55 protein-coding genes are annotated in these 56723 nt (G+C 59.7%); all 55 read right to left on the bottom strand.

Features of this window, described 5'->3' with window-relative positions; genetic code table 11:
- Positions 1-698: chemotaxis protein CheW (locus WLY71_RS08905; RefSeq protein ID WP_347803271.1), on the bottom strand; the 698-nt coding region annotated here is incomplete at its 3' end.
- Between the two features lie 115 nt (positions 699-813).
- Positions 814-1602 carry a ParA family protein gene (locus WLY71_RS08900; RefSeq protein WP_347803270.1) on the bottom strand — a complete coding sequence of 263 codons (789 nt, stop codon included), beginning with the start codon at positions 1600-1602 and terminating at the stop codon, positions 814-816.
- A gap of 43 nt (positions 1603-1645) precedes the next feature.
- Positions 1646-2536 carry a flagellar motor protein MotD gene (motD, locus tag WLY71_RS08895; RefSeq protein ID WP_347803269.1) on the bottom strand — a complete coding sequence of 297 codons (891 nt, stop codon included), beginning with the start codon at positions 2534-2536 and terminating at the stop codon, positions 1646-1648.
- Positions 2537-2551: 15 nt separating this feature from the next.
- On the bottom strand, positions 2552-3292 hold the full coding sequence (locus tag WLY71_RS08890; protein ID WP_347803268.1) for a flagellar motor protein: 741 nt from the start codon (positions 3290-3292) through the stop codon (positions 2552-2554).
- Positions 3292-4422 (bottom strand): protein-glutamate methylesterase/protein-glutamine glutaminase, encoded by a 1131-nt coding sequence (locus tag WLY71_RS08885; RefSeq protein ID WP_347803267.1) that lies wholly within the window; start codon positions 4420-4422, stop codon positions 3292-3294. Before WLY71_RS08885 ends, WLY71_RS08890 begins: the two co-directional genes overlap by 1 nt.
- A 49-nt stretch (positions 4423-4471) precedes the next feature.
- On the bottom strand, positions 4472-6718 hold the full coding sequence (locus WLY71_RS08880) for a chemotaxis protein CheA (protein WP_347803266.1): 2247 nt from the start codon (positions 6716-6718) through the stop codon (positions 4472-4474).
- A gap of 37 nt (positions 6719-6755) precedes the next feature.
- A complete protein-coding gene (locus WLY71_RS08875) occupies positions 6756-7544 on the bottom strand; it encodes a protein phosphatase CheZ (RefSeq protein WP_046046370.1) in 789 nt (262 codons plus the stop codon).
- 30 nt (positions 7545-7574) lie between these two features.
- Positions 7575-7946 carry a chemotaxis response regulator CheY gene (locus tag WLY71_RS08870; protein WP_003183998.1) on the bottom strand — a complete coding sequence of 124 codons (372 nt, stop codon included), beginning with the start codon at positions 7944-7946 and terminating at the stop codon, positions 7575-7577.
- 167 nt (positions 7947-8113) lie between these two features.
- Positions 8114-8854 carry an RNA polymerase sigma factor FliA gene (gene fliA / locus WLY71_RS08865; protein WP_007894214.1) on the bottom strand — a complete coding sequence of 247 codons (741 nt, stop codon included), beginning with the start codon at positions 8852-8854 and terminating at the stop codon, positions 8114-8116.
- Entirely contained in the window at positions 8851-9681 is an 831-nt protein-coding gene (gene fleN, locus WLY71_RS08860) for a flagellar synthesis regulator FleN (protein WP_008001746.1), read from the bottom strand. The genes fliA and fleN overlap by 4 nt, the downstream gene beginning before the upstream one ends.
- A gap of 117 nt (positions 9682-9798) precedes the next feature.
- Positions 9799-11127 (bottom strand): flagellar biosynthesis GTPase FlhF, encoded by a 1329-nt coding sequence (flhF, locus tag WLY71_RS08855; protein WP_347803265.1) that lies wholly within the window; start codon positions 11125-11127, stop codon positions 9799-9801.
- 11 nt (positions 11128-11138) lie between these two features.
- Positions 11139-13268, bottom strand: a complete 2130-nt coding sequence (gene flhA, locus WLY71_RS08850; protein ID WP_347803264.1) for a flagellar biosynthesis protein FlhA — start codon at positions 13266-13268, stop codon at positions 11139-11141.
- Between the two features lie 214 nt (positions 13269-13482).
- Positions 13483-14622 (bottom strand): flagellar biosynthesis protein FlhB, encoded by a 1140-nt coding sequence (gene flhB / locus WLY71_RS08845; protein WP_347803263.1) that lies wholly within the window; start codon positions 14620-14622, stop codon positions 13483-13485.
- A 3-nt stretch (positions 14623-14625) separates the two neighbouring features.
- A complete protein-coding gene (gene fliR, locus WLY71_RS08840) occupies positions 14626-15408 on the bottom strand; it encodes a flagellar biosynthetic protein FliR (protein WP_095127767.1) in 783 nt (260 codons plus the stop codon).
- Between the two features lie 3 nt (positions 15409-15411).
- The gene (gene fliQ / locus WLY71_RS08835) at positions 15412-15681 is read right to left on the bottom strand and encodes a flagellar biosynthesis protein FliQ (RefSeq protein WP_007948918.1); all 270 of its coding nucleotides are present in this window, start codon (positions 15679-15681) and stop codon (positions 15412-15414) included.
- Positions 15678-16436: a flagellar type III secretion system pore protein FliP gene (fliP, locus tag WLY71_RS08830; protein WP_309676314.1), complete on the bottom strand. Its 759-nt coding sequence runs from the start codon at positions 16434-16436 to the stop codon at positions 15678-15680. The genes fliQ and fliP overlap by 4 nt, the downstream gene beginning before the upstream one ends.
- Entirely contained in the window at positions 16436-16882 is a 447-nt protein-coding gene (gene fliO / locus WLY71_RS08825; RefSeq protein WP_347803262.1) for a flagellar biosynthetic protein FliO, read from the bottom strand. Before fliO ends, fliP begins: the two co-directional genes overlap by 1 nt.
- Entirely contained in the window at positions 16883-17341 is a 459-nt protein-coding gene (fliN, locus tag WLY71_RS08820) for a flagellar motor switch protein FliN (RefSeq protein ID WP_129442187.1), read from the bottom strand.
- A 73-nt stretch (positions 17342-17414) separates the two neighbouring features.
- Positions 17415-18383, bottom strand: a complete 969-nt coding sequence (gene fliM, locus WLY71_RS08815) for a flagellar motor switch protein FliM (protein ID WP_347803261.1) — start codon at positions 18381-18383, stop codon at positions 17415-17417.
- 9 nt (positions 18384-18392) lie between these two features.
- Positions 18393-18893, bottom strand: a complete 501-nt coding sequence (fliL, locus tag WLY71_RS08810) for a flagellar basal body-associated protein FliL (protein WP_150655106.1) — start codon at positions 18891-18893, stop codon at positions 18393-18395.
- A 207-nt stretch (positions 18894-19100) separates the two neighbouring features.
- A complete protein-coding gene (locus WLY71_RS08805; RefSeq protein WP_347803260.1) occupies positions 19101-20471 on the bottom strand; it encodes a flagellar hook-length control protein FliK in 1371 nt (456 codons plus the stop codon).
- A gap of 83 nt (positions 20472-20554) precedes the next feature.
- Positions 20555-20923 (bottom strand): Hpt domain-containing protein, encoded by a 369-nt coding sequence (locus tag WLY71_RS08800; RefSeq protein ID WP_347803259.1) that lies wholly within the window; start codon positions 20921-20923, stop codon positions 20555-20557.
- A gap of 30 nt (positions 20924-20953) precedes the next feature.
- A complete protein-coding gene (locus WLY71_RS08795) occupies positions 20954-22660 on the bottom strand; it encodes an ATP-binding SpoIIE family protein phosphatase (protein ID WP_347803258.1) in 1707 nt (568 codons plus the stop codon).
- 5 nt (positions 22661-22665) lie between these two features.
- Positions 22666-22971, bottom strand: a complete 306-nt coding sequence (locus tag WLY71_RS08790) for an STAS domain-containing protein (RefSeq protein ID WP_347803257.1) — start codon at positions 22969-22971, stop codon at positions 22666-22668.
- A gap of 181 nt (positions 22972-23152) precedes the next feature.
- Complete coding sequence (gene fliJ, locus WLY71_RS08785; protein ID WP_033055981.1) at positions 23153-23602, bottom strand: flagellar export protein FliJ; 450 nt, start codon at positions 23600-23602, stop codon at positions 23153-23155.
- Between the two features lie 6 nt (positions 23603-23608).
- On the bottom strand, positions 23609-24967 hold the full coding sequence (gene fliI / locus WLY71_RS08780) for a flagellar protein export ATPase FliI (protein WP_056742084.1): 1359 nt from the start codon (positions 24965-24967) through the stop codon (positions 23609-23611).
- Positions 24957-25766 (bottom strand): flagellar assembly protein FliH, encoded by an 810-nt coding sequence (gene fliH, locus WLY71_RS08775; protein WP_347803256.1) that lies wholly within the window; start codon positions 25764-25766, stop codon positions 24957-24959. Before fliH ends, fliI begins: the two co-directional genes overlap by 11 nt.
- Positions 25767-25773: 7 nt before the next feature.
- Positions 25774-26793, bottom strand: coding sequence for a flagellar motor switch protein FliG (fliG, locus tag WLY71_RS08770; protein ID WP_282377484.1), 1020 nt, complete (start codon positions 26791-26793; stop codon positions 25774-25776).
- Positions 26786-28570, bottom strand: a complete 1785-nt coding sequence (gene fliF, locus WLY71_RS08765; RefSeq protein ID WP_347803255.1) for a flagellar basal-body MS-ring/collar protein FliF — start codon at positions 28568-28570, stop codon at positions 26786-26788. The genes fliG and fliF overlap by 8 nt, the downstream gene beginning before the upstream one ends.
- 14 nt (positions 28571-28584) lie before the next feature.
- Positions 28585-28914, bottom strand: a complete 330-nt coding sequence (gene fliE, locus WLY71_RS08760; RefSeq protein WP_008151056.1) for a flagellar hook-basal body complex protein FliE — start codon at positions 28912-28914, stop codon at positions 28585-28587.
- 278 nt (positions 28915-29192) lie between these two features.
- The gene (gene fleR / locus WLY71_RS08755; RefSeq protein ID WP_347803254.1) at positions 29193-30578 is read right to left on the bottom strand and encodes a sigma-54-dependent response regulator transcription factor FleR; all 1386 of its coding nucleotides are present in this window, start codon (positions 30576-30578) and stop codon (positions 29193-29195) included.
- Positions 30579-30583: 5 nt separating this feature from the next.
- The gene (locus tag WLY71_RS08750) at positions 30584-31789 is read right to left on the bottom strand and encodes a sensor histidine kinase (RefSeq protein ID WP_347803253.1); all 1206 of its coding nucleotides are present in this window, start codon (positions 31787-31789) and stop codon (positions 30584-30586) included.
- A 128-nt stretch (positions 31790-31917) separates the two neighbouring features.
- A complete protein-coding gene (locus tag WLY71_RS08745; protein ID WP_347803252.1) occupies positions 31918-33393 on the bottom strand; it encodes a sigma-54 dependent transcriptional regulator in 1476 nt (491 codons plus the stop codon).
- A gap of 174 nt (positions 33394-33567) precedes the next feature.
- Positions 33568-33864: a flagellar protein FliT gene (fliT, locus tag WLY71_RS08740; protein WP_046054272.1), complete on the bottom strand. Its 297-nt coding sequence runs from the start codon at positions 33862-33864 to the stop codon at positions 33568-33570.
- A gap of 10 nt (positions 33865-33874) precedes the next feature.
- Complete coding sequence (gene fliS / locus WLY71_RS08735; RefSeq protein ID WP_347803251.1) at positions 33875-34270, bottom strand: flagellar export chaperone FliS; 396 nt, start codon at positions 34268-34270, stop codon at positions 33875-33877.
- Between the two features lie 126 nt (positions 34271-34396).
- Positions 34397-35827, bottom strand: coding sequence for a flagellar filament capping protein FliD (gene fliD / locus WLY71_RS08730; protein WP_347803250.1), 1431 nt, complete (start codon positions 35825-35827; stop codon positions 34397-34399).
- Between the two features lie 82 nt (positions 35828-35909).
- On the bottom strand, positions 35910-36275 hold the full coding sequence (locus WLY71_RS08725; RefSeq protein WP_347803249.1) for a flagellar protein FlaG: 366 nt from the start codon (positions 36273-36275) through the stop codon (positions 35910-35912).
- A 72-nt stretch (positions 36276-36347) separates the two neighbouring features.
- Positions 36348-37199, bottom strand: a complete 852-nt coding sequence (locus tag WLY71_RS08720) for a flagellin domain-containing protein (protein ID WP_347803248.1) — start codon at positions 37197-37199, stop codon at positions 36348-36350.
- A gap of 255 nt (positions 37200-37454) precedes the next feature.
- Positions 37455-37724 carry a hypothetical protein gene (locus WLY71_RS08715; protein ID WP_347803247.1) on the bottom strand — a complete coding sequence of 90 codons (270 nt, stop codon included), beginning with the start codon at positions 37722-37724 and terminating at the stop codon, positions 37455-37457.
- The gene (locus WLY71_RS08710) at positions 37721-39010 is read right to left on the bottom strand and encodes a motility associated factor glycosyltransferase family protein (protein WP_347803246.1); all 1290 of its coding nucleotides are present in this window, start codon (positions 39008-39010) and stop codon (positions 37721-37723) included. The genes WLY71_RS08715 and WLY71_RS08710 overlap by 4 nt, the downstream gene beginning before the upstream one ends.
- A 96-nt stretch (positions 39011-39106) precedes the next feature.
- A complete protein-coding gene (locus WLY71_RS08705) occupies positions 39107-40033 on the bottom strand; it encodes a ketoacyl-ACP synthase III (protein ID WP_347803245.1) in 927 nt (308 codons plus the stop codon).
- Between the two features lie 228 nt (positions 40034-40261).
- Positions 40262-41314 (bottom strand): pseudaminic acid synthase, encoded by a 1053-nt coding sequence (gene pseI, locus WLY71_RS08700; protein WP_347803244.1) that lies wholly within the window; start codon positions 41312-41314, stop codon positions 40262-40264.
- On the bottom strand, positions 41311-42810 hold the full coding sequence (pseG, locus tag WLY71_RS08695) for a UDP-2,4-diacetamido-2,4,6-trideoxy-beta-L-altropyranose hydrolase (protein ID WP_347803243.1): 1500 nt from the start codon (positions 42808-42810) through the stop codon (positions 41311-41313). Before pseG ends, pseI begins: the two co-directional genes overlap by 4 nt.
- Positions 42807-43502 (bottom strand): pseudaminic acid cytidylyltransferase, encoded by a 696-nt coding sequence (pseF, locus tag WLY71_RS08690; RefSeq protein ID WP_347803242.1) that lies wholly within the window; start codon positions 43500-43502, stop codon positions 42807-42809. The genes pseG and pseF overlap by 4 nt, the downstream gene beginning before the upstream one ends.
- 36 nt (positions 43503-43538) lie before the next feature.
- Complete coding sequence (gene pseC, locus WLY71_RS08685; protein WP_347803241.1) at positions 43539-44702, bottom strand: UDP-4-amino-4,6-dideoxy-N-acetyl-beta-L-altrosamine transaminase; 1164 nt, start codon at positions 44700-44702, stop codon at positions 43539-43541.
- A complete protein-coding gene (gene pseB, locus WLY71_RS08680; RefSeq protein ID WP_347803240.1) occupies positions 44699-45700 on the bottom strand; it encodes a UDP-N-acetylglucosamine 4,6-dehydratase (inverting) in 1002 nt (333 codons plus the stop codon). Before pseB ends, pseC begins: the two co-directional genes overlap by 4 nt.
- A gap of 30 nt (positions 45701-45730) precedes the next feature.
- On the bottom strand, positions 45731-48667 hold the full coding sequence (locus WLY71_RS08675; protein ID WP_347803239.1) for a TIGR00180 family glycosyltransferase: 2937 nt from the start codon (positions 48665-48667) through the stop codon (positions 45731-45733).
- Between the two features lie 51 nt (positions 48668-48718).
- On the bottom strand, positions 48719-49456 hold the full coding sequence (locus tag WLY71_RS08670) for a cephalosporin hydroxylase family protein (protein WP_347803238.1): 738 nt from the start codon (positions 49454-49456) through the stop codon (positions 48719-48721).
- A gap of 17 nt (positions 49457-49473) precedes the next feature.
- Positions 49474-50544, bottom strand: coding sequence for a class I SAM-dependent methyltransferase (locus tag WLY71_RS08665; protein ID WP_347803237.1), 1071 nt, complete (start codon positions 50542-50544; stop codon positions 49474-49476).
- Positions 50534-51391 (bottom strand): NAD-dependent epimerase/dehydratase family protein, encoded by an 858-nt coding sequence (locus WLY71_RS08660; RefSeq protein WP_347803236.1) that lies wholly within the window; start codon positions 51389-51391, stop codon positions 50534-50536. The genes WLY71_RS08665 and WLY71_RS08660 overlap by 11 nt, the downstream gene beginning before the upstream one ends.
- Positions 51388-52614: a methyltransferase domain-containing protein gene (locus tag WLY71_RS08655; protein WP_347803235.1), complete on the bottom strand. Its 1227-nt coding sequence runs from the start codon at positions 52612-52614 to the stop codon at positions 51388-51390. The genes WLY71_RS08660 and WLY71_RS08655 overlap by 4 nt, the downstream gene beginning before the upstream one ends.
- Positions 52611-53171: a dTDP-4-dehydrorhamnose 3,5-epimerase family protein gene (locus WLY71_RS08650; RefSeq protein ID WP_347803234.1), complete on the bottom strand. Its 561-nt coding sequence runs from the start codon at positions 53169-53171 to the stop codon at positions 52611-52613. Before WLY71_RS08650 ends, WLY71_RS08655 begins: the two co-directional genes overlap by 4 nt.
- On the bottom strand, positions 53168-54250 hold the full coding sequence (rfbG, locus tag WLY71_RS08645; protein ID WP_347803233.1) for a CDP-glucose 4,6-dehydratase: 1083 nt from the start codon (positions 54248-54250) through the stop codon (positions 53168-53170). The genes WLY71_RS08650 and rfbG overlap by 4 nt, the downstream gene beginning before the upstream one ends.
- On the bottom strand, positions 54232-55005 hold the full coding sequence (gene rfbF / locus WLY71_RS08640; protein WP_347803232.1) for a glucose-1-phosphate cytidylyltransferase: 774 nt from the start codon (positions 55003-55005) through the stop codon (positions 54232-54234). The genes rfbG and rfbF overlap by 19 nt, the downstream gene beginning before the upstream one ends.
- Positions 55006-55298: 293 nt before the next feature.
- Positions 55299-56723 (bottom strand): calcium-binding protein (locus WLY71_RS08635; RefSeq protein WP_347803231.1); only part of this gene is annotated, 1425 nt, incomplete at its 5' end.

Genomic DNA, 56723 nt, shown 5'->3' with positions numbered 1-56723 from the left:
ACCTGATGCACCGCCAGCCCCCATTCGTAGCCCTGAACCGAAATAACGTATTGCAGGCCCTGACGGAAATCGTCGCGGTAACGGTCGGGCATGACCCAACGCGCGGTGTCCAATACTTTCAGGTTGCCGGCCTGGCTTGGCAGAATCCCGAGGAACCATTCCGGCTGACCGAACAGCGGTGTCAGCTCGTGACCGGCCAAAGAATAAATCGAGCCCAGACACACCAGCGGCACCGCCAGGGTCAACCCGGCGACGTCGAACAACAGACATTCGAACGGTTCGGCAGCCCAGGACGGGCGACCATCGGTTTCCACTGGTGGTGGCGTGTTGCTCGGTGGCAGGTGGACTTCGACCACCGGTGGCACCAAGGCTTGCAGCAGCGGGGCGATGGTCGAGATCGGTGCGAGAACCGGCGCTGGTGCTTCGATCACGGCTACCGGTGCTTTCTCGGCGACTGGCGCTGCTGCGGGCGCGGCGACGGCGCCAGGTTTTTGCGCATCCCGGGCCTGTTCTTCGAGCACCGCAGCCTGGAACTCGTCCAGCGCTGCCTCAACCTCGACCGCTTCGACAACCTCGATGACTTCAACCAGTGCTTCGATTTCCGGCGGCAACTCTTCAGTCGCCTCCATCAGCAAGCTGTCCAGATAAGACTGGAGAGCCAGTTGCGGGCGCGAGGTGATTTTTACCGGCCGGTTCATGCGCGCACCACCGTAGGAGCTGCCGAAGGCTGCGATCTTTTGGCGGATTCGAAGGTGTTACAAAGCAAGATCAAAAGATCGCAGCCTGCGGCAGCTCCTACAGGAATTGGGTTCATCAGGCCACCGCCGGGACAAGTTGTGCGGCCAGCAAATGCTTGAGCAACGCGCGATAAGCCAGCACCCCACGGCTCTTGCCGTCGAACTGCGAAGGCGTCACGCCGGCACGGCTGGCGTCACGCAAGCGGGTATCGACCGGGATGTAGCCCTGCCAGATTTCTTCCGGATATTTGTCGCGCAACACCCGCAGCGTGCCGAGGGACGCCTGCGTGCGGCGGTCGAACAGGGTCGGCACGATGCTGAACGGCAGCGCCTGTTTACGCGAACGGTTGATCATCGCCAGGGTATTGACCATGCGTTCCAGGCCTTTGACCGCCAGGTGTTCGGTCTGCACCGGTATCACCAATTGCTGGCTCGCCGCCAAGGCATTGACCATCAGCAGGCCGAGTAACGGCGGGCTGTCGATCACGGCGTAATCGAAGTCCTGCCAAAGTTGCGCCAGGCTCTTGGCAATCACCAGGCCCAAGCCACTCTGCCCCGGCGACTGGCGCTCGAGGGTCGCGAGTGCGGTGCTCGACGGCAACAGGGAAATACTCTCGTGGCTGGTGGGCAACAACAACTGACCGGGCAAACCTTGCGGCACACTGCCCTTGTGCAGGAACAGATCGTAGCTGCTGTGTTCCAGGCTGTCGGGGTCGTAACCGAAGTAGCTGGTCATGGAGCCGTGCGGGTCGAGATCGACCACAACCACGCGCTTGCCCGCCTCGGCCAGTAAACCGGCTAAAGCGATAGAGGAAGTGGTTTTACCAACACCACCCTTTTGATTGGCGACTGCCCAGACTCTCATTCGGATTGTTCCTCCCGGTCGAAATGGTCGACCGAGGAAAAGCTCAACGTATTAATGCGGGTGACGGAGAATTGACGGCACTCTCTCGTCCCGGCGACTTGACCGGGGTCGGTGCAGTTTGTGTGCCAGCACGCTTCAACGCGGCATCCGGATGCGCATTGGCGGTTCCGGTACCCGTGAGGCTGCGGCGTACATCGAGATTTCGTGACACCACCAGCACCACGCGACGGTTACGCGCCCGCCCCTCGGCAGTGGCGTTGTTGGCCACTGGCTGGAACTCGCCGTAACCCACCGACGCCAAGCGACCGGGGTTCACACCCTGCATCGCCAGCATGCGCACGATGCTCGCCGAACGGGCCGAGGACAGCTCCCAGTTGGTCGGGTATTGCGCGGTGCGGATCGGTTGATCGTCAGTGAAACCTTCGACGTGAATCGGGTTGTCGAACGGCTTCAGAATCGCGGCAACCTTGTCGATGATGTTGAACGCGATGTCACTGGGCATGGCGTCGCCGCTGCCGAACAACAGGCTGGAATTGAGTTCGATCTCGACCCACAGCTCATTGCCGCGAATGGTCATCTGGTTGGAGCTGATCAGGTCGCCGAACGCGGCGCTGATGTCGTCGGCGATGCTTTTGAGCGGATCGCTGGCACCCGCGATACCCGCGTCGGCCTGCTCGGCGTCTTTAACCAGCGGCTTGGCCGGGGTCACGGTCTTCGGTCGCTCGTCGCCGATCGGGATCGGCTTGAGGGCGCGGTCGGAGTCGGTAAAGACCCCGATCAGCGCTTCGGAAATAACCTTGTACTTGCCTTCGTTGATCGAAGAGATCGAATACATCACGACGAAGAAAGCGAACAGCAACGTAATGAAGTCGGCGTACGAAACCAGCCAACGTTCATGGTTTACATGTTCTTCAGGTTGCCGGCGACGAGCCATAGTCCATTACCCCCATCAATCCATGAAGCCCTGAAGCTTCAGCTCAATAGAGCGAGGGTTTTCACCTTCGGCGATCGACAGGATCCCTTCCAACAACATTTCGCGATAACGCGACTGCCGCAAAGCGACGGACTTGAGTTTGGCGGCAATCGGCAGCAGCACCAGGTTGGCACTGGCCACGCCGTAGATGGTCGCGACAAAGGCCACGGCAATGCCGCTACCCAGTTGCGATGGATCGGCCAGGTTACCCATCACGTGGATCAGGCCCATCACCGCACCGATGATGCCGATGGTCGGCGCGTAGCCGCCCATGCTTTCGAAGACTTTGGCGGCTTCGATGTCGCGGCTTTCCTGGGTGTAGAAATCCACCTCAAGAATGCTGCGAATCGCTTCCGGCTCGGCGCCGTCCACCAGCAGTTGCAGGCCTTTGCGCGAGTAGTTGTCCGATTCGGCGTCGGCCACTCCTTCCAGACCCAGCAGGCCTTCCTTGCGTGCGGTCAGGCTCCAGTTGACGACGCGATCGACGCCACCGGCGAGGTCGATGCGTGGAGGGAACAGGATCCAGGCCAGAATCTGCATGGAGCGTTTGAAGGCGCTCATCGGTGACTGCAGCAGCGCCGCACCCACGGTTCCGCCGATAACGATCAACGCCGCCGGGCCGTTGGCCAGGGCGCCGAGGTGGCCGCCTTCAAGGTAGTTGCCGCCTATGATGGCGACAAACGCCAGGATGATCCCGATAAGGCTTAACACATCCATCAGATACAAGCCTCGACCAGATGCTTGCCAATATCGTCCAGGCCGTACACCGCATCGGCGAGTTCGGCTTTGACGATGGCCATCGGCATGCCGTAGATCACGCAGCTGGCTTCATCCTGAGCCCAGATTGCACTGCCGCCCTGCTTGAGCAGACGCGCGCCTTCGCGACCATCGGCGCCCATGCCGGTCAATACGACCGCCAGAACTTTGTCACCGTAAGACTTGGCCGCGGAACCAAAGGTGATGTCCACGCACGGCTTGTAGTTCAGACGTTCGTCGCCCGGGAGGATTTTCACCGCGCCACGGCCGTCGATCATCATTTGCTTGCCACCCGGCGCCAGCAACGCCAGGCCCGGACGCAGGATGTCGCCATCCTCGGCTTCCTTGACGCTGATGCGGCAGAGCTTGTCCAGACGCTCGGCAAAGGCCTTGGTAAAGGCGGCCGGCATGTGCTGAATCAATACGATCGGTGCAGGGAAGTTCGCCGGCAATTGGGTCAGCACCCGCTGCAGGGCAACAGGGCCGCCAGTGGATGTACCGATGGCGACCAGTTTGTAGGCTTTGCGTTTCGGCGTTGGCGACGACGAGGCTGGCGCGTGGGTACGCGGCGCAATCGGAGCCGGTGCCGGACGCGCAGGCGCGCTGCTGCCGTAGCTGCTGACGCTCGAAGGTGCAGGCGTCGGGGCGGGTGCGGCGACAGGCGCCGGAGCGCTGTAGGTGTTGGCGCGACGGTTACTGCGCGAGATGCTGAGAATCTTCTCGCACAGCAGTTGCTTGACCTTCTCCGGATTGCGGGAGATGTCTTCGAAATTCTTCGGCAGGAAATCCACCGCGCCAGCGTCCAGCGCGTCGAGGGTTACCCGAGCGCCTTCGTGGGTCAGCGAGGAGAACATCAATACCGGGGTCGGGCAGCGCTGCATGATGTGCCGCACCGCCGTGATGCCATCCATCATCGGCATCTCGTAATCCATGGTGATCACGTCTGGCTTGAGGGCCAGCGCCTGATCAATCGCCTCTTTTCCGTTGGTCGCCGTGCCGACGACCTGGATATTCGGATCCGCTGAAAGAATTTCCGAGACGCGGCGGCGGAAAAACCCCGAATCGTCCACCACCAGGACTTTAACTGCCATAAACACTCCGTTAGACGGAGCGAGGCTTAGTCGCCCCGCCCCACCAGAATCAAATACGCCGTGCGGCGTAACGCTTGAGCATGCTCGGAACATCGAGAATCAGCGCAATGCGGCCGTCACCGGTGATGGTGGCGCCGGACATGCCCGGGGTTCCCTGGAGCATTTTGCCCAATGGCTTGATGACCACTTCTTCCTGGCCCACCAGTTGATCGACGACGAAGCCGATCCGCTGAGTGCCCACCGAAAGGATCACCACATGGCCCTCGCGCTGCTCTTCGTGAGCGGCGGAAGCGACGAGCCAGCGTTTGAGGTAGAACAATGGCAGTGCCTTGTCCCGCACGATCACCACTTCCTGGCCGTCCACCACGTTGGTGCGCGACAGGTCGAGGTGGAAGATCTCGTTGACGTTCACCAGCGGGAACGCAAACGCCTGGTTGCCGAGCATGACCATCAGCGTCGGCATGATCGCCAGGGTCAACGGGACCTTGATGACAATCTTCGAGCCTTTGCCCTTGGTCGAGTAGATGTTGATGGTGCCGTTGAGCTGGGCGATCTTGGTTTTCACCACGTCCATGCCCACGCCGCGTCCGGAGACATCGGAAATTTCGGTCTTGGTCGAGAAACCCGGCGCGAAGATCAAGTTGAAGCAGTCGGACTCGCTGAGGCGATCTGCTGCATCCTTGTCCATCAAGCCTTTCTTCACGGCAATGCCGCGCAGAACATCGGCGTCCATGCCCTTGCCGTCATCGGAGATCGACAGCAGGATGTGGTCGCCTTCCTGTTCAGCGGACAGGATCACCTTGCCGCTGCGAGGCTTGCCCATCGCTTCGCGTTCGGCCGGCTCTTCGATACCGTGGTCGACCGAGTTGCGCACCAAGTGGACCAGCGGGTCGGCCAAGGCCTCGACGAGGTTCTTGTCGAGGTCGGTTTCTTCGCCGACCAGTTCCAGGTTGATCTCTTTCTTGAGCTGGCGAGCCAGGTCGCGAACCAGACGCGGGAAGCGCCCGAAGACCTTCTTGATCGGTTGCATCCGGGTCTTCATGACCGCGGTTTGCAGATCGGCCGTGACCACATCGAGGTTCGACACGGCCTTGGACATGGCTTCGTCGCCGCTGTTGAGGCCCAGACGGACCAAGCGGTTACGCACCAGTACCAACTCGCCGACCATGTTCATGATTTCGTCGAGACGCGCGGTATCGACCCGCACGGTGGTCTCGGCTTCGCTGGCCGGTTTTTCCGGTGGCGGCGCGGACGGCGCACGAGCTGGAGCCGGTGCAGCAGCGACAGACTTCGGCGCTTCGGCTTTAGGCTCGGGCGCTTTGGCAACGGGTTTCGGTGCAACAGCCTTGGCAATTGGCGCCGCAACCGAAGCGCTGGCGCCCGACGCGGTACCGACTTCAGTGAACTTGCCTTTGCCGTGCAATTCGTCGAGCAGCGATTCGAACTCGTGATCGGAGATCAGATCGCCGCCAGCCGCTTTAGCGGTGGGCGCAGCCGGGGCCGGGACCGCAGCAATCGCCGATTCCAGCGCATCAACGGCAAAGTTACCCTTGCCGTGCAACTGATCGAGCAGTGCTTCGAACTCGTCGTCGGTGATATCGGAGCTGTCGCCTGCCGCTTTCGGGGTAGCCGGTGCGGCTGGCGCCGGGGCTACCGCATCGACGGCGAACTGGCCTTTACCGTGCAGTTGATCGAGCAACGACTCGAACTCGGCATCGGTAATTTCGTCGCTGCCCGCTGCATTGCTGCTCGGCGCTGGCACAGCTGCCGGGGCTTCTGCCTGAGCCTTGACGGCGTTCAGCGAGTCCAGCAGTTGTTCGAATTCGTTATCGGTGATGTCTCCCGATTCGCTCTCGGCGGCAGGTTCTTCCACCACTTCGGCGACCGGTGCCGTTTCATCGGCGGTTTGCGGTTCGGCCAGACGGGCCAGTGCCGCAAGCAATTCTGGAGTGGCAGCCGTGATCGGGCTGCGCTCGCGGACTTCGGTAAACATGCCGTTCACCGCATCCAGCGCTTCGAGAACCACGTCCATCAGTTCCGAGTCGACGCGACGTTCACCCTTGCGCAGGATGTCGAACACGTTCTCGGCGATGTGACAGCACTCCACCAGCTCGTTGAGCTGGAGGAAGCCGGCGCCTCCTTTTACAGTGTGAAAACCGCGAAAAATTGCATTGAGCAAGTCCGCATCATCAGGTCGGCTTTCAAGCTCGACCAGCTGTTCGGACAGTTGCTCTAGAATCTCGCCGGCCTCAACCAGGAAATCCTGAAGGATCTCTTCATCGGCGCCGAAGCTCATTAAGGGGGTGCTCCTAAAGGTCTAAAAACCTAAAAACCTAAAATCCAAGACTGGATAGCAAATCGTCCACATCGTCCTGACCGGACACAACGTCTTCTCTTTTATCGGCATGAATCTGCGGACCTTCACCCTGAGAGAGATGTTTTTGCGGATCTTTTTCTGCCAGCATCGCTTCACGGTCATGTTCGATGCCCGCAAAGCGGTCCACCTGACTGGCCATAAGCACGAGCTTGAGCAGGTTGCTTTCAACTTCGGTGACCAATTGGGTCACACGCTTGATCACCTGACCGGTGAGGTCCTGGTAATCCTGAGCGAGCAGAATGTCGTTGAGGTTGCTCGACACAACGCGATTGTCTTCGCTGCTGCGTGTCAGGAAACCGTCGACTCGCCGAGCCAACTCGCGGAACTCTTCAGCCCCGACTTCGCGACGCATGAACCGTCCCCAGTCGGTGCTCAAGGCCTGGGCTTCGTTGCTCAGGCCGTTGACCAGCGGCGTGGCGTTTTCCACCAGGTCCATGGTGCGGTTGGCAGCAGCCTCGGTCAGCTTGACCACATAACCCAGACGCTCGGTGGCATCCGTGATCTGCGAGACTTCCTCGGCTTGCGGCATGTGCGGGTCAATCTGGAAATTGACGATCGCGCTATGCAGCTCGCGAGTGAGCTTGCCCACTTCCTGATACAGGCCACGGTCACGGGTCTGATTGAGCTCATGGATCAGTTGCACAGCGTCGCCGAACCTGCCTTTTTCAAGGCTTTCGACCAGTTCGACCGCGTGTTTTTTCAGAGTCGATTCGAAATCGCCCTGTGAAGACTCGTTATGCTCCATAGCTCCCCCGTGGCGCAGTGGCTTCGCACATCAACCGATGCGTTCGAAAATCTTCTCGATTTTTTCTTTTAACGCCTGGGCCGTGAAGGGCTTGACCACATAGCCGTTAACACCGGCCTGGGCTGCCTCGATGATCTGCTCGCGCTTGGCTTCAGCGGTCACCATCAGCACCGGCAGGTGCTTGAGCTTTTCATCGGCACGCACGTGGCGCAGCAGGTCGATACCGGTCATGCCAGGCATGTTCCAGTCTGTTACCAGAAAGTCGATGCTGCCGCTGTTGAGAACCGGAATGGCAGTAGTGCCATCGTCGGCCTCGACCGTGTTGGTGAACCCAAGGTCACGCAACAGGTTTTTAATGATCCGCCGCATCGTTGAGAAGTCATCAACGATGAGGATTTTCATGTTCTTGTCCAATTCGACCTCCAAGCAGTCTTAAACGCGCCCAGCACCTGGACGCGCCATTTCAATCAATCCGGCAAAGCACTCAATGACTGTCTGGAGCACAACAGATCGGGACCGGTACGGTTCAACACCCCACCCGCCGCGTTCGCAGTGTCCCCACACTGCCTTCAGCGCGCTCGCCACTCCCCCAAACGCCCCCGCAAACGGGCCGCGCACTGGCTGTGTAACTGGCTGACCCGAGATTCGCTGACCCCCAGGACCTCACCGATTTCCTTGAGATTCAACTCTTCGTCGTAGTACAGCGCCAACACCAGTCGCTCACGCTCCGGCAAATTGGCAATCGCGTCCGCCAGCGCCGCCTGGAAGCGTTCATCTTCCAGATCGCGTGACGGCTCGAGATGAGCACTGGCGCCATCCTCGTGCAGCCCTTCGTGTTCGCCGTCCTGCAACAGATCGTCGAAACTGAACAAGCGGCTGCCCAGGGTGTCGTTCAAAATCCCGTAATAATCGTCGAGACTCAATTGGAGTTCGGCCGCAACCTCGTGATCTTTAGCGTCACGGCCGGTTTTAGCTTCAATAGAGCGAATTGCGTCGCTGACCATCCGGGTATTGCGGTGGACCGAACGTGGCGCCCAGTCCCCCTTGCGTACTTCGTCGAGCATCGCGCCACGGATTCGTATGCCCGCGTACGTCTCGAAACTCGCGCCTTTGCTGGCGTCGTATTTGGTCGACACTTCAAGCAGGCCGATCATCCCGGCCTGGATCAGATCTTCAACCTGAACACTGGCTGGCAGACGCGCCAGCAAGTGGTAGGCAATGCGTTTAACCAGTGGCGCGTAACGCTCGATCAGCTCGTACTGCGCGTCACGTGCCGACTTCTTGTAGAGGTTGTAGCCACTGGCTGTCATAGCACAGGTCCTGCGGTTTGTTGCACGAGGCGCTCGACGAAAAACTCCAGGTGCCCACGCGGGTTCGCAGGCAGCGGCCAGGTATCGACCTTCTGTGCAATCGCCTTGAACGCCAGTGAACACTTGGACCGCGGGAAGGCTTCGTAAACGGCGCGCTGCTTCTGCACAGCCTTGCGCACACTTTCGTCGTAAGGCACCGCGCCGACGTATTGTAAGGCGACGTCGAGGAAGCGATCCGTGACCTTGGTCAACTTGGCGAACAGGTTGCGACCTTCTTGCGGGCTCTGGGCCATGTTGGCCAGGACGCGGAAGCGGTTCATGCCGTAATCGCGGTTCAGCAGTTTGATCAGTGCGTAGGCATCTGTGATCGAGGTCGGTTCGTCGCAGACCACCAGCAAGACTTCTTGCGCTGCGCGAACGAAACTGACTACCGAGTCACCAATGCCCGCAGCGGTGTCGATCACCAGCACGTCGAGGTTGTCGCCGATATCGCTGAACGCCTGGATCAGGCCGGCGTGTTGAGCCGGGCTCAAATGAACCATGCTCTGTGTGCCGGACGCGGCCGGGACGATGCGGATGCCGCCAGGGCCTTGCAACAGTACGTCGCGCAGCTCGCAGCGGCCTTCGATCACGTCGGCCAAAGTACGTTTGGGTGTCAGTCCCAGCAGGACGTCGACGTTCGCCAGCCCCAGATCGGCGTCCAGCAGCATGACGCGCCGGCCGAGCTCAGCTAGAGCCAGGGACAAGTTCACTGACACGTTAGTCTTCCCGACGCCACCTTTGCCGCCGGTCACCGCGATCACCTGTACGGGATGCATGCTGCCCATGAATTTTCTTTACCTTGTCTTACTTAGACGGAGGCCACATTACTGGCTGCGCGTTCACTAACTGAACAATGCATGGCAGACCATCGATGTAGGTACAAAAACTGTTCATTTAATACCTCAGCCGACCTGCTTGGTCGGGCTGTGGTAAATATCAGCGAACATGTCAGCCATGGCTTCTTCGCTGGGTTCTTCTTGCATTTGCACGCTGACGGCGCGACTGACTAACTGATGACGACGCGGCAGATGCAAATCATCCGGAATCCGCGGGCCATCGGTCAGGTAGGCCACCGGTAATTCATGACTGATGGCCAGGCTCAACACCTCGCCCAGACTTGCCGTTTCATCCAGTTTAGTCAGGATGCAGCCAGCGAGCCCACAACGCTTGTAACTGTGATAAGCGGCCGTTAGAACCTGTTTCTGGCTGGTGGTTGCCAAAACCAGATAATTTTTCGATTTGATGCCACGACCGGCCAGGCTTTCGAGCTGCATGCGCAGTGCCGGATCGCTGGCCTGAAGGCCCGCGGTATCGATCAGCACCACGCGTTTGCGCAGCAACGGCTCCAGCGCCTGTACCAGCGACTGACCCGGATCGACATGCGTCACCGACACATTGAGGATCCGGCCCAACGTCTTGAGTTGTTCCTGAGCACCAATGCGGTAGCTGTCCATGCTGACCAGCGCGATATTCTGCGCGCCGTACTTGAGCACGTAACGGGCCGCGAGTTTGGCCAGGGTGGTGGTCTTGCCCATGCCGGCAGGGCCGACCATGGCAATCACGCCGCCCTCTTCCAGAGGCTCGATTTCCGGTGTGGCGATCATCCGCGCCAGGTGTGCCAGCAACATGCGCCAGGCCTGACGAGGTTCTTCAATATCGGCAATCAGCGCCAGCAAATCCCGCGACAACGGGCCGGACAGACCAATGCGTTGCAGGCGACGCCAAAGATTGGCCTGGGCCGGACGGCTGCCTTGCAGCTGATTCCAGGCCAGGGAGCCGAGTTGCACTTCCATCAGTTCGCGCAGGCTGTTGAGTTCGAAACGCATCGAGTCGAACGCCCGTGGGTCTACGCCACCGGTGGCAGGTGCCGCTGCCGGTGCAGGACGACGGGGTTCGGTGTAGGTCGGCTCGATCAGCGGCTCGGCGGCGGTCAGTGGCAGGCCGGCGAACAATTGGCGATTGGTGGAGTTATCGCTCTCGCCATCGCTGCGCAGGCTCAGTTCGGCCTGGGCGGTGACGATCCGCGATTGGGTCTTGCGCAGCTCGTCTTCGAGTTCCATGTTCGGAACGCGCGGGGCCAGCGCCGATAATTTGTAATCCAGGGCAGCCGTCAGCTCGACACCCCCGGCGATCCGGCGGTTGCCAATGATGGCGGCATCAGCGCCCAGCTCATCACGAACCAGTTTCATGGCCTGACGCATATCGGCGGCGAAAAAACGCTTAACTTGCATAAACCACTACCTCAGCCGTTGGGCCCTACTGTCGCAACGATGGTCACTTGCTTGTTGTCAGGAATTTCCTGGTAAGCCAACACATGCAAACCCGGGACTGCCAATCGGCCGAATCGCGACAGCATCGCGCGAACCGGACCGGCTACCAACAGAATCACCGGTTGACCTTGCATTTCCTGACGCTGCGCCGCATCGATCAACGAGCGCTGCAGTTTCTCAGCCATGCTTGGCTCCAGCAGAACGCCCTCTTCCGAGCCTTGTCCTGCCTTCTGAAGACTATTGAGCAATATTTGTTCCAACCTTGGCTCCAGGGTGATCACTGGTAGCTCGGAGTCAGTCCCTACAATGCTTTGGACGATTGCGCGGGATACACCGACGCGCACCGCGGCCACCAGCGCGGCAGTATCTTGACTCTTGCTGGCATTGTTTGCGATGGCTTCGGCAATGCTGCGAATGTCCCGTACTGGCACCTGCTCGGCCAGCAAAGCCTGCAATACTTTGAGCAGCTGCGACAGCGACACCACACCCGGCACCAGCTCTTCGGCCAGTTTTGGTGAGCTTTTTGCCAACAATTGCATGAGTTGCTGCACTTCTTCGTGACCGATCAACTCGCTCGAGTGCTTGTACAAAATCTGGTTCAAGTGGGTTGCCACTACCGTACTGGCATCGACCACGGTGTAACCGAGGGATTGGGCCTGGGCACGCTGGCTGACTTCGATCCAGACCGCCTCCAGACCGAAAGCCGGATCTTTGGCGGTAATGCCGTTGAGCGTACCGTAGACCTGGCCCGGATTGATTGCCAGTTCGCGGTCCGGGTAAATTTCCGCCTCAGCGAGGATCACCCCCATCAGGGTCAGGCGGTAGGCGCTCGGCGCCAGGTCGAGGTTGTCACGGATATGCACGGTCGGCATCAGGAAGCCCAGATCCTGGGACAGCTTTTTGCGTACGCCCTTGATCCGCGCCAGCAACTGACCACCCTGATTGCGGTCCACCAGCGGAATCAGCCGGTAGCCGACTTCCAGGCCGATCATATCGATCGGAGTGACGTCATCCCAGCCAAGCTCCTTGGTTTCCTGAGCGCGAGCGGGCGATGGCAGCAGTTCCTGTTGACGCTTGACCTCTTGCAGTGCCTGAACCTTGACCACGTTCTGTTTCTTCCAGAACAGGTACGCGCCGCCAGCCGCCAGGGCTGCCATGCTGAGAAAGGAGAAATGCGGCATGCCCGGCACGAGGCCCATCACCGCCATCAAACCCGCCGCCACGGCCAACGCTTTGGGCGAGGCGAACATCTGGCGATTGATCTGCTTGCCCATGTCTTCCGAACCGGAAGCACGGGTCACCATGATCGCTGCAGCTGTAGATAAAAGCAGTGATGGCAATTGCGCCACCAAACCGTCACCGATGGTCAACAAGGCGTACACCCGACCGGCATCGCCAAAGGTCATGCCGTGCTGGAAGATACCGACCGCCATGCCGCCGATCAGGTTGATGAACAGAATCAGCAGGCCGGCAATGGCGTCACCGCGAACGAACTTGCTGGCACCGTCCATGGAACCGTAGAACTCGGCTTCCTGTGCCACTTCCATCCGGCGCAGTTTCGCCTGGTTCTGGTCGATCAGGCCGGCGTTCAAGTCGGCGTCGATGGCCATTTGTTTACCGGGCATCGCATCGAGGGTGAAGCGTGCGCTCACCTCGGAAATCCGCCCGGCACCCTTGGTCACCACGACGAAGTTGATGATCATCAAAATCGCGAAGACGACGATACCGACCACGTAGTTACCGCCGATCACCACTTCACCGAAGGCCTGGATCACCTTACCGGCGGCGGCATGGCCGTCCTGACCGTGGAGCATCACCACCCGCGTGGAGGCCACGTTCAGCGCCAGTCGCAACAGGGTCGCCACCAGCAGAATGGTCGGGAACACCGCAAAGTCCAGTGGCCGCAACGCGTAAACACAGACCAGCAAGACGACAATCGACAACGCGATGTTGAACGTGAAGAACACGTCCAGCAGGAACGGCGGCACCGGCAACATCATCATCGCCAGCATGACCAGCAGCAACAACGGCACACCCAGATTGCCCCGACTTAAGTCGGCAACGTTTGTGCGAGCACTGTTGAGTAACTGAGAGCGATCCACCGGTTTCCCCCGTTCCTTTAAAGCAAACTTTTGACGCCTGAAGCAGGCGCAGAGCCGCTACTGCAAGAAGCCTTCCAACTTTTGCCAGGACTTGAAATAGAGGTTTCGCAGGCAAAAAAGATCGCAGCCTTCGGCAGCTCCTACGGGCGTACGCAAACCCAAGTAGGAGCTGCCGAAGGCTGCGATCTTTTGATTTTCAGAACCGTAGATCAGATCAAGAATCGCGTCGCAAGTCCGGCGGAATCGGCAGGTCGTCCTTGAGCGGATCCGGGCGTTTACCCTTGCCGGCGCGGTGCTGGCGGATCTGGTAGACGTAAGCGAGCACCTGGGCGACGGCAAGGTAGAGCCCGCCAGGGATTTCCTGATCAAGTTCGGTGGAGTAGTAGATCGAACGCGCCAGTGCCGGCGACTCAAGCAGCAGCACTTCGTTGGCCACAGCGATTTCACGGATCTTCAAGGCCAGGAAGTCGCTGCCCTTGGCGATCAGCATCGGCGCCCCACCCTTGTCCGGATCGTACTTGAGCGCTACGGCGTAGTGGGTCGGGTTGGTGATCACCACATCGGCGTCGGGGATCGCCGCCATCATCCGGCGCTGGGACATTTCGCGCTGCAGCTGGCGAATCCGTTGTTTAACCTCCGGCTTCCCTTCCTGATCTTTATGCTCGTCACGCACTTCCTGCTTGGTCATCAGCAGTTTCTTGTGGCTTTCCCAAAGCTGCACCGGCACGTCCACCGCGGCGATGATGATCAGCCCGCAGGCCATCCACAATGTACTCCAGCCGACCAATTGCAGGCTGTGAATGATCGCCATGTCCAACGGCTCATGAGCGATGCGCAGCAAATCGTCGATATCCGACTGCAACACTGCCAATGCCACGAACAACACGATGAAAAACTTGGCCAGCGCCTTGAGCAGCTCCACCAACGCTTTAGCCGAGAACATGCGTTTGAGGCCGGCGCCGGGGTTCATTCGGCTGAACTTGGGCGCCATGGAACCCGCTGCGAACAGCCAGCCGCCCAGGGAAATCGGCCCGATCAACGCCGCCAGCAGCAAGGTGATCATCACTGGCTGAATCGCGACAAGGGCGATTTGCCCCGAGTGCAGCAGGTAAGTACCCATGGACCGCTGATCCAGAATCACTTCCCGCGAGAGCGAGAAGTTCATGCGCATCAGCTCCATCAAATCCTGAGCCAGGGCTCCGCCGAAAATAAGCAACCCACCGGCGCCGGCAAGCATGACGGCCAGGGTATTTAGCTCCTTGGAACGCGCGATCTCACCCTTCTCACGGGAGTCTTTTTTGCGCTTCTCCGTGGGGTCTTCTGTTTTGTCCTGACCGCTTTCGCTCTCAGCCATGACTCAGCGCGCCCGTGCCAGTTCGCGTAACAACTGCAAGGCCTCGGAGGCCAGCGGTTGATACTGATTAATAATGTCCGCCAGCCCGACCCAGACGATGAACAGCCCGAGCACCAGCGTCAGCGGAAAGCCGATGGAAAAGATGTTCAGCTGCGGCGCAGCCCGGGTCATCACGCCAAAGGCGATGTTGACCACCAGCAACGCAGTGATCGCCGGCAACACCAGCAACAGCGCGGCACCGAGGACCCAGCCAAGCTTGCCGGCCAGCTCCCAGAAATGATTGACCATCAACCCGCTGCCGACCGGCAACGTGGTGAAGCTTTCAGTGAGGACTTCGAACACCACCAGATGGCCGTTCATGGACAGGAACAACAGCGTCACCAGCATGGTGAAGAACTGCCCGATCACCGCCACCGAGACGCCGTTGGTAGGGTCGACCATCGAAGCGAAGCCCATGCCCATCTGAATGGAGACGATCTGCCCGGCGACCACGAAAGCCTGGAAGAACAGCTGCAAGGAGAACCCCAGCACGGCACCGACGAGGATCTGCTCGGCAATCAGCAGCAACCCGCTCAAGTCCAGCGCATTGACCGGCGGCATCGGCGGCAGGCCAGGAGCGATGACCAACGTAATCGCCAGGGCGAAATAAAGGCGCACTCGCGTGGGCACCAGGCTCGTGCCGAAAACCGGCATGACCATCAGCAAGGCACCGATACGAAACAGCGGCAGCATGAACGTCGCCACCCAGGTACTGATCTGGGTATCGGTCAGCTGGAGCAGCGACATGGTTTAGCCGATGACCTGAGGAATACTGCCGTACAACTGCAGGATGTATTCCATAAAGGTCTGCACCAGCCACGGACCGGCGACGATCAACGTCACCAGCATCACCAGCAGGCGCGGCAGGAAGCTCAGGGTCTGTTCGTTGATCTGCGTAGCGGCCTGGAACATCGCCACCAACAGACCCACGAGCAAACTCGGAATCACCAGCACGGCAACCATCATGGTGGTCAGCCACAGCGCTTCCCGGAAGATGTCTACCGCAACTTCTGGCGTCATGGCGATACACCGCCGAAGCTGCTCGCCAGCGTACCGATGATCAACGCCCAGCCATCCACCAGCACGAACAGCATGATCTTGAATGGCAGGGAAATGATCAGCGGCGAGAGCATCATCATACCCATGGCCATCAGCACACTGGCCACGACCAGATCGATGATCAGGAACGGAATGAAGATCATGAAGCCAATCTGGAACGCGGTTTTCAGCTCGGACGTGACGAACGCCGGGACCAGAATCGTCAGCGGCGCCTGATCCGGCGACGCGATATCGGTGCGTTTGGACAAGCGCATGAACAACTCCAGGTCGCTGCTGCGAGTCTGGGCAAGCATGAAGTCCTTGATCGGTACCTGAGCCTTGGCCACCGCATCCTGCGCGGTGAGTTTCTCCGCCAGATATGGCTGCAAGGCATCCTGATTAACACGGTCGAATACCGGCGCCATGATGAATAAGGTCAGGAACAGCGCCATGCCCGTGAGGATCTGGTTCGACGGCGTTTGTTGCAGGCCGAGGGCCTGACGCAGGATCGAGAAGACGATGATGATCCGGGTGAAACTGGTCATCAGCATGACGAACGCCGGGATAAAACTCAGCGCAGTCATGATCAGCAGGATTTGCAGGCTGACCGAATACTCCTGAGCGCCGTCGGCATTGGTACCCAGGGTAATCGCCGGGATCGACAACGGATCGGCGGCGAACGCCAGCGGCGCGGCCAGCATCAGCGCCAGCGTCAAGATGATGCGTAGCGCACCCATTACTTCTTATCCTTATGATCCTTGCCCATCAGCTCCATCAGGCGCTGGGCAAACTCGGGGGTCGCTTTTTCAGTCCCGCCGGGCACTTGCACCGGCTCCTTGAGCACGTGCAACGCGGTGATGGTGCCAGGGCTCAAGCCAAGCAGAATCTGCTCGTTGCCGACCTGCACCAGCATCAGACGGTCACGCGGGCCTAGCGCGCGGGAACCGATCAGCTCGATGACCTGCCCTTTGCCGGCCGGCCCAGCCTGCTGGACCCGGCGCAGCAACCAGGCGAGGAAGAAGATCAACCCCAGCACCAGCAGCAAACCGAACACCAACTGCGTCAATTGCCCGGCCACACCGCTGCTGACCGCCGGCGCGGCGGCCGCAGTAGCGGTCGCTACCGGCTCGGCTGCCAGAACACTGAACGGCAACGCCAGCACAAACCCCAGAGCCTTTTTCACTCAGCGCAACTTCTTGATGCGTTCGCTTGGGCTGATTACGTCAGTCAGGCGGATGCCGAACTTCTCGTTGACCACCACTACTTCACCGTGAGCGATGAGCGTGCCGTTGACCAGTACGTCGAGCGGTTCACCGGCCAGACGATCGAGCTCGATCACCGAACCCTGGTTAAGCTGCAGCAGGTTGCGGATGTTGATGTCGGTGCTGCCGACTTCCATGGAAATCGACACCGGAATGTCGAGGATCACGTCCAGGTTCGGACCGTCCAGGGTGACCGGTTCGTTGTTTTTCGGCACGCTGCCGAACTCTTCCATCGGCAGACGGTTGGACGGCGAACTGGCGGCATCGGCGGCCAGCAAGGCGTCGATATCGTCCTGCCCGGCGTCGCCGGTTTCTTCCAGGGCAGCAGCCCATTCATCGGCCAGCGCCTGGTCGTCCTGGGTGTTCATATCGTTAGCCATCAATTTGTCCTCGGCGGGCATCCATTCAATCAGGAGCCGTCAGTTAAAAGCACAGGGGGTTTTGGAGCGCCGGTCAGCGGCGCTCGATCGGCTCGATCACTTGCAACGCGAGGTTGCCTTTGTGCGACCCCATCTTGACCTTGAACGCAGGCACGCCGTTGGCGCGCATGATCATCTCTTCCGGCATCTCGATCGGGATAATGTCCCCCGGCTGCATGTGCAGAATGTCCCGCAGGCGCAACTGACGACGGGCAACCGTGGCACCGATCGGTACGTCAACGTCCAGCACGTCCTGGCGCAAGGCATTGACCCAGCGCTCATCCTGATCGTCGAGATCCGACTGGAAGCCGGCGTCGAGCATTTCGCGTACCGGCTCGATCATCGAGTACGGCATGGTCACGTGCAGGTCGCCGCCGCCGCCATCGAGTTCGATGTGGAACGTCGACACCACAATGGCTTCGCTCGGACCGACGATGTTGGCCATTGCCGGGTTCACTTCCGAGTTGATGTACTCGAAATTCACTTCCATGATCGCCTGCCAGGCTTCCTTCAAATCGATGAAGGCCTGCTCCAGCACCATGCGCACCACGCGCAGTTCGGTTGGGGTGAATTCACGCCCTTCGATCTTCGCGTGACGGCCGTCGCCGCCGAAGAAGTTGTCCACCAGTTTGAACACCAGTTTGGCGTCGAGGATGAACAGTGCGGTGCCGCGCAACGGTTTGATCTTGACCAGGTTGAGGCTGGTCGGCACGTACAGTGAGTGCACGTATTCACCGAACTTCATCACCTGCACGCCACCGACGGCAACGTCCGCCGAGCGGCGCAGCATGTTGAACATGCTGATGCGGGTGTAGCGGGCGAAACGCTCGTTGATCATCTCCAGGGTGGGCATGCGTCCACGGACGATGCGATCCTGGCTGGTCAGGTCGTAGCTTTTGACGCTGCCGGGTTCGGCGGCGGTATCGGTCTGCACCAGACCATCGTCGACGCCATGCAACAGCGCATCGATCTCATCCTGGGACAGCAGGTCCTGCACGGCCATGTCGTGTTCCTACTGCAGTACGAAATTAGTGAAAAGCAACTGTTCGATGACCACTTTGCCGAGTTCTTTCTGCGCCACTTCCTGGACGCTGGCCGTGGCTTTCTGACGCAACATTTCCTGCCCGACCGGCGACGCCAGGGTGGCGAAGTCCTGCCCGGAGAACAGCATGACCAGGTTATTGCGGATGACGGGCATGTGGACTTTGAGCGCTTCCAGATCGGCCTGATTGCGACCCAGCATGGTAATGCTCACCTGCATGTAGCGCTGACGGCCGTTCTGGTTGTAATTGGCCACGAAGGCTGGAGCCATGGGCTCGAAAATCGCTGGCTGCTTGCCGACCGGGGCGGTTTCGGCCGCGGCGGCAGGCTTGCTCTGGGCGCTGTGCATGAAGAACCAGGTTGCTCCCACGGACAAACCGATCGCCAGCAGCAGGGCTACCACGATCACAATGATCAGCTTGAGTTTGCCTTTGGTTGCGGGGTCTTTTACTGCTGCTTCGCTCTTCGCCATGCCAATAATCCGTCACTATTCGGGTTTTCACAGTCGCACGGCAAGGCAAGAGCAAGTGTTATGCCAGAAGTGTCTGAAGGAAAATGGGCTGCGGCTGGTTGAAGCCGAAAATCAAAAGATCGCAGCCTTCGGCAGCTCCTACATTGGAATGTGTACATCCTGTAGGAGCTGCCGCAGGCTGCGATCTTTTAGGGTCGCCGAGATTTATCAGGCGTAGTAGTCGACTGCGCTGGAGCCAATGACGCTGGTGGTGCTGGCCGCTACTTCGGCAGCTGTTGGCGCAAGCTCTTCGTCCATGGAATCGAGACGACCACCGCTGGCATTGGTGCGTCCACCCTGGCTTTGACCCTGTTGAGCCTGTTCCTGCCCCTGACCCTGCCAGCCACGGGACTGGTCGGACACATTGACGTCGACCTGGCCCATGCCCTGCTGCGCAAACATGTCACGCAAGCGATGCATCTGCCCGTCCAGCGCTTCGCGAACGCTTGGATGGGCGCTCATGAACGTCACTTGGGTCTGCTGATCCGGAACCATGTTCACCCGAATGTCCAGCCGCCCCAGTTCGGCCGGTTGCAACTGGATGTCGGCGGCCTTGAGATTGGCACTGGACAGGTACATGACCCGGTTCACTACTTCTTCGGTCCAGCCGCTCTGATGCATGGCGATCGGTTGGTTCACCGGCAATGCGTTGGCGGTTTTCGGCGTGGCCGCCTGGGTCAGTGCCGCCAGACGGTTGGCGAAATCGTCGACCCGGGTATCGCTACTCGCGGACTTCAAGTCCTTGAGACCGTCATCGACAAGACCACTGAAGGCCTTGTCGCCGCCCTGGCCGGTGCTGTCCTTGTCGGCTTGCACATCGAGCATGCTCGCCATGCCTGCAGCGAAGGTCTGCGCCGAGGTTGACTCGCCGTCAGCCTGGGCCTGGGCCGAGGTCTGTGCCGCTTTGGGCTGGGCCTGACTCGCAGCCGAAATATGGCCGCCCTGCTCCATGGCCATGCGCACGGCGGGCAGTGCGTCGAGGGGATCGGCTTCGGGATCGAAATCGCTATCCGCCGTTGCAGCAGCAACTGGCGTCGCCGTCACTGCCGCAGCAACAGGCGCTTCGACCTTTGGCTGCACGGTGGCGACCACTGGCGGGGCTTCCTGAACAGGGGTTGCCACCACTGCCTGCAACGGTGGCAGTAACGAAGGATCGAGGGTTGGATCAACAGGCACGGTGTCGACTACCGGCGTTTCGGCATCCTTCGACGCATCATCGCTGGCAGTCTTGTCGTCGGTCGGCGCCGGCTTATCGGCGGGCAAGGATTTGCCGCTATCGGCAACCGCAGGCTCCGGGGCGGCAGACTTGTCGTTGCTGACGTCCTTTTTATCGGGGCTGTCCGGCGCCTTATCGCGTATCGGCTTGGCCGATCCATCACCCACCGCAGAGGGTTTGTTCCGGGCTTGATTAGCGTAGACCTGAGCGAAGCTGGATGCCTTGCCCCCAGGCTCAGCGGCCAGCGCCGGTGAATTGGCGGAGGCGGCTTGAGTCTTGGCCTGCGCGGCGGCCTGAAGAAGCATATTGGGGGTAACGGGCATGGAACGGTCTCCGCTGCACTGGGATCGTAGGTACAGTTGACGGAGATTATTGCAAAGGTCGCGCCAGGTTTGAGTCACCGGCGCTAAAAGCGCCGGCCGGTATCATTGGCAGAGAGAGAACGCTGACGCTCGGCCTCATAGAGCGGCCGGACAAACGCAAATTCGTCATCAATTTCGCCCACCAGTTTTTCAATGCCGGCGAGGCTTTTTTGCTTGGCGCGCTGCTCCAGGTCATGGCACAACTCAGCCAGGCGAATGGCGCCCATGTTGCTGCTGCTGCCCTTGAAACTATGGGCAGCATTCATAAGTTGCGCGGCATCTTCAGCCTTTCGCAAGATGCGTAAACGCTCTTCGGAATCGGCGAGAAAGGTATCCAGCAACGTCGGATACTCATCCTCCATGACCTCTTGCAACGCGCTTAGCACGTCGCGGTCCAGGTGTGTGTCAGCCACTTGCTCACTCCTTGATCAAGAATGCGTGGATTATGCCAGAGCCTCCCAGAAAAATTCCACGCGGGCACTTCGACCATCGTCGGACCAACTCGCATTGTGGCCCAACTGACGGATCAGACTGACGCCACGTCCCGACAGACGGACACCATCGACGGGCCGCTCAATCACCCGCGCAACATCGAAACCCTTGCCACTGTCTTCAACCCGAACAGTCAGGCACCCGCCCTCGCCCTTGGGTGTCACCTGCAAATGCACCCGCACGAAACCGTCCTGCAACGCGTCCAGGCGCGTATTTCGCTGTTGATAATAGCGGGTAAAACCCGAGGCATCGCGCTTGAGACTCGAATCCAGCCCCAGCACCCCATGTTCCAGGGCATTGGAATACAGTTCGGCCAAAACACTGTAGAGCGCCCCGCTCTGAGCGCGCAGACCGTGGACCTCAAGCAGCAGTTGCAGAAGATACGGCAGCGGATTGAAGCGTTTGAGCGTGGCGGCGCGAAATTCGAAACTCACTGACCAGTCCAGCGGGCAGGACTGACCACTGTCGGAATACACCAGCGCCGGCGGGCTCAGTTGTGCGGCCTCCAGCAGACTGACCTCGACCATGCTCACGTCATCACGGGCCTCGCCGCGAAAGTCCCGCAACGCCTGCTCGATCTCTTCGAACAACTCATCAGGCTGACGATTGGCCGCAAACACCTGCTGCAATCGCTCCACACCAAACAACTGTTCGTTGGCATCGCAGGTATCGATCACCCCGTCGGACAACAGGAAGACCCGATCCCCGACCGCCATCGGAAACACCTCGGTGCGGTCATCAAAGGATTGCGGGCTCAGCACGCCGAGCGGCAAATGCCGAGCCGTCAGCGGCGTTCGCTCACCGCTGGCGATGCTGTGCAGGTAACCGTCCGGCATTCCGCCGTTCCAGACCTCCACCGAGCGTCGCTGAAAACTCAGGCACAGCAGCGTTGCACAACAGAACATGTCCACCGGCAGGATGCGCTTGAGCTTGGCATTCATCTCGCGCAGGGTTTCGGACAGGCCGTAACCCTTGGTGGTCATGCCATAGAAAACTTCGGCCAAGGGCATGGCACCAACCGCAGCCGGCAAACCATGACCGGTAAAATCGCCGAGCAGCACGTGCATGTCGCCGGCCGGGGTAAACGCGGCCAGCAGCAGATCGCCGTTGAACAACGCATAGGGCGATTGCAGGTAGCGAATATTCGGTGCACTCAGGCAGCCGGAGTGGGCCACCTTGTCGAACACGGCCTTGGCCACGCGCTGCTCGTTGAGCAGGTACTCGTGGTGCCTGGCGATCTGGTCGCGCTGTTGCAACACCGTGGCCTGCAATCGTCGCAAGCGGTCCATCGCCTTGATCTTGGCGGCGAGGATCACCTGGTTGTAGGGTTTTGCCAGAAAGTCGTCGCCCCCGGCCTCCAGACAGCGGGCCAGCGCTTCGCTTTCGGTCAGCGAGGTGAGGAAGATGATCGGCACCAGGGTTTCCCCTGCCAACACCTTGATCTGCCGCGCCGCCTCGAAACCGTCCATCACCGGCATCATCGCGTCCATGAGCACCAGTTGCGGTCGTTGCTGGCGAAACGCTTCAACGGCTTCGGCACCGTTGGCGGCCGTCAGCACCTCATGCCCCTGGCGTCGGACGATGGTCGACAGCAGCATGCGATCGGCCGCGCTGTCTTCAGCGATCAGGATCGTCAGCGGCTCGAACAAAGACTGCATGGCGCTCACGCCACTTCGAAGATTTGTTCGAAGTTGGAGATGGCGAGGATCTTGCGCACATCTGCGTTAGCGTTGGTCAACGTGATCTCGGCATTCTCGCCGCCAGCGTGATCACGCAATAGCAACAGCATGCCGAGCGCTGAGCTGTCGAGGTAGGTAGCGTCTTTCAGATCAACCTCGAAGGACTCGGGTTTTGGCTGAAGATTTTCGTAGGACTCGCGAAATTCCTGATGCTTGGCGAAATCGAATCGTCCCTTGATCGATATCGTCAGCTTTTGCCCATCTTGGGATACTTCTGTAACAACTGGCATTTAACGGCTTCCTTGTCATTGGTGAACGTACGTGTACAAGGTTTAGCACTTGGCTGGGGCTGGAGCAAGATCAAAAGATCGTCCTAACGCGGCCCGAACCTGCGGCAGCTCCTACAGAACCGGGTTTGCACGCAGTCAATGTAGGAGCTGCCGCAGGCTGCGATCTTTTCGAAGGCACCACTCAATACGGATCCTGACGCGGCAACCGCTGGGACAACTCATCCAGCAGCTTTTGCTCGCGCCGGTCTTCCAGTCGCCGCGCCTCATCCATGTAGCGCAACACCAGTTTGCGCAAGCCTTCGACCCGGGCAAACGCCTGCTGCCAGGATTCCCGAGCCTTGTTCAGGTTGTTTTGATGCCATACCAGGCTTTGTCGCTGCTGGTCGATGGCGGTACCCAGTTGCGCAAGGAAGCCTTGATAACCCAGCAGCCATTGGCCAGACACGCCACTGCTGCCGCGCACGATCCATTGTTCCTGATAGTCGAGACGAAAGGCTTCGAGGTCGGCGAGTTTGCTTTCGGCCAGACGGACTTGCCCCTGAAAGTGCCCCAGACGCAGGACCGCGGTTTTCTCGGCCTTTTCGGCCATTTCGACCACGGGGGCCAGGCGCGAGGCTCGGCTCTGGGCCATGGCCGGTTAGCCGCCGGCCGCGGGAGCGAAAATCGTGCCGAGGTAGGCTTCGCTTTCGCCCAGACTGATGCTGTCGTTCAGGCCCTGGCGCAGGTATTTCACCAACTGCGGTTGCAGGGAGATCGCCAGGTCGGTTTCCCGATCACCACCCGCGACATAGGCGCCGACGCTGATCAAGTCGCGACTCTGCTGATACCGCGACCACAATTGCTTGAAATACTGGGCGCGCATCATGTGTTCGGGCGTAACCACCGACGGCATGACCCGGCTGATGGACGCTTCGATATCGATGGCCGGGTAATGACCTTCCTCGGCCAGGCGCCGGGACAGCACGATGTGCCCGTCGAGCACGCCTCGCGCGGCGTCGGCAATCGGATCCTGCTGGTCATCGCCTTCGGACAGTACGGTGTAGAACGCGGTGATCGAACCGCCGCCCTTCTCGGCGTTACCGGCCCGCTCCACCAGTTTCGGCAGTTTGGCGAACACCGATGGCGGATAACCCTTGGTCGCTGGCGGTTCGCCGATGGCCAGGGCGATTTCCCGCTGGGCCTGGGCGAAACGGGTCAGGGAGTCCATCAGTAACAGGACGTTCTTGCCCTTGTCGCGGAAATACTCGGCGATTCGCGTGCAGTACATCGCAGCGCGCAGACGCATCAGCGGCGCATCGTCCGCTGGGGACGCCACCACGACCGAACGCTTGAGCCCTTCCTCACCAAGGATGTGCTCGATGAATTCTTTAACTTCACGACCCCGCTCACCGATCAGCCCGACGACGATGATGTCGGCCTCGGTGAAGCGGGTCATCATGCCCAGCAACACACTCTTGCCCACACCAGTACCGGCGAACAGGCCCAGACGCTGACCGCGACCGACCGTCAACAAACCGTTGATGCTGCGAATGCCCACGTCCAGCGGCTCGCTGATCGGTTCGCGCTTGAGCGGGTTGATCGTCGGGCCGTCCATAGGCACCCAGTCTTCAGCCTTCATCCCACCCTTGCCGTCCAGCGCGCGACCGGCGCCATCGAGCACCCGCCCGAGCATGCTCATGCCCATCGGCAGACGGCCGGTATCAGCCAGAGGAACCACACGGGCACCGGGAGCGATGCCGGCAACGCTGCCGACCGGCATCAGAAACACCTTGCTGCCGGAGAAGCCCATGACTTCGGCTTCAACCTGCACCGGGTGATAACTGTCGTCGTTGATCACCATGCAGCGGCTGCCCATGGCGGCGCGCAAGCCCTCGGCTTCGAGGGTCAGGCCGACCATGCGCAGCAAGCGGCCCTCAAGGATCGGCGCACCTTCCAGCGCCGTGGCCTCGGCGTAGCTGCCGAGGCGCTTGGCGAAGCTGGTGCGGTCAAGGCGCATCAGGATTGTCCAGTTCGGGGTCGACCGGCACGACCGCTGGCTTGTCACTGATCGGCAGTTCCAAGCTCAGATCCGGCTCGGCCGGGTGCAAGGCCTGTTCGTGCAACTGATCGAACAGCTTGTCCATGACCCGCGCAACGCGGGTTTCGACCGTGGCGTCGATACGACTGTGTTCAGTCTCGACCCGGCAACCGCCGGGCAACAACGCCTCGTCCTCGACGATGCGCCAGGTTTCTTCATGGCGTTCGCGCAGGGCTTTGACCTGTTCGAAATCTTGCGGATTGATGTACAACCGCACATTGCCCACGCCCAGCGGCAAGAGCTTGAGGGCTTCACGCATGACGTGTTCGATCTGCGTCGAGTCGATGGCGAGTTCGCGCTGAATCACCTGCTTGGTGATGTGCTGCACCAGGTCGACCAGGGACTTTTCGATCAAGGTGTCCTGCTCGGCAATAGGCTCGAACAAATGCCCCATCAACTGCTCCAGAGCGGCAATCTTGGCGGCCAGGGCCACCTCCGCTTCCTGACGGACTTTGAGCGTGGTGCTGTGGAAACCTTCTTTTTCGCCCGTGGCGAAGCCTTCGTTGTAGGCCTCCTGGCGAATGCTTTCGAGTTCTTCGAGGGTCAGTGGCTGGACTTCATCCAGTGGCACTTCTTCCATTTCCGGCGGCTCGGGCTCAGGTTCCGGCTCGGGTTCCGGCACGAACGGATCGAAACTGGGCAGCGACCAGACGTCGAAACCACCGACGTCCTTACCACGGATCAGGTCGGTGTTGGACTCATCATGTTTGGACGACATAGTGACCTTAGATCATCTCTTCGCCGCCCTTCCCGCCGAGAACGATTTCTCCGGCTTCGGCCATACGGCGGGCAATGGTGAGGATTTCTTTCTGCGCGGTTTCCACGTCGCTGACGCGCACCGGGCCTTTGGCCTCGAGGTCGTCGCGCAACAGTTCGGCCGCCCGTTTGGACATGTTCTTGAAGATCTTCTCTTTGACGCCTTCGTCCGAACCCTTGAGGGCCAGCACCAGAACGTCGGAAGACACTTCGCGCAGCAGCGCTTGAATACCGCGATCGTCGACATCGGACAGGTTGTTGAACACGAACATGAGGTCTTCGATCTGACCGGACAGGTCTTCGTCGACTTCGCGAATCGAGTCCATCAGTTGACCTTCGATCGAGCTGTCGAGGAAGTTCATGATATCTGCCGCACGCTTGATGCCACCCAAGGTGGTGCGCGCGGCATTCGAGTTGCCGGAGAACTGCTTCTCGAGAATCTGGTTGAGTTCTTTCAGGGCCGCTGGCTGCACAGTGTTCAGCGAGGAGACTCGCAGAATGATGTCCAGACGCACCTTGTGGTCGAAGTTGCCCAGCACTTCACCCGCCTGGTCCGGATCGAGATACGCCACCACGATCGCCTGGATCTGCGGGTGCTCGTAACGGATCACGTCGGCGACGGCGCGCGGTTCCATCCACTTCAGGCTGTCGAGGCCGCTGGTGTTGCCGCCCAGCAGGATCCGGTCGATCAGGCCGTTGGCCTTGTCTTCGCCCAAGGCCTGCGTGAGCATTTTGCGCACGTAGTCATCGGAGCCGACGCCGAGGCTGGTCTGGTCGCCGACGATGTCGACGAACTCGCTCATCACCTGCTCGACCTGCTCGCGGTGCACGTTACCCATTTGTGCCATGGCCACACCCACACGCTGGACCTCTTTGGGCCCCATGTGGCGCAGCACCTGGGCGGCGTCGGTTGAACCCAGGGACAGCAGCAGAATCGCGGCTTTGTCGACCTTGGACAGTTTGGCGGCAACGGCTCGGTTATCACTCATCTGCGTTAATCCACTCTTTCACGACCTGGGCCACGCGACCCGGATCTTCTGCCACCAGACTCTTGATTGCATTCAACTGTGCGTCATAGCCTTCGCTCGGGCTCGGCAGCAGAATGCTGGTCGGGCCACCGAGACTGACGCGGTCGTTGGCCAGTTCGCCGTCCAAGCCGCCCATGCCACCCAGTTCGACGTCGCTGCCGATGCCCAGTTGTTTGTCTTTGCCGCCGCCGGTGATGTTGTTGAGCACCGGACGCAGCACACCGAACACCAGCACCAGGATGAACAAGACACCCAGCACTTGCTTGACGATGTCCCAGAACCACGGCTGGGAGTAGAACGGAATTTCGGCAATCACTTCACCGCGCTCGGCGGAGAACGGCATGTTGATCACGCTGACGCTGTCGCCACGGCTGGCGTCGAAGCCTACGGCATCCTGTACCAGGCGAGTGAAGCGCGCCAATTCATCGGCGGTCCACGGCGCACGGGTGGTTTCACCGTTGGCCGCGTTGATCTTGACCTGGTCATCCACCACCACCGACACCGACAGGCGATTCAAACGGCCCTGCTGTTGTTTGGTGTGGCTGATGGAACGGTCGAGTTCGAAGTTCTTGGTGGATTGTTGACGCTTGTCCGCCGGGTACGGTGCAAGCATAGGCTGGCCGGTAGCCGGGTCCATGATTTGCTGACCGTTGGCATCCAGCAGTGGCTGGCCTGGCTGCACCATGCCGGCCGACGCGGTAGCGCCACCGGTGGTTTGCGGCGCAGAAGCTGGCGCGGGTGGCTGGTTGCTCAAAGCGCCCGGCACACCTTGTGGGCCATTGCTGGCGGTACGTTGTTCGTTGACCGACTGCTCGCTGCGCAACGCCGGTTGGTCCGGGTTGAATTGCTCGGAGGTCGACTCGACAGCGCTGAAATCCACATCGGCCGAGACTTCGGCTTTATAGCGATCGTTGCCCAGCACCGGTTGCAGAATGTTGTGCACGCGCTGGGTCAGCATGCTTTCCATGCGACGACTGTAATCGAATTGCTTGCCGGCCATGGTCAGTTCGGAATTTTCCGCCTGATCCGACAGCAGGTTGCCCTTCTGGTCGACGACAGTGATCTGGGATTTGCTGAGTTCGGGAACGCTGGTGGCCACCAGGTTGATGATCGCCAGCACTTGACCAGGCTCCAGCGAGCGGCCGGAGTACAGTTCCACCAGAATCGAAGCGCTCGGCTTGCGCTCGTCGCGCACGAACACCGAACTTTTTGGAATCGCCAGGTGCACGCGGGCACCCTTGACGTTGTTCAGGCTGGAGATGGTGCGAGCCAGTTCGCCTTCGAGACCACGACGATAACGGGTCGCTTCCATGAACTGGCTGGTGCCCAGGCCCTGGTCCTTGTCGAGAATTTCAAAACCGATGTTGCCGTCGGTGGGAGTGACACCAGCGCCCGCGAGTTTGATTCGCGCACGGGACAGGTCATCGGCCTTGACCAGCAAGGCACCGGAGTTCGGTTCAACGGTATAGGGAATGTCGGCTGCGGCCAGGGTATCCATGACCTGTTTGGCGTCCATACCGGCAAGACTGCCGTACAGAGGCCGGTAGTCCGGCTGCTGGGACCACAACACCACGGCAAAGCCAATCGCCACGCTCGCAGCCAGGCCGACCAACAGGCCTACCTGACGCAACATGGTCATCTCGGAGAGGTTTTCCAGGAAGGACAACCCGAACAGCGGCGGCTTGCCGTCTATTGGAGTGGCCTTGGCCGGAACATTATCGGCGACTGCTTCTGCCATGACTCAATTCGTCCTTAAACCGGCATCTGCATGATGTCTTGGTATGCCTGAACCAGCTTGTTGCGTACTTGGGTCAACGCTTGAAAAGACACGCTGGCCTTCTGCGAGGAAATCATCACGTCCGTCAGGTCGACGCCACTTTTGCCAATCTCGAAGGCACTGGCCAACTGACTGGACGCCTGCTGGGTGTCGTTCACTTTATTGACGGCCTGACCGAGCATGTCGGAAAAGCTGCTGCCACCCATTTCAGGAACAGCGGCAGTCGATTTCGACGCAGACATGGCATCCATTTGCATGGAGCGCATGTCCAGCATCAATCGATTGAATTCAATACCTTGGCTCATGGTTTCTCTCTTTGACGAGCTACGTCTTTGGCGACCCGCGATTTTTTTGACACTCACTCGGCGGGTAGTGAGGTGTTAGCAACAAGGGTGCCAGCTCCGTGGTCGCTCTAAACAAAAGCCCATCCTTAATGCAATCTGTAGCAGCTGGCGAAGCCTGCGTCCGGCTGCGTAGCAGTCGTAAAACCTGAACACTCGGTCTTTCTGAAACACCGCGCTGACTGATTTCACGACTGCTGCGCAGCCGGACGCAGGCTTCGCCAGCTGCTACCAAAATGGAATCAGGTGGCGAACAGGTAAGCTTCCACATCCATGCCGGCATCACGCATCTGCGCCAGCTTGTAACGCAGGGTGCGCGGGCTGATGCCCAAGCGCTCGGCGGCCTCTTTGCGACGACCGCGCTCGGAGCGCAAGGTGTCGATGATCATCTGGAATTCACGGCGACGCAGGTCATCACCCAGCGCCCCGGCCGACTCGGATTCGACCTCCACGGCTCGCACGGACTTTGGCGCCAAGGCTGGCAGCGGCGCACAGGCGACCGGCCCGGCCAGACAGAAATCCTCAGGCTGTATCAATCCGCCCTGCTGCAGGATCAGCGCCCGCTGAATCGCGTTATCCAGCTCACGCACGTTACCCGGCCACGGATAACCGACCAGGCACGCCTGAGCCTCAGGCGACAGCCTTGCCGCGGCATGCTTCATTTTATTGACGTACTTGGCGAGAAGACGCTCGGCCAATGGCAGGATGTCGGCGGTACGTTCGCGCAACGGACGCCAGGCCAGCGGAAACACCGACAGGCGATAGTAAAGGTCTTCACGAAAACGCCCCGCTGCCACTTCACCGGCCAGGTCACGGTTGGTGGTGGCGACCACTCGAATGTCCAGCGTGATCGGCTTGCGTGCGCCGACTCGCTCGACTTCGCGCTCCTGCAATACCCGCAGTAACTTGGCCTGAAGGCCCAGGGGCATTTCGGAGATTTCATCGAGCAGGATCGTGCCGCCATCAGCTTGCTCGAACTTGCCGGCCTGCGCTGCGATGGCACCAGTGAACGAACCCTTTTCGTGACCGAACAAGGTGGCTTCCAGCATATTGTCCGGGATCGCTGCACAGTTGATCGCAATGAACGGCTGACTGGCGCGGTGAGAGTGCTGATGGATGTAACGCGCCAGCACTTCCTTGCCGGTCCCTGACTCACCGGAGATCAACACCGTGGAATCACTGCGCGCCACCCGCGCGGCCAGTTCCAGCAATTGCGCACTGGCCGGCTCGAACGCTACAGGCCCCTCGCCCTCGGTCGCACCGAGACTGCCCAACGCATGACGCGCCACCAGATCGAGCAAGGCTTTGGGCTCGAATGGCTTGACCAGGTAATCCGCCGCGCCCTGGCGCATCGCATCGACTGCCCGCTCCACGGCGCCGTGAGCCGTCATCAGCAACACCGGCAGCTGCGGCTGACGAGTGCGCAGCAATCCGAGCAGTTGATGGCCGTCCATGCCCGGCATGTTGACGTCACTCAGCACCAGGTTGAACGCCTCGACACCGACCGCTGCCAGCGCTTCTTCCGCCGAACCGACGGCTTTGAAATCGTGCCCGGCGAGCAACAGCGTATCGGCCAATGCTTCGCGTAGCGCACGGTCATCCTCGACCAGTAAAACCTTGATTGCCATGTACTTCACTCCGCTCCCTGAGCGCTGGGCTTTTCACCAGAAAAAAGTGGCAGGATCACCTGCGCGACCGTGCCGCGACCGAGCCGCGAGCGCAGCTGCAATTCTCCTTGATGAGCACGCGTCACTGCCTTGACCACGGTCAGGCCGAGGCCGGTTCCGGTGGTTTTAGTGGTAAAAAACGGCTCGCCGAGTCGTGCCAGCACTTTCGTGTCGATGCCACTGCCGCTGTCACTGACAGATACGCGCAGGTTGTTGTCGCGGGTGTAGAGGTGGACCTTCAAGCGGACGTCACCGCCACTGGCCTGGATGGCGTTCTCGATCAGGTTCAGGATCGCCCCGACCAACGTGTCGCGATTGCACAACAACTCGCCGGAATGACTGTCGCACTGCCAGCGAATCGGCAGGTCCTGCACATGGGTCAGTGCTGCCGCCTGCAGCGACTGCATCAACATTTTGGGCGTGACGCGATCGGTCAGCGGCAGCTCGCCGCGAGCAAACACCAGCATGTCGCGAACCTGATGCTCCAACTCATGCAGACGCTCTTTCAGGCGCCCGGCAAAACGTTGCTGGGTCTCGACCGGCAACGCCTGCTCAGTCAAATGACTGGCGTAGAGCAAGGCGGCGGACAAGGGGGTACGAATCTGATGAGCCAGCGAAGCGACCATTCGGCCGAGGGACGACAGACGTTCGTGGCGGGCCAACTGATCTTGCAGATGACGGGTTTCAGTCAGGTCGTTGAGCAACACCAACTGACCGGGCTCGGCATCCAGCGAGCGAGTGGAGATCGACAAACGCCGACCGTCCTTGAGCGAGATTTCGTGACCGTCGTCTTCACGGGGCGCAAAGCAGCGGGCAATGACATGACGCCACAACTCGCCTTCAAGGGGTAGACCGAGCAGCTCACAGGCAGCGGGGTTGGCTTCGCGCACGATGCCTTGGACGTCGATGACGATGACGCCGCCGGGCAACAGATCGAGGAGGTTTTGCAGCCGGTTGGCGAGGCGTTCTTTTTCAGCCAGTTCCTGCATGCGCTGAGCGCTGACCACTGCCAGTTCACCCTTGAGCTCGGTGACCCGGGCTTCGAGCATGCTGTAGGAATCGGTCAATTGGCTCGACATCTGGTTGAACAGTGCAAACGCCTGCTCAAGGCCAAGCCGGCTCGCCTGCTCTACGGACGACGGTTGTCCCGAAGCGTCAGGGACAGGAGACATCTGGGCGGCTTGGGGCATCGTGCTCTCTCGCTTGGCTGACCGTCAGTTAAACGGAACGTTGCGAGGGATGTAGCAATACCCGTGCCTAAAAAAAACCGCCTACAAATGAAGGACTTGAAAAACAGGCGTCAATCATCTGCCTGTTCATCACCGTCACGACGGCTCATACCGTACTTGCGCATCTTTTCCACCAGCGTGGTGCGACGAATACGCAGCCGCTCTGCCGCGCGCGCCACGATGCCATTGGCATCATCCAGCGCCTGCTGAATCAGCCCTTGTTCCAGACCACCGAGGTAGTCCTTCAGGTCCAGACCTTCCGGCGGCAGCATGGCGCCGGCCGAGAAGTCCGGAGTATGACCGTTGATGGCCACGCGCTCTTCAAGATCGCTGCGCAAGCTGTCGACCAGTTGCTCATCTTCGTCATCGACGTAACGGAATTTCTTCGGCAGTTCGACCACGCCGATCACCCCGTACGGGTGCATGATCGCCATGCGCTCCACCAGGTTGGCGAGCTCGCGGACGTTGCCCGGCCAGCCGTGGCGGCACAGCGACATGATCGCCGCGGAATTGAAACGGATCGACCCACGCTTCTCGTGCTCCATGCGCGAGATCAACTCGTTCATCAGCAGCGGAATGTCTTCGACACGCTCGCGCAGTGGCGCCATTTCGATCGGGAACACGTTCAGGCGGTAGTACAAGTCTTCGCGGAAGGTACCGATCTCGATCATGCTTTCGAGATTCTTGTGGGTTGCCGCGATGATCCGCACATCGACGCTTTGGGTCTTGTTGCTGCCCACGCGCTCGAAGGTGCGTTCCTGCAATACGCGCAGCAACTTCACCTGCATCGGCAACGGCATGTCACCGATTTCATCGAGGAACAGCGTGCCGCCATTGGCCAGTTCGAAACGCCCGGCGCGGCTGGTGATTGCCCCGGTGAAGGCGCCCTTCTCGTGGCCAAACAGTTCGCTTTCCAGCAACTCGGCCGGGATCGCCCCGCAGTTGACCGGTACGAACGGCGCGTCACGACGCTTGGAGTGATAGTGCAGGTTGCGCGCGACCACTTCCTTGCCGGTCCCGGACTCACCGAGGATCAGCACACTGGCGTCGGTGTCGGCGACTTGCTGCATCATCTGACGGACGTGTTGAATCGCCCGACTGGTGCCGACAAGACTGCGGAAAAGATTGGGTTCGCGATGACGACCGCGCTCGCGGGCCTGGTCGTACATCTCGCGATAGACCTGGGCACGGTGCAGGGAGTCGAGCAACTTGCTGTAGCTGGGTGGCATTTCGAGGGTCGAAAGCACTCGGCGACGCTGGTCTTCTGGCAAGTCAACGGAAGAATTATCGCCCATTAACAAAACCGGAAGGAACTCATCCCAGGTTGAGAGTGTCTTTAACAAGCCCACGAGTACGCCAGGCGCATTGACCGTCCCGATGAGGACACAGATTACTTCGCGACTTGACGACAATGAGCCGACAGCCTGCTGCCAGTCATGGCTACCGCAGGGTAAATTTTCTTCGCCAAGAAAATTTAATATCACCGCCAAGTCGCGACGGCGGACGCTATCGTCATCAATCAGCAGAATTTTGGTTTCACGCCACATGCAATAGCAACTTCCCTAGTCAACTCAATGCCCGAAATGAGGGGGCAAGCTAGACGCTTGCAGACACGTTGATGCCTGTAGACGCCTGAAATGTTCAACCAGCCACTAGTTAAGTCAAAAAACCGTGCACAGTCAAATTTATGGCGCACTATGTTTGTATTAACTGACGGTTAATCAACCAAACAGATGGTAAACCTTTGCCGCGCTCTGTGCTTGGTGGATCTGCGACATCTCATCCACTATCGCTTGCCTCTCCCCTGTCGCCGCCTCCAGAAGCTGTTTATACACCCCCAGCAACTCCTCAAGGTTATCGCGCAACGCGGCCTCGTCCACCGAAGCTTCACTCAAGACATCTTCCATGCAGGAACGGCAAGCCAGGTCCAATTCACCAATGGCTTCCCAGTTACGCTCAGCCAAAGCACCGACCAGGCCATCACGGGTTTGTTCGATTCGCTGCAATACAAGACTCATGGTGATCTCCTTAAAACTGCGGACCCGGCGCGGCGATAGCATCCCAGCCGTCTTTGACGGTGCGAAGCAAATCAGCGACTTCGTCGAGAATCTTTGGATCTGTCTTGATGTTGGCTTCGGCCAGACGCTTCATCATGTAGGTGTAGAGGTTATCCAGCTCACCCACTGACTCGGCCTGGTTTTCCAGATCCAGACCTTCACGCAGTCCACCGACAATGCCGATGGCCTTGCCGATCAGAACGCCTTTATTGGCGATGTCCTTGCGCTCCATCGCGCCTTTGGCCTGCGCAATACGATCCAGTCCACCCTCCATCAGCATCTGCACCAGACGATGAGGGCTGGCTTCGGACGTTTGCGCCTGAGCGCCAATCTTCTGGTATTGGCGAAGGGCTAACATTGGATTCATGTTGTACCTCATCAGAAATCTGTGGTTCGTATAACCAGTGTATCGACGACGCGTCAAAAAACTTTAGATTCAAAAACAAAAAGCCCGGAGCGTGAAAACGCTGCCGGGCTTTTGGCACTGTGAGTGCTACGAGTTCTTCTGTTGCGCAGTCATCGCTTCGAACATCGACGTGATGTTACTGGCTGTCGCTTTCAGCTTGCCGACCAGAGTATCCATGTCGTTGTACTTTTTGGTCAGTACCGCGGTCAGGGTCTCGATTCGGCGGTCCAGGGCGGCCTGATCATTGGTCAGACGCTTCTTGGTCACATCCAGTGCCTTGGAGCGCGCATCCAGAATGGAGTCGACGCTTTGGCCATTGACCAGTTTCGATGTGGTAAATGGTTTGATCGCATTGTTCATGCGCTCAATCAGACCATTGGTTCCGGTAAACAGCGTCTGAACTTCACCACCCAGTTTTTTATCATTCATGGCAGCAGTGAATTTCGTTGAATCGAAATCCAGAGCGCCAGTCTTCTGGTTAGTGGTAATCCCCAGCTGCGACAGCACAGTGAGCTTGTCCCCGGCACCCGTCTGGGACAGAGGCCCGCGCAGGGCATCAAGGATCGAACGCGGCAACGGGTCACCCGTCAGCGGGCCGGCAATAGTCGGGTTGCCATCGTCGTCCAGGGAAGGCTTGGTCAAAGAAGTCACAGCGTTGGCGACGGCGTTGTACGCATCGACGAACTTCTGGATCGACGCCTTCAGTCCGTCATTGTTGGACGCGACGTTGACGGTCGATTTGCCGACTGCCAGCAGGTTCAGGGTCAACCCCGAAATCGACTTGTCGACCGTATTCGATTTACTGGTCAGCGACAGTCCATCGACGGTGAACACCGCATCCTGAGCCAGCTCGCCGATGGCGCCCGAGGAGGTGGCGGTTGGCGTAGCAGCCATTTTGACCGAGCCGTCGATTTCCAGACCCGCGATACCGCTGGCCGAAATATCGGAACCTGCGCCCGTGGTCGTGGAACCCAGCACCAGCCGCGAGCCAAAGCTGTCGGTCACGATGTTGGCGCTCAAACCACTGGACTGATATTGGGTGTTGATCGAGTCGCGCACCGATTGCAGCGTCGCACCTGCACCCACTGTGACCGGGTAGCTTTTGCCATTCTGGGTGATGGTCAGCGTACCCGCCGGGATCGCACTGGTTGTACCACCGGAAAATGCCGCGCTGGCAACCTTCGACGAGGTCGCAAGCTTGGTGACGTCCACTACATAGCTACCGGAAACAGCCGCGTTACTGGACGTGGCGGTCAACACTTTGAGGTCGGAGGACGTTGCCGCAAAACCGGTGAACTGAGGGCTTGTGGTGCTCCCCAGGTCGGTGAGGGTTTTCTGGAACGTCGCCAACAGCGACTTCAAGGTACCAATCCCGGAAATGCTCGACGTATTCGTCGCGGCTCCACGATCGATCTGACCTTGCTTGGCCGCTTTATCGGCGTTCACCAAGGCTTTGACGATAGCACCAGTATCAAGGCCGGAACCTAAACCTGTGCCCGGTAGAATTGGACTTGCCATGTGAAACTCCCTTCAGTGTGTCGCCGGCCTTTTGACCACTACAACGCCCAAAAGAACATAGCAACAAAATTCGTGCCAGTTGTCAGACTTTAGCGCTGAACAACAGGCTGCTTGCATCATTCAAACTATTGGCCAGTTTCAGGACTTCTTCGTTGGGGATCTGACGGATCACCTCACCGGATTCGCTGGCAATGACTTTGACGACCACTTTGCCCGAAGGCTCGTCGATCGAGAATTCCAGATTGCGCTTGACCGACTGAACGAACTTTTCAATTTCCTGAACAGCTACCTTCAGTTTGTCCTGCTCGGTCTGTTCGCTCTTACCTTCGTCCTTGACGGCAGTTACTGGAGCAACTACCGCTCGAGGCTTTTCCGCATGCTTATCGGCAACAGTCGTCGCCTGCTTGGCCGCAGGATAAGACAAGTTCAGCTTGACGCTCATATCCATGTCCATCACCTCTTAAAGTAAAAAGCGAAGGAGCGCGACGTGCGCACTCCCTCGCCAAAACTCATCCAGCTATTACTGAAGCAGTTTCAGTACAGCGGATGGCAGTTGGTTGGCCTGGGCCAGAATTGCGGTGGAAGCTTGCTGCAGAGTTTGTTGCTTGGTCAGCTGTGCAGTTTCAGAAGCGAAGTCGGTATCTTGTACGCGACCCAGTGCAGCACTGGCGTTTTCGTTGATGTTCTGCAGGTTGGAGATGGTGCTGGTCAGACGGTTTTGTGCAGCACCGAGGTCAGCACGGCTGGAGTTGATCGTGGCCAGAGCGGCGTCGATTTTGGTCAGCGCGTTGTTCATCGAAGCTTCAGCGGTACCCGAGCTGTCACCAGTGATCTGAACGGTAGCCTTGTCAACCGACAGGGTCACTGCGTCGAAGCCGCTGGCCAAGGTCAAAGTGATCTGGTTGGTAGCGCCGGTGTTGGAGCCCACCTGGAAGGTCATGGTGCCAGCGGTGCCGTCGATCAGGTTTTTGCCGTTCAGGTTGGTCGACTTGGCGATACGAGTCAGCTCGTCCGACATCGAAGCGAATTCTTTGTTCAGAGCAGCACGGTCAGCAGTGCCGTTCGAGTCGTTTCGCGATTGAACAGCCAGTTCACGCATACGCTGCAGAATGTTAGTCGATTCTTGCATCGCGCCTTCAGCGGTCTGAGCGATCGAGATACCGTCGTTGGCGTTTTTTATAGCCATGGTCTGACCACGGATCTGCGAAGTCATACGGGTAGCGATTTGCAGGCCCGCGGCGTCGTCTTTAGCGCTGTTGATTTTCAGACCGGAAGACAGGCGAGTCATCGAAGTCGACAGAGCGTCGGAAGCACGGTTCAGGTTTTTCTGAACGTTCAACGATGTAACGTTAGTGTTTACTGTTAAAGCCATGACGAATTCCTCGTTGGTTGGGTACTGCGGCTTCCGGCCCTGGCAACCGCCGGGTATGGCCTAGAGAACCTTCGTAATAGTTATCGTCGGGATTGCAACTTGCTTTAGGGGATTTTCAAAAAAATTTGCCATCACGTTGCCACCCCCCCCGTAATTCAAGGGTTTGCCAGCGTGAGCGCAGCGAAAAAATGACGTCAGGGAAATGCCGGTGACAGATTGGCGAGGACTCGCCGGCACCGGCAGAAGAGAAATTGTTTAAATGGACAGACTGTCGCGCAGCAACTGGACCAGTTCGTATTCCAGATAGTCCGCCAGTGCCAGCCAGTTCTGCGCCTCCTGACACTCGAGTATCTGGCCGAGCAACAATACCCACTGCTGCTGCGTAACCTGCAGCGTCAGATCAAAGGACGGTTGCACGGCCCCCATCAGCTCGATCATCGCCAGCCCGGCTTCTACATCACGCCCCAAACGGAACAATGCCGCGCATTGCTCTGAGTCGACGACAAAGGATTCAAGCCCAATCATGACGCCAACTCCGGATGAAAAGCCGTACCGGCGATCATCGCCCCTGCCCGGCTGCTGTTATAGAAGCGCACCTGAGGATGCCCTGCGATAAAGCGCTCCAGCTCACATAGATAACTGCGAAAATTGAGCTGGGTCTTGATGCGTTGACCGTTACCATCGAGCACCCAGTGTTTGGCGGCGCCCAGTTGCGGCCCCAGGTCGCCATCGTTCCAGCCCGCGTGGGTCTTGTTGTTGGGAAAGGCGAAGTCGGCACCGAACAGGGTGATCTGCGCCGCGCCCATCTTCACCGCCAGGTCCACTGCCGGATGAATCACACTGCCGCCGACATACAGCTCACCCTTGGGCCATTGCCGACGCAATTGTTGGTAGATCGGGCTGGCGGAATAACCGGCATATCGCGGCCCTTGCCAGGCCGCCAGCACCTGAGGGTCGACCATGGGCATATACACCAGGGTAATATCGGCGGTGCCTTCGGACGGCAGGTGGCGGGCCGAAATACGCTGGTCGATGCTGACCACCACATCGGGGCGGATCCCGTGATTGAGCAGCGGTCGGTAGGCCGTATCGACACAGATGAACAACGGCCGCTCGGCCTGATTGCGAATCGTGTGCAAGGTCTCGAAGTGCTGTTCAAGGCTCGGGCCCGTGGCAATGACGAACACCTCCTGCCCTTTGCGCGAACCGAACAACTCGGTCACATCGCGATCGGTCTGCACCAGCTCCAGGCTAGCCTGCAAGCGCTCGACGATGTCGGGAGCCTGAGGGTCGAACTCACGGTTGTTAAAGGTCAGGTGAGTTTCGCTGATCAGGCGATCGCGGATCTTGGCATTGAAGCCATCGGCCAGCACCAGCTCGGACGGCAAGGCAAAGAACGGCAGCTGGATTTCCGCCAGATCACCGGCATACAACAGCTCGACCCGCGGATCGCTGAGCCACTGCTGCTGATCGAGCAATTGCAGCACCAACGCAAATACCGCGCCGTTGAGGATGTGTACGTATAAACGTTCAAGCCCGACGCGCTGCAGTAGCTCCATCTGCAGATCGCCCAATCCGGTGCCGTAGACATGCACCACCGGACTGTCGGGCAGACTGTCGGCCTGAAGCCTGGCCTCGCGATTGCGGTCATGGCGACTGGTCAATTGAATGCCGTTGATGCTCAACGTCGAGCCCAGGCCTTCGACCAGATCGGCCTGCAACAGGCTCGCGTCTTCAACCAGCAAGCGCGCAGACAGCAGCGGCCAGCGGCGCTGTATGACCTCGGCGTTGCGCTCAAAGAACTCGCTCATGCAGCCTCGCTTTTCATTCGGGCAAAAAAATAGCGTTCAAGGTTACACCTTGAACGCTTTTTTTTGCCTGGCTTTCTTTGACTAAAGAGCCGAGGTTCAAGGACGATAGATGATCGCCGACCCCCAAGACAAACCAACACCGAAACCGCTGAGTGCCACACGCTTCCACTTGGAATCGAGCACATGTTTTTCCAGCAGCAACGGAATGCTCGACGACACGGTATTACCGGTCTCGACCATGTCCTTGATGAACTTCTCGGGCTCGCCCTCGAAACGCCGCGCCACGGCGTCGACAATCGCCGCGCTGCCCTGGTGAATGCAGAAGGCATCGATGTCGTCAGCCGTCAGCCCCGAGTCAGCGAGCAATTCATGCAAATGCGCCGGCACTTTGAGCAGCGCGAAGTTGAAGACCTGACGGCCGTTCATGAAGAACACCCCGTCGGAAACCTTCAGGTGCGGCGCGCCGGAACCGTCGGTGCCGAACTTGGCCTTGCCCAACTGCCATGGCGCATCTTCGGCCATCCAGGTGGCGGTGGCGGCATCGCCGAAAAGCATGGTGGTGTTGCGGTCTTCCGGGTCGACGATCTTGGAGTATGGATCGGCGGTCACCAGCAAGCCATTCTTCAGCCCCGCGGCTTCCATGAAGCCTTTGATGGCGTAGATGCCGTAGACGTAACCGGAGCAGCCCAGGGAAATGTCGAATGCAGCCACGGTCGTCGGCAGGCCCAGTTTGTCCTGAACGATGGCGGCGGTGTGTGGCAGACCTTCTTCGTCACCGTTCTGGGTAACGACGATCAGCACGTCGATGGCTTCGCGCTTCAATTCTGGATTGTTGGCGAACAGCGCGTTGACTGCTTCGACACACAGGTCCGAAGTTTCTTGCCCTGCATCTTTACGCGGCAGGAAAGCCGAACCGATCTTGCCCAGGATGAACTCTTCATCCTTTTCGAATTTTGCACCTTGTGCGTAATTGTCCACGCCGGCTACAGGAACGTAGCTCGCAATGCTCTTTATGCCAATCATTACGGCTTCCCAATAATAAACAGCCCAATACCACCGCTCGCAAGGATTCGAGGGGCGCCGACAAACAACGAATAACGTCGCCCTCAACGGGTGACAGCGGGAAGAATAGAAGGCCATCACTGGGCTAAAAACAGTCCAGGCGCCATCTCCCCTTTTTATACAATACAGTGAAGATGCGCGTTATGACTCGCAGGTCACGCTATTTTGCCGAATCAGCCCCACAAGGGATTATTCGACCAGCGACCAGTCCAGCGGCGTTCCGCGCTTGATGGCCTGGCGGGCGCGGCGGCCCAGAAGGGTTTCAGCGTGTTTGGGAGCCAGCCCCAAGCCAGGCCGGATGGCCCGCAGATTGGCGACGGTGAAAGGCTCACCGGCAACCATGTCCTGAGTGACGTACAACGAACGACGGTATACCAGAGACTTGCGCTCGGCCTCGGTCACGCCGTAATGCACTTGGCCCATGGCCTGCCAGGCGCGTTCGGTTTCGATCACCAGGCTGGCGAGTTCGGCTGGTTCCAGGGAGAAACTGGCGTCCACGCCACCGGCGGCACGGTCAAGGGTGAAGTGTTTTTCCACCACCGTCGCCCCCAGCGCAACCGCAGCGACGGACACGCCGACGCCCATCGAATGATCGGACAAACCGACTTCACAGCCAAATAACTCGCGCAGATGAGGGATGGTGCGCACATTACTGTTGGCTGGCGTCGCCGGGTACGTGCTGGTGCACTTGAGCAACACCAGGTCCTTGCAACCGGCCTCACGGGCTGCACGCACGGTTTCATCGAGCTCGGCGATGCTGGCCATGCCGGTGGAGATGATCAGCGGCTTGCCGGTGGCAGCGACCCGCCGGATCAACGGCAGATCGGTGTTCTCGAAACTGGCGATCTTGTAGGCCGGCACGTCCAGGCTTTCGAGGAAGTCCACGGCGGTGTCATCGAATGGTGTGGAGAACGCCAGCATGCCCAGCTCTTTAGCCCGAGCGAAAATCGGCGCGTGCCATTCCCATGGCGTATGGGCCTTCTCGTACAGCGCGTACAGCGAAGAACCGGCCCACAAGCTGTTGGGATCCTTGATGAAGAACTCGCCTTCGGACAGGTCCAGCGTCATGGTCTCGGCGGTATAGGTTTGCAGCTTCAAGGCGTGCGCGCCGGCCTGGGCCGCGGCTTCGACGATTTGCAGCGCCACCTCCAGCGACTGGTTATGGTTGCCGCTCATTTCGGCAATGATGAACGGCGGCGCATCGGCACCGATCGAGCGGTTGCCGATCTTGAAACTGGTCATGGGTGATCCTTTAAATCGCGTGTGAACGCACAAGCACTCTGAGTGAAACCTGCCTCGCGGAAAACTTTCAGCGACGCTTGGTTGGCCGGCAGCACCTGAGCGGTGATGGCTTCCAGTGACGACCAATGAGCGGTGACGAAGGCTTCGCCCCGCGCCAGCAGCGCCCTGCCCCAGCCCAGGCCGATTCGGCTTTCGAACAAGTAAATCGAGACTTCGGCACGAGCATCGTCAAGGTCATAACGCAGCACACCGACCGGGCCATCATCTGCCTCGGCGATCAACAGCAACCGCCGCGGGTTGCTCAGGCTCGCGGCCAGCCAGGCCTGATGTCGCTGCCAGTCGATGACGTGGGTGTCCAGCGACCAGCGCCGTACCGCCTCGGCATTGCGCCCGTCGAACAACAATTGCGCATCGTCCTGCGTGGCCTGACGAACCTGCAACACCGCCCCCGCCAGCGCCGCCGCCACACGCTGCGCCCCACGGCCATCGACCAACTGCCGCGAACGTTCGGCCAGACTCTGACGAATCCCCTGATTGCCCACGACAAAACCGCTGGTCTGGCGCAACTGCTCGACGCTGACCTGCTCGCGGCTGCCCAGGAACACATGAGCACCCGAGGTCGCCATCACCTCGCCGTTGGCCTGCTGATTATTCGAGACCGCAATGCAGATCGTTGGCAGCCCCATGGCCGCCCGCTCCCAGCTGGTACCGCCACCGGCACCAATGAACAGATCGACCTCGGTCATCAGCCGGTAGAAGTCGCTGACAAAACTGTGCAAACGCCAGTTCGGACGATAGTCCACCAAACCCTGCATCTGCTCCAAGGCGGGATTGTCGGCACCCGCCACGAAATCGATTTCCAGCTCATGGAAGTCCGCCAGCGCCAACATCGCGTGATGGGTCTGCATGGCCGCATCGAAACCGCCAAAGTTCACCAGTACGCGCCTGGCTCGAGGTTTGATCTCGATCGCCGGGCAACAGAACTCATCGCGCAGCAGGGCAAACCGTGGGCCGAGCAAAGTCTGGCAATCGGGCGTCAGCAGTGAGACATAAGCCTCTGGCGTGCCCGACAGATTTTGATTGAGCAGCAGATCGACGCTGTATTGCCGAGTGGCCAAATCATCCACCGCCGCAATTCTTGGAGCCCAGCGGCGCGCGGCAGTCTGCCAATGATGATCGAGGCCATAGTGGTCGGCGATGATCCAGTCGAAAGCTGGATGACTTTCCAGTGCTTGCCCCAGCGCAGCGATGTCCGCTTGCCACGGCAGCATCGACTCGATGGCCTGCTGTGGGTCTTCATCGGGATAGCGCTCCGGCAGCGCGAAAGTCTCGAAACCCTCGGCCCGCAGACTGTTCAGCCGATGCCCCGGCAACAGACGACACGCGAAGGCAACATGCGAGCCCTGCTTGCGCAACATCCTGGCCAGGGTCAGGCAGCGGGCGATATGGCCGCTGCCAATGATCGGCGATGCATCAGCGCGGATCAGCACTCTCATTGCAGTTCACCACCCGCCTTCAAGGCGGCGTAGAGGTATTCGGCACGCTTCCAGTCCTCAAGCGTGTCGATGTCCTGCACCAGATGCCGTGGCAGAATCACCGGCAGGCTCGCCGGCGAGAACAGCACATCGCCACGCAACCAGGCTTCGCTACGCCCCCAGTAGAACTGGCCGGCATCTTGAAAAGCTTCGGCCAAATCCTGCGAACGGGTATCGCGAAATTCCGGGTAGAGCGAGGTCAAGGCGCCCTGTTCGTCGAGGGTCAAGGCCCGTTGCACCGGGAAGCCAAAACCGGCGACTGAAAACGCGAAAGACTTGTCCGGATGCTGCACGAGCAATTCACGCCCCTGACGCAGATAACGCGCCTGCAACAACGGCGCCGTCGCGTAGATGCAGCAGGCATAGTCGAACGCTGGCAATTGCTTCAAGGCATGCACGATCACCGCTGCGGTCCCGGTGAAATCGTCGGCAAGCGCCGCGGGCCGAATGAACGGCACTTGAGCCCCATTGGCCCGTGCGACCTCGGCGATCTCTTCATCGTCGGTGCTGACGATCACCTGGTCGAACAGATTCGACTCCTGCGCCTTGCGAATCGAACGGACGATCATCGGCACGCCGTCGAACGGCTTGAGGTTCTTGCGCGGGATTCGCTTGCTGCCACCGCGGGCCGGGATGATCGCAACACAGCTCAAGAGTCACTACTCCTCAAGTCACTATTCCTCAAGTCACTATGCCTCAAGAATCAGTCGTCGCAATTGCTCGACCACGTAGTCCTGTTGTTCATCGCTCAGCAGAGGAAACAGCGGCAGGCTGATGGCCTCGGCGTAATAACGTTCGGCCTGGGGAAAATCCCCCTCGGCAAAACCCAGGTCGCGATAGTACGGCTGCAAGTGCAGCGGAATATAGTGCAGGTTCACACCCACCCCGGCCGCTCGCAAGCCTTCGAACACCTGTCGATGGCTGAGGTTGATCCGCTCCGGCTGCAAGCGCACCACGTACAGATGCCACGCCGACTCGGCCTCTGGCTGCGCGCTGGGCAAAGTCAGCGGCAAGTACGCCAGCAACCGCTCATAACGCGCCGCCAGCTCGCGACGACGCTCGATGAAGTCATCGAGCTTATTCAGTTGTGACAGACCGAGCGCCGCTTGCAGATCAGTGATCCGGTAGTTGAAGCCCAATTCCACTTGCTGGTAGTACCAAGGACCGTGACTGGATTCGGTCATCTGCTGCGGATCGCGGGTCATGCCGTGGCTGCGCAAGCGCTGCAAGCGTTCGGCCAGTTCCGGGCGGTTAGTCAGGACCATGCCGCCCTCGGCACTGGTGATGATCTTCACCGGGTGAAAACTGAATACCGTCATCGCCGCAAATTCGCCGCAGCCCACCGGACGCCCGGCATAGGATGCGCCGACCGCGTGGGACGCATCCTCGATCACCGTAAAGCCATAGCGTTCGGCCAACTCGGCGATCATGCGCATGTCGCAGCTTTGACCGGAAAACGCCACGGCCACCAGAACCTTCGGCAGCGTGCCTTCGCGCTCGGCAGCTTCGAGCTTCGCCGCCAGGGTGTAGGCGTCGAGGTTCCAGGTCAGCGGATCGATATCCACGAAGTCGACGTCAGCGCCGCAGTAGCGGCCGCAGTTGGCCGACGCCAGAAAAGTGTTCGGCGTCGTCCACAAGCGATCACCCGGACCAAGCCCTGCCGCCAGGCAGGCAATGTGCAGCGCCGCCGTGGCATTGCACACTGCCACCGCAAAATCGGCCTGACAACGCTCGGCCATGGCCTGTTCGAAGCGTTCAATGGTCGGCCCTTGTGTCAGCCAGTCGGACTGCAACACGGCGACCACCGCATCGATGTCTGCCTGATCGAGGCTTTGCCGACCGTAGGGAATCATGCCGACAGCTCCGCGTGCAGATCTGCGATCTGGCCTACCGACAGGAAGTGCGGGTTGGTGTCGGAGCGGTACTCGAAATCCTCGCTCACAGGCTTGCCCTGCTCGCCCAGTTTGTCGACGGCAAAATCCACGTCGACGCTGGTGAAGCGGATCGACGGCTGAATGGTGTAGTGATCATCGAACTCCAGGGTCATACGCGCGTCATCCAGCGGGACCATCAGCTCATGGAGTTTTTCCCCTGGACGAATACCGACGTTTTTATGCGGCAAATGCTCAGCCATGCCCCGCGCCAGATCGACGATGCGAATCGACGGGATCTTCGGCACAAACACTTCACCACCGTGCATGCGGGCAAAACTATCGAGCACAAACTTCACACCGTGATCGAGGGTGATCCAGAAACGCGTCATGCGCTCATCGGTGATCGGCAGCTCCTGGGCGCCCTCGGCAATCAGTTTGCTGAAGAACGGCACCACCGAACCGCGCGAGCCAGCGACGTTGCCGTAGCGGACCACGGCAAAGCGAGTCTGCTGTTCGCCGGCAATGTTGTTGGCGGCCACGAACAGCTTGTCCGACAGCAGCTTGGTCGCGCCGTACAGGTTGATCGGGCTGGCGGCCTTGTCAGTAGACAATGCGACGACTTTTTTCACGCCGTTGTCGATGGCAGCGGCGATGATGTTTTCCGCGCCGTTGACGTTGGTACGAATGCATTCAGTGGGGTTGTATTCCGCCGCCGGCACTTGTTTCAGGGCCGCGGCATGCACCACGTAATCGATTCCGCGCATGGCCTGACGCAAACGGTCGGCGTCGCGCACATCACCGATGAAGTAACGCATGCACGGCGCGTTGAACGTCTGCTGCATCTCGTACTGCTTGAGCTCATCGCGGGAAAACACCACCACGCGCTTGGGCTGGTATTGCTCCAGCAGCCGGCGGATGAAATTGCGCCCGAACGAGCCGGTGCCGCCGGAGATGAAAATCGATTTACCGTTGAACATGCCTTGAGTCCTTTTACCTGTCAGCCAGGCTTATGCGAGCAACTGCGCCCAGTTCACGCTGGTCGGTTCGCTGAGAGTAAAGCCCTTGCCGGTCAAGGCCAGGTTCTGGTTGTAGGCCGAGTCCTGTTCGAAGCGTGCCTGCCACTTGTCGCGCAGAGCGGCACGAGCCTGGGTTGCCTCAGGCAGCACGCCCGGGTGCAGCAATTGCGCTTGTGGCGTCCAGACAGTCAGGTAACCGGCATCGGCGACTTTCAGGCACAGGTCGATATCGCCAAAAGCTTCGTCGAAATGCTCTTCGTCCAGACCGCCCACCGCTTCGAACACGTCCTTGCGAATCATCAGACAGGCACCGGACACCGCCGAATAGTTCTGCTCGACCTGATGGCCGTTCATATAGCCCTTGGCGTCCTTACGTTCATCGACAAAGACCGAGCCGATCTCGCCATTCAAACCAAGGACCAGACCGGCCTGGGTGGTGACGCCACGAATGTCCATCAGTTTGGCGCCAACGATGCCGACTTCCGGACGCTGGGCCTGGTTGAGCATGGCGTCGAGCCAATTGGCATTGACCACTTCAGACTCTGCCGACAGCAACACCAGGTAGCTCCCCTTGGCCTCGGCACAGGCAACATTGTTCAGCGCCGAAGCACTCAGGCGCTGACCGCTGCGCACTACACGAAGACGATCGCCCTTGCCTTCAAGGCTGCTCAGCCAGGTTGCCAGTTCTTCGGATTGGCTATGGTTGTCGGCAATCAGCACTTCGTGACGCTGATAACGGGTACGTTGCAGCACACTGACCAGCGCCCGTTGCAGCGATTCAAGGTTGTCCTGGCTCTGGAGGATGATCGACACCAGTGGCCGTTCGGCGTGTTGATAGTCGATCTGATACGTCAGCGGCAGCGTCGAGCTGACCTGAGCGCGATAGCCGCGCGCTGCCAGAGACCGAGTCAGCACCTGACGTTCCTGAGCGCTGGATTCTTCTACCGGGGCATTGCAAATCAGCAAGGGTTCGGCCAGATGCGCCAGCCCTGCCAGGCCACCGTCCTCGATCAGGCGCAGCAACAGATCGAACTCCAGAGCCTGGGGGTACTCGGTCGAGAAACCTTTGGCCTGAGCCAACACATCACGCTGGATCAACCAGTGGCGCGCCATCAGCGACGGCACGGTTTGCAGCAGGTCGAGGTTGACCCCGGGGCGGAATACATCCGCCAGAGCACCGTTGGCCTGACGCTGAAGCTCGTCCATTGCCACCGCACGAACGCCCTCGGCGCCGGTCAGCTCAAGGCTAGCGCGCAGCAAACCGCTGGCAGTGAACTGATCACCGGACTCGGCCAGCAACAGCCAATCGGCGGTGGACTGGGCGACGATCTGGTTGATGCGCTCCACATAATTGGTTGTGGTGACTTTGACAAAGTGCACGGTGTCGCGCACGGATGTCGTCGCCGGTAAATCACCTGTGGTGAACACCACCAGGTTGAACGCCTTGCAGTGGCCACCGACCAAACTGTCGAAGGTCGCCTGCAACTTGACCATGTCGGCATCCAGATCCAGCAACAGGATGCCGAACTGAGGACCGCCATTATGCGTGGCCAGCTGTGCAGCGATCGCCTTGAGCTGCGCGGCATCCGGGTTGCGCGCTTCGAGCCAGTTCAGCAAGCGGCCGGATGGCATGTTCTCGAACAGTCGGCGGTCTTGCTGACCCGGTAAAGCGTTCAGTCGCTCGGCCCAGGCTTGCAGCTTGAGGTCTTCTTGCGGCTCGTCACTGTCTTTCAATGACTCCGCCAGGCGCTTGACCACCGCGCGGTTGAACACGTTCAGGCTCAAGGCCTCCCACAACCGGCTACGCACGGTGCGGTCGGTGTCGTTGGGGTGAACGCGCATCAACTCATGCTGCTTGAGCAGGATGCCTTCCAGTTCCTGAAGTTGCAGGCGACCGGCAGGCATGGCGTGCAGCAGGAATTCGAACTCGGTCAGCAGATCGAACACCGGTTTGTTGTAGAACGGCATTTCGACGAATTGCTCGGGGCCGAATGAACGAATCGGCTCTTCCCCCGCCTCGCGCCATGCAGAGCGAATAATCATGGTGCCTTTGAGCGAGCGACCTTCGATCAGGCAATCGGCCATGGCGGTAAAACTGTCCCGGGCGATTTGTTTGACCCGGGCCGGATCCTTGTTGTCGCTGAGTGGCGTCGGGATCGAGGCCAGGAATTCGGCAAACTGCTCGCGCTCGGCAACGCTTTTGGCATCTTTGAATGTCAGCACCGTCAACACGTTGGTGTTGTGGTCCGAGGCGCCATAGTTCATTTCCCGCACGGCGAACGGAATCGGCAGGATCCGCGCCTTCGCGCAGGCCAGCAAGTAGAAGGTGTGGCCGATTTCCTGCCATTCGAAACCGGTACCTGCTGGCAGCAGGCTGTACCACTGTTGCAGCAGATCGGTACGGGTGACCGCATAGAACGGCGGCAGAAAATTGTCCATGAACCGCACCACACGGTCTTCGGCCTGCTCCGAGTTGTAATCCTCATGAACCTTGCGGTCGCGACGGAAGTAGTTCACTTCAGTGGCCCGAGTCAGGTACATGATCCCGTAGCCATGACACAGGCCGTAGTCGGGGTTGGCTTCGAGAAACTCCACCGACTCGGTCAGTGCGCGGTGCAGCAGGAAGTCGTCATCGGCGGCGAACACCATGTAAGGCGTGGTGACCTGATTGACGCCGTAGGTGAGTTTTTCCTGCAGCCCCTTGTAGGTGTATTGCGGCAAGTGGCGATAGTCGACCGACGGGAAGTCCCGGGCCATGCTTTCGTCACCCTCAGCGGACGAGTCCAGAACCAGAATCGTGCAGGGATAGCTACTGTAGTACTGCAAGGTGCGCCGCAGGAACGCGTTCCGGTTGTGGGAAATCACCACCACCGTAAACCGCTCGTTCAGCGGTGCAACGTTGTTTTTAGCACTGTTTTGAACCTGCATCTTTCTATCCCCACAACCGACCAATCGCCAAGAACCTGAAACCACTTTTAATTAACGAACGCGACGCAGATAGCCGTCCGGCGCCACGGTGATCAGCAGTTTGTTTTGCATCTGCCGGTCGATTTCAAAGTCCTTGTTCTCTTCCAGGTACTTCCATACCGCAGTTTTCGGGTTGTCGCCCGGGCCCCATGGACGATCCGGGAAGAAGTCGGCTGGCATGTCTTCAACCACGGTGTCCATGACCACGCAGTAGCTGTCCACCGAGACCAACGGCGCGTACAGGCGCAGCTCTTCGAGTACGTGGTCGTGGGTGTGGTTGGAGTCGAGCACCAGAATGACTTTTTTGCCTTCGGCAGCGGCACGCACTTGTTCGGCGATGGCCGGATCGATGCTCGAACCCTCGATCATCGAAATGCGCTTGCTCATCGGATGGCTCTCGATGGCTTCGCGGTTGTGCGGACGAATGTCGAGGTCGATGCCCAACACTTCACCGTGACCTTGCAGCTCCAGCAGCGATGCGTAGTAGATGATCGAACCGCCATGGGCGATACCGCATTCGATCACCAGGTCCGGTTTGACCTGCCAGATGATCTCTTGCATGGCCATCATGTCTTGCGGCAGCTGGATGATCGGACGGCCCATCCACGAGAAGTGGTAGCTGTATTTGTGCTTGGCCGATTCGTTGAAGAACTCCTGGGCCAAGCCGGTGAGTTTCTGGTCGTCACCTTGCTGGGCGATCTGTTCCCGGCATTCCGCTTCGAAGGCTTTGTTGATGCTGTTGTCGGTCATTTGAAAATTCTCAATGGTCACTGGAACGAAGCGCTGTCGACGGCGTGATAGACGTAGCGTCCACCGGTCATCCGCTTGATCTCTTCGAGGTAGTTGGAGTTCATCACAAACAGATGGGCGCCTTCGGGCAGAGCATCCATGGCCTCTTGTGGAGAGGACACCCGCACGCCGCTCAGCGGCAGATAACGACCCTGCTTGGCCGGATTGATATCCACCACACGATCCACCGCCACACCGGCCCGTTGCAGAAACAGCGAATAGATCACGCCTTTGGACGACGCGCCCCAGATCGCCGAACCTTGTTCGGGTGCGGCCTGAATGATCTGAACGGCACGGTCGAGGCTGGCGGTGAAACCTTCGGGCAGGTCCAGGCGCGGTACCGGTTGCTCCGGGGTCAGGCGCAAGGTCGAAAGGTCGGCAACGATGTACAGGTACTGGCCACCGAACAGGTGACCGGCCTCATGCACGGTGCCGAACATTCGGCGCAGGTCGTCGAGGCGGAAGTAATTGACGTGCTCGTAGAACAGGTCGAACCAGGCGCGATGTTCGAGGATCCAGTCCAGGCACGGAACTTCGACGTAGATCTGTCCGCCCTGATTGGCCTCGGCCATCTCGGCGAGGAAGCTCACCGGATCCTGAATGTGTTCGAGCACATGACGCAGCACGATGGCATCCGCCGCCAGACCCAGCCCGCGAGTGAACGGGGCCTTGATCACGTCGACATTGTTGCCTTCGTAGGCCGGGTCGATGCCGGTGATGGCATAGCCCAGGCCTTTCAAGAGCTCGAGGAAGTAGCCTTTGCCGCAGCCGACTTCGATTAGCTCCCGGCCCTTGAAGTGCCGGGCAATGATCCCTTCGACATCGCTCAGGTGCTTCTGGAACTGGCCCGAATGCGCCTGCTCGTTCTGGTAATCGGCGTCGTAGCTGAGCAAGTCGGCATCGAAGGCCTGGTTGAAGATCAACCCGCTCTGCTCATCCTGTACCAACACCATGTCGGCAGAGGCCGAAGCCCTGGCCGATTGCGGGTCGGCGAAGGTGCGATTCTGCAACACCGGCAGATCGGCGACCCGATACAACTCATGCCTCATGCTCTGCTCCCAGTAGCTGTTGCAAGCGGTCCGCCACGCCCCAGAACGCCATCGGTTCATGGATCGGGTATGGGTAGTGACCGAGGTTCAAACTGATCGATGCGTTACGTTCACGCAGCCGCTGCTCGACCAGCGCCCGGACCGAAACTGGCTGACCGCTGGAACAATTGATCACGCCATTGAAGTCCCGCTGTTGCAGGATCGCCGCGAGGTATCCAGCGGCCGTATCGATCGCCAGGTAATCGCGCAATTGTTCACCGGCCGACATGTTGAACGTGTCGTCCCCCGCATTGATCGCCCGGTCCAGCGCCGCCAGCAAACTGTTGGGGTTCTGTCCGGTGCCGTGCAGGTAAAACAGCCGCGCCCATTGCAAGGTGAACGGCTTCTCGCGCTGCAGGACTTCGAGGAACAAGCGCAGGGTGTTTTTCGCCAAACCGTAAGGATTGCTCGGCTGCGGCACACTTTGTTCATCGAGCGGCCCACTCTGCATGCCGTATTCGAAACACGTCCCGGTGACCAGCACCTGCGCCACACCCGCCTCGACCGCGTCCTTGATGAACCGGTAGTCGGCCATCAGGTTGTGCTCGAAGTGAAACAGCGCCTGATAGTTCGGCAATCCTGGCCAGGCAAGATGCGCCAAGGCATCGACGCCATCGGTCAGCGCGGCGAGGTCCAGGTCGGCGGCATGAATATCCGCCGCCACGAACTCCACGGCGTTGATCCACGGCAGTTGCGCAGCGGTCTCGGCGTTACGCGCCACGGCCCGGACCTCGCAGCCACGGGCGAGCAAGGCCGCGACCAGATGTCGGCCGACGAATCCGGTGGCACCGGTCACGAGTACTTTCACAGTACGGTCAACTCAGGCACGGCGATCACGAATCGGCCATCCCACTGCCGTACCTGCGCCAGTTGCTGACTGACTTCGTGCAGCAAATTCCACGGCAGTACCAGCACGTAATCCGGTTTCTCGATGTCGATCTGCGCCGGCGAAACGATCGGAATGCGACTGCCCGGCAGGTACTTGCCCTGCTTGTGCGGGTTGGCATCGGCGACCCAGACCAGCAAGTCCGGTTTGACCCCGGCGTAGTTGAGCAAGGTGTTGCCCTTGGCGGCGGCGCCGTACCCGACCACACGCTTGCCGTCGGCTTTCGCCTGCAACAGGAAGCGCAGCAGTTCGTGTTTGATGCGTTCGGCGGCGGGCGCGAGGGTTGCGTAGTACTCGGGGTCTTTCACACCGGCATCGAGCTCGGCTTGCAGTTGCTGTTGAACCGCTGGCTGGACTTCGCGGCGCACACCGTCGACGCGCTGGACGAACACGCGCAGTGAACCACCGTGGGTCGAGAGCTGGCTGACATCGAACACTTCCAGACCATTGCGCTCGCACAGCGTCTGCACGGCAGTCAGGGACAGGTAGGAATAGTGCTCGTGATACAGCGTGTCGAATTGCTGCCCGGCCATCAGCGTCAGCAATTGCGGAAACTCGAACGTCGCCACGCCCGTCGGCTTAAGCAAGGTCGCGAAACCACCGAGGAAATCATTGATGTCCGGCACGTGGGCCAACACGTTGTTGGCGGCCATCAGGTCGGCGGCCCAGCCTTCGGTGTTCAGCTGCGAAGCGGTGTCGCGACCGAAGAACAGCTCGCGGATATCCAGGCCTTTTTCCCGTGCGGCTTGCGCGGTGCTGCGGGTCGGCTCGACGCCCAGACAAGGGATGCCGCGCCCGGCCACGTACTGCAACAGGTAACCGTCGTTGGCGGCAATTTCCACTACGCGGCTTTCAGCCGTCAGGTCGAAACGCTCGACCATCTCGGCCACATAGCGCTCGGCATGGGCCAGCCAGGTGCTGGAAAACGAACTGAAATAAGCGTACTCGGCGTCGAACAGGCTGTCGGCACTGGTGTAATACTCGGTCTGCACCAGCCAGCACTGCTGACACACCGCAACCTTCAACGGCACCCATTGCTCGGCTTGTTCCAGCTGATCGGCGCGCACGTAGGCGTTGGACGGCGGCGAAGTGCCCAGATCAATCAGCGGCAAAGCCAGCGGAGTTCCGCAACCACGGCAGTTCATACACGCACTCCAGCGAAGTGTTCATCGAGCAAGGGATGGCTGGAATCCCTGGCCGACAGATTATTGACAGGCAACGGCCAGGCAATCGCCAGCCGTGGATCGCTCACCGACAAACCACCCTCGTGCGCAGGCGTGTAATCAGCGCTGTGCAGGTAAAGCAATTCGGCGTCATCGGTGAGGGTCTGGAAACCATGGGCAAAACCGGCCGGGATCAACAGGCTGCGGCCGTCGTCGGCCCGCAGGTGTTCGGCGTGCCAGTGCAGGAAGGTCTCCGAGTCAGGGCGCAAATCCACCGCCACATCCCAGACTTCACCGCGCAGGCAGGTGATCAGCTTGGCTTCCGGGGCGCTGGCGCTCTGATAATGCAGACCCCGCACACTGCCCCGCTCACGGGTGCAGGAATGGTTGATCTGGCGGATATGAAACGGCTGGCCGAAGGCGCTGAGGCTGCCTTCGCAGAACAGCCGAGCGAAGTGCCCGCGCTCATCTTCGAAGCGTTTGTGCTGCACGCTGAACAGTCCGGCCAGCGGCAATGACTTCAACAGAAACTCGCTCACAGCGCGCCTCGGTACAGGTTCAACTGGCCCAATGTAATGGCGCGCATGTCGTCGCCGTTTTGCCACGCCAGGTGCCAATCGAGGGTATGAGTCAGGCACTGCTGCAACGACCAGCGCGGCTTCCAGGCCAGCCGTTGACGGGCGCTGCTGCTGTCCAGACGCAACAGACCGGCCTCATGAAAATCGCTCGGTTCGATGCGCAACCCGCGCGCTTGTGGCCAGCGGTTGGCGAGCAGTTCGACCACTTCGCCGACGCTGCACATGTCGGCTTCGCTCGGGCCAAAGTTCCAGGCGCCGGCAAACTCGGGACCTTTTTCATAGAGGCCGGCGGCCAATTGCAGGTAACCGGCCAATGGCTCCAGGGCGTGTTGCCACGGGCGTACGGCTTGCGGGTAACGGAGGGTCACCGGTTCATCCGCCGACCAGGCCTTGAGCACATCAGGGATCAAGCGTTCCGGCGCGAAGTCACCACCGCCCAGCACATTGCCGGCCCGGGCCGTGCCCAATGCCAGACCGTGTTCGGCATAGCGCTCGGCCGGGAAAAACGAAGCAGCATAGGACTGGGCCAGCAACTCGCAGCAGGCCTTGCTGCTGCTGTAAGGATCATGTCCGCCAAGGGCTTCATCTTCGCGGTATGGCCACAGCCATTCCTTGTTCGCGTAAACCTTGTCGGTCGTCACCAACACGCAGGCTCGTACGCTCCCGACCTGACGGATCGCTTCGAGCAGATTGAGCGTGCCCATGACGTTGCTGGAGTAAGTCCCCAGTGGGTCGCGATAGCCTTCGCGCACCAGCGGCTGGGCCGCCAGGTGCAGGACGATTTCCGGCTGCGCTTCGGCGATCAGTTCCAGCAAGGCGCCGAGATCACGCAGGTCGCCGCGCTGATCGTTGATGCCCTCGTGTACCCGGGCCAGTTCGAACAGGCTCGGTTCGGTCGATGGATCAAGCGAAAATCCGCTGACCTCGGCACCGAGGCTTTGCAGCCACAGGGTCAGCCAACTGCCCTTGAAACCGGTATGGCCGGTCAGCAGAACGCGTTTGCCGCGCCAGAATCCGGTACTCAGCCCCATTGTTTCCATGGGGCCTCCCCGCTCTGCCACAGCGCTTCGAGGTAGTTCTTGTCGCGCAGAGTGTCCATCGGGTGCCAGAAGCCTTCATGCTCGAAGGCTTTCAATTGTTCGTCCTGAGCCAGACGGGCCAATGGCTCGACTTCCCAAGTGGTGTCATCACCGCCAATGTACGAGAGCACTTTCGGCGAAAGCACAAAGAAACCGCCATTGATCCAGCCACCGTCACCACGGGGTTTCTCGGTAAAACCGAGCACCTGATCGCCGTGACGCTCCAGGGCACCGTAACGGCCCGGCGGTTGTACGGCGGTGACGGTCGCCAGACGACCGTGGGCGATGTGGTAGTCCACCAGTTGACGGATATTGATATCGGAGACGCCGTCGCCGTAGGTAAAACAGAAGGCCTCTTCATCCTTGAGGTAACGGCCGGCGCGCAGCAAGCGGCCACCGGTCATGGTTTCCTCGCCGGTGTCGATGAGGGTGACGCTCCACGGTTCGCTGTAGTTCTGATGCACGTCCATACGGTTGTTGCGCATGTCGAAGGTGACGTCGGAAGTGTGCAGGAAGTAGTTGGCGAAGAAGTCCTTGATTGCGTAGCCCTTGTAGCCAAGGCAGATCACGAAGTCATGAATCCCGTGGGCGGAATACTGCTTCATGATGTGCCAAAGAATTGGCTTGCCGCCGATCTCGATCATCGGCTTGGGCTTGAGGTGCGACTCTTCGCTGATGCGCGTGCCCAGACCACCCGCCAGAATTACTGCCTTCATCGTCTCCCCTCTTGTTCTTCACAGAGCTCGGCCAAGCTATTTCAAGCTTTTGCGGGCTGTCTGGCTAAAACGCTCTGCCGTGTCAGGCGCTGTCGTACCGGCCGCAAGCGCTCGTTTTATGGCGATATGAAGGGGACTTGCAGGAAACGCGCCAGCTCGGCAGGCCCCGCGTCGTCGGCGTAATCAGACGTGAAAAAGGAGATGAGCCCGGTCAACAGAAACCAGAGTCATCCCCTTCAGCGGCGTATCAAGCCTTCAATCTGGACTCAGGATCGAGGCATTGAACTCCGGGATCATCCAAACATGGCAAACGCATCACTGTTGGCCGGCAGATTGATGATCTGTCCGTCCGCCGTCTGGACTTGCTCGATGGTATTGGAGCCGGCAAACCAGTCCTCGAGCTGCACGCCGTTGTCCGGAACCTCCCCGGAATTGAAATGCCACTTGTGCAGAAAGAGGTCATCACCGACACGATCAACCAGCAATTCGGCACTGCTGATGTACGACAGCACTATTTTGTCGGAGCGGCTGGTGCCATCGTCCTGGATCGTCACCAACGCCGAGGTGTTGACGTTGTAGGTATCGTCATCCTCGCCACCAAAGGCCGACCCGCTGGCTTGCAGCACCAGTTTGTCATCGCCAGCACCGCCAAACAGCGAGAAACCGGAGCCCGTGCCGGTCAGCAGGTCGCCACCGTCCCCACCGTCGGCCATGCCATGAATCACTGTGATAACGTCGCCCCCCGCTTCACCATAGGCCTGGCTACCCTCGTCATTGGCAGCGGTGACGATGGTGTCGTTGCCATTGCCGCCATACAACGTATCAGCCTGCGGCCCATTGGCCACTCCACCGAGGGTGAAAGGCCCGATCGGGGAAACCAGCCCGCCATAGATGTAATCATTGCCGTCGCCACCGTAGATGACATCGTCACCCACCCCGCCTTCCAGATAGTTGGCGTTGGCATCACCCGTCAAGGTGTCATTGAAGTGACTGCCCATCAGCCGCTCGATGTTGACCAGCACGTCACCTTGTGCTTCGCCGCCCTGGTTGACGTTGGTCTGCAAGTTCACCGTGACGCCTGTTGCACTGGTGATGTACCAGGCACTGTCCTGACCGTCGCGGCCATCGATCACATCTGCACCGGCACCGCCGATAAAAATTTCACCAAACCGAGAACCTGACATCGCGTCATCGAAGTTACTGCCCTGGAAGACCTCTATACCGGTGAAGGTGTCGCCTACAGCATCACCGGTATTGACATTGCTGGTCAGGTCGATGATCACGGCGCTGTCCGACAGCTCGTAACTTGCCAGGTCTTGCCCGAGGGCACCATCCAGCCCCATGGCGGCGCCCCCGCCGTAGAAGATGTCGTTCAGGTTGGTACCGCGAACAGTCTCTATTCCGACATAGGTATCACCGGCGGCAATGCCGGAGTGACTACCCGTCATCAGGTTGATGGCGACCGCGACCGGGCTGTCGTTCAGATAAGAGACGACGTCCATGCCGCCGCCCCCAATGAACTGGTCGGCGCCGCCACCGCCATAAAGCACATCGTTACCCGCACCGCCGATGATGAGGTTATCGATGGCATTACCGTAACCGGTGAAATTGCCGGTGCCGGTGTAAGTCAGCTTTTCAATGAACGGGTCCAGGGTCGCCGTCGGCGCACTGCTGCGCAGCTCATCGTAGCCACCGTTGTCCTGTTCAATAACCTTCAC

Origin of the sequence: Pseudomonas rossensis (genome assembly GCF_039888995.1) — a bacterium.
Classification (GTDB): domain Bacteria; phylum Pseudomonadota; class Gammaproteobacteria; order Pseudomonadales; family Pseudomonadaceae; genus Aquipseudomonas; species Aquipseudomonas rossensis.
The sequence above is the reverse complement of the archived record's forward strand: the minus strand, read 5'-3'. Positions and strand labels throughout refer to the sequence as shown.

Excerpts from the sequence above, each read along its gene's own strand:
- WLY71_RS08805 (WP_347803260.1), bottom strand. The coding sequence starts at position 20,471 with ATGCCCGTTACCCCCAATATGCTTCTTCAGGCCGCCGCGCAGGCCAAG.
- rfbF (WP_347803232.1), bottom strand. The coding sequence starts at position 55,005 with ATGAAGGCAGTAATTCTGGCGGGTGGTCTGGGCACGCGCATCAGCGAA.
- fliI (WP_056742084.1), bottom strand. The coding sequence starts at position 24,967 with ATGCGCCTTGACCGCACCAGCTTCGCCAAGCGCCTCGGCAGCTACGCC.
- WLY71_RS08720 (WP_347803248.1), bottom strand. The coding sequence starts at position 37,199 with ATGGCTTTAACAGTAAACACTAACGTTACATCGTTGAACGTTCAGAAA.
- pseC (WP_347803241.1), bottom strand. The coding sequence starts at position 44,702 with ATGATTCCCTACGGTCGGCAAAGCCTCGATCAGGCAGACATCGATGCG.
- fliP (WP_309676314.1), bottom strand. The coding sequence starts at position 16,436 with ATGGGTGCGCTACGCATCATCTTGACGCTGGCGCTGATGCTGGCCGCG.
- WLY71_RS08725 (WP_347803249.1), bottom strand. The coding sequence starts at position 36,275 with ATGGATATGAGCGTCAAGCTGAACTTGTCTTATCCTGCGGCCAAGCAG.
- WLY71_RS08705 (WP_347803245.1), bottom strand. The coding sequence starts at position 40,033 with ATGATTGGCATAAAGAGCATTGCGAGCTACGTTCCTGTAGCCGGCGTG.
- WLY71_RS08885 (WP_347803267.1), bottom strand. The coding sequence starts at position 4,422 with ATGGCAGTTAAAGTCCTGGTGGTGGACGATTCGGGGTTTTTCCGCCGC.
- fliE (WP_008151056.1), bottom strand. The coding sequence starts at position 28,914 with ATGAGCCAAGGTATTGAATTCAATCGATTGATGCTGGACATGCGCTCC.
- fliR (WP_095127767.1), bottom strand. The coding sequence starts at position 15,408 with ATGTCGCTGCTCCAGCTGACCGATACCCAGATCAGTACCTGGGTGGCG.
- fliJ (WP_033055981.1), bottom strand. The coding sequence starts at position 23,602 with ATGGCCCAGAGCCGAGCCTCGCGCCTGGCCCCCGTGGTCGAAATGGCC.
- fliD (WP_347803250.1), bottom strand. The coding sequence starts at position 35,827 with ATGGCAAGTCCAATTCTACCGGGCACAGGTTTAGGTTCCGGCCTTGAT.
- pseI (WP_347803244.1), bottom strand. The coding sequence starts at position 41,314 with ATGACCAGTTTCAAGATCGGCAACCGCTCGATCGGTGCCGATGCGCCG.
- flhB (WP_347803263.1), bottom strand. The coding sequence starts at position 14,622 with ATGGCTGAGAGCGAAAGCGGTCAGGACAAAACAGAAGACCCCACGGAG.
- flhF (WP_347803265.1), bottom strand. The coding sequence starts at position 11,127 with ATGCAAGTTAAGCGTTTTTTCGCCGCCGATATGCGTCAGGCCATGAAA.
- fliF (WP_347803255.1), bottom strand. The coding sequence starts at position 28,570 with ATGGCAGAAGCAGTCGCCGATAATGTTCCGGCCAAGGCCACTCCAATA.
- WLY71_RS08750 (WP_347803253.1), bottom strand. The coding sequence starts at position 31,789 with ATGTCTCCTGTCCCTGACGCTTCGGGACAACCGTCGTCCGTAGAGCAG.
- fleN (WP_008001746.1), bottom strand. The coding sequence starts at position 9,681 with ATGGGCAGCATGCATCCCGTACAGGTGATCGCGGTGACCGGCGGCAAA.
- fliG (WP_282377484.1), bottom strand. The coding sequence starts at position 26,793 with ATGAGTGATAACCGAGCCGTTGCCGCCAAACTGTCCAAGGTCGACAAA.
- fliH (WP_347803256.1), bottom strand. The coding sequence starts at position 25,766 with ATGTCGTCCAAACATGATGAGTCCAACACCGACCTGATCCGTGGTAAG.
- pseG (WP_347803243.1), bottom strand. The coding sequence starts at position 42,810 with ATGAGAGTGCTGATCCGCGCTGATGCATCGCCGATCATTGGCAGCGGC.
- fliT (WP_046054272.1), bottom strand. The coding sequence starts at position 33,864 with ATGAGTCTTGTATTGCAGCGAATCGAACAAACCCGTGATGGCCTGGTC.
- pseB (WP_347803240.1), bottom strand. The coding sequence starts at position 45,700 with ATGTTCAACGGTAAATCGATTTTCATCTCCGGCGGCACCGGCTCGTTC.
- WLY71_RS08670 (WP_347803238.1), bottom strand. The coding sequence starts at position 49,456 with ATGACCGACAACAGCATCAACAAAGCCTTCGAAGCGGAATGCCGGGAA.
- WLY71_RS08745 (WP_347803252.1), bottom strand. The coding sequence starts at position 33,393 with ATGTGGCGTGAAACCAAAATTCTGCTGATTGATGACGATAGCGTCCGC.
- WLY71_RS08655 (WP_347803235.1), bottom strand. The coding sequence starts at position 52,614 with ATGAACTGCCGTGGTTGCGGAACTCCGCTGGCTTTGCCGCTGATTGAT.
- WLY71_RS08870 (WP_003183998.1), bottom strand. The coding sequence starts at position 7,946 with ATGAAAATCCTCATCGTTGATGACTTCTCAACGATGCGGCGGATCATT.
- WLY71_RS08715 (WP_347803247.1), bottom strand. The coding sequence starts at position 37,724 with ATGATTGGGCTTGAATCCTTTGTCGTCGACTCAGAGCAATGCGCGGCA.
- fliN (WP_129442187.1), bottom strand. The coding sequence starts at position 17,341 with ATGGCTAACGATATGAACACCCAGGACGACCAGGCGCTGGCCGATGAA.
- fliL (WP_150655106.1), bottom strand. The coding sequence starts at position 18,893 with ATGGCGAAGAGCGAAGCAGCAGTAAAAGACCCCGCAACCAAAGGCAAA.
- WLY71_RS08875 (WP_046046370.1), bottom strand. The coding sequence starts at position 7,544 with ATGGAGCATAACGAGTCTTCACAGGGCGATTTCGAATCGACTCTGAAA.
- rfbG (WP_347803233.1), bottom strand. The coding sequence starts at position 54,250 with ATGGAAACAATGGGGCTGAGTACCGGATTCTGGCGCGGCAAACGCGTT.
- WLY71_RS08795 (WP_347803258.1), bottom strand. The coding sequence starts at position 22,660 with ATGCAGTCTTTGTTCGAGCCGCTGACGATCCTGATCGCTGAAGACAGC.
- WLY71_RS08665 (WP_347803237.1), bottom strand. The coding sequence starts at position 50,544 with ATGAGGCATGAGTTGTATCGGGTCGCCGATCTGCCGGTGTTGCAGAAT.
- fleR (WP_347803254.1), bottom strand. The coding sequence starts at position 30,578 with ATGGCAATCAAGGTTTTACTGGTCGAGGATGACCGTGCGCTACGCGAA.
- fliA (WP_007894214.1), bottom strand. The coding sequence starts at position 8,854 with ATGACAGCCAGTGGCTACAACCTCTACAAGAAGTCGGCACGTGACGCG.
- WLY71_RS08675 (WP_347803239.1), bottom strand. The coding sequence starts at position 48,667 with ATGCAGGTTCAAAACAGTGCTAAAAACAACGTTGCACCGCTGAACGAG.
- WLY71_RS08790 (WP_347803257.1), bottom strand. The coding sequence starts at position 22,971 with ATGCCAGTTGTTACAGAAGTATCCCAAGATGGGCAAAAGCTGACGATA.
- fliS (WP_347803251.1), bottom strand. The coding sequence starts at position 34,270 with ATGAATCCAATGTTAGCCCTTCGCCAATACCAGAAGATTGGCGCTCAG.
- WLY71_RS08880 (WP_347803266.1), bottom strand. The coding sequence starts at position 6,718 with ATGAGCTTCGGCGCCGATGAAGAGATCCTTCAGGATTTCCTGGTTGAG.
- motD (WP_347803269.1), bottom strand. The coding sequence starts at position 2,536 with ATGGCTCGTCGCCGGCAACCTGAAGAACATGTAAACCATGAACGTTGG.
- WLY71_RS08890 (WP_347803268.1), bottom strand. The coding sequence starts at position 3,292 with ATGGATGTGTTAAGCCTTATCGGGATCATCCTGGCGTTTGTCGCCATC.
- fliM (WP_347803261.1), bottom strand. The coding sequence starts at position 18,383 with ATGGCCGTGCAGGACCTGCTGTCCCAGGATGAGATCGATGCGCTGTTG.
- WLY71_RS08900 (WP_347803270.1), bottom strand. The coding sequence starts at position 1,602 with ATGAGAGTCTGGGCAGTCGCCAATCAAAAGGGTGGTGTTGGTAAAACC.
- fliQ (WP_007948918.1), bottom strand. The coding sequence starts at position 15,681 with ATGACGCCAGAAGTTGCGGTAGACATCTTCCGGGAAGCGCTGTGGCTG.
- WLY71_RS08710 (WP_347803246.1), bottom strand. The coding sequence starts at position 39,010 with ATGAGCGAGTTCTTTGAGCGCAACGCCGAGGTCATACAGCGCCGCTGG.